This is a genomic window from Methylobacterium sp. A52T, from assembly GCF_053346095.1.
Genome location: NZ_JBKFBI010000030.1, coordinates 1 through 47,239 on the forward strand (window position 1 = coordinate 1; position 47,239 = coordinate 47,239).

Consider the following 47,239-nt stretch of genomic DNA (forward strand, 5'->3'; position numbering starts at 1 on the left):
CGGCCGCCCGGGCGGCCGCGCGCTCGCCCGCCGTGGCGCCCTGGTCGGCGAGCGCGAGGCACTTCTCGAACCGGTCCCGGTCGGCGGGCGTCATGGGCGACGTCATGGGCAGCGTCTTATCGCCGAGTCGACCCGCCTGTCCCGTCGCATCGGATCCGTCGATTCGGTTTCGCGCCGGCCTCCGTGCCGGTCAGGCCGCCGCGGCCGCGCGTCTCGCCGGCCGTCCGGCCCCGCGACCTGCGCGGCTAAGTCTGGGCGCGTCCGTTCCCGCCCGGCCCGATCGCCGGCCGTCCGGCCCCGTCCGGCAGGCCGCCGAGCACCACGAGGATCCGTCCCAGGAGCGCCCGCGAGTGCCGCGCGCCGCTGCCGATGGCCGAGAGGTCCGGCCGGCCCGCACGGGCCTCGTAGGCCGCGCGCAGCCGGTCGAGCTGCCGCCTGCGCGTCTCGGGATCGCTGGAACCCATGGCCCATCCTCCCGGCGGGCCCTGGCTCGCGGTGCGCCCCCGCGAACGAGCCTTCGACCATCCCGAGTCGGGGAGTTGGAAAACCGTGTCTGAACGGTCCCTACGACCTTTAGCGCCGGAACGCCTGGACATACGCCGCAGGCTCCCCGACCGTGTGGCCAAGGATACGGGTGCCGTTGTGGTCGGCACCGACCATCAGACAGGGGGTTCCACGCCCCAGGGCCGCGCGTACGGCCCCGCTGGCCTTCTAGTCGCCTCTAGGAAGGAAATCCAGCCCGGCGTGCCGCGCCGCGCTCGAGTCGGCGGAAACCGCCGTCGATCAGGAGCGCCAGCGCGGACACGGCGAGGCCGCCCTGCAGGACGTAGGCGGTGTTGCCGGTCAGCAGGCCGGAGATGATCACCTCCCCGAGGGTGCTGGCGGCGACCGTCGAGCCGATGGTCGCCGTCGCCAGCCCGATGACCGCGGTGAGGCGGATCCCCGACAGGATCATCGGCAGCGCCAGGGGCAGCTCGACGCGGACGAGTCGCTGCCGGTCGGTCAGCCCCATGCCGCGGGCGGCCTCCATCAGCGCCGGGTCGAGATCCTCGAGCCCGGTGAGCGCGGTCTCGAAGATCGGCAGGAGCCCGTAGAGGACGAGGGCGATCAGGGTCGGGACCGCGCCGAACCCGAGGATCGGCACGGCCAGGGCCAGGACCGCGACGGGCGGGAAGGTCTGCCCGATCCGGGCCACCGACCGGGCGAAGGGCAGCACGTCGCGGCCGGCCGGGCGCGTGGCCGCGACCGCGAGGCCGAGGGCGATCACGGCCGCGGTCGCGGTCGCGGCGGCGACGAGCAGGAGGTGGTTGGCGGCGAGCGTCAGCAGCGGCGTCTGGGCGTAGATCGGCGGCGTGTCGCCGGGGGCGAAGGGCCGGAACAGGGGCGCGAACCACCCCGGAGCGACCAGGAACGCCCCGAGCAGGGCGAGGAGCGCGGCCCGGGCGATCTGCGCGGCGCGGATCACGGCCGGGCGCCCCGCGCCTCGAGGGCCTCCCGCGTCACCCGGCCCAGGACGACGCCGTCGCGGCTGACCGGCAGGGCCGGGCGCCGGGACCACAGGCTCTCGGCGAGGGCGGCCCGCACCGTGGTTCCGGCCGGGATGGGCGGGCCCGGCGCCGGGCCGGGCTCGATGAGATCGTCCACGGCGCGCAGGGCCATGAGCTGGAAGGCGCGGTCGCCGCTGCCGAGGAGGGCGCCGACGAAGGCGGTGGCGGGCGCGCAGACGAGGTCCGCCGGGGCGGCCTCCTGCACGAGGCGCCCGCCATCCATCACGGCGACCCGGTCGCCGAGATGCAGGGCCTCGGTCATGTCGTGAGTCACCAGCACGATCGTGGTGCCGTAGCGCGCCTGGATCGCCAGCAGGTCCGCCTGCGCCCGCCCGCGGATGATCGGATCGAGGGCGCCGAAGGGCTCGTCCATGAGCAGGATCGGCGGCTCGGCCGCGAGCGCCCGGGCGACCCCGATCCGCTGCTGCTCGCCGCCCGAGAGCGCCGCCGGCAGGCGGTCCCGGTAGATCGCCGGATCGAGGTTGAACAGGCCGAGGAGTTCGTCGACCCGCGCGGCGATCCGCCGGCGGTCCCAGCCGACGAGCTTCGGCACCACCGCGATGTTCTCCGCGACCGTGCGGTGGGGGAACAGCCCGTGGCCCTGGATGGCGTAGCCGATCCCGCGCCGCAGCAGGTGCGGCGGCACCTCCCGGACGTCCCGGCCGGCGATCCGGACCGTCCCGGCGCTCGGCTCGATCAGGCGGTTGATCATCCGCAGCAGGGTGGTCTTGCCCGATCCCGAGGTGCCGACCACCGTCAGGATCGCCCCGGTCTCGACCCGCAGGGTGACGTCCGCCACCACCGTGCGCCCCTCGAAGACGCGGCTCACCCCGGCGAGGTCGATCATAGGATCCGCTCCGCCGCGCGGCCGCGGCTCAGGTCGATGACGGCGTCGAGCAGCACCGCGGCGCCGGTCGCCATGGCGACGGTCGGCAGCGCGCCGAGCAGGACGAGGTCGCCCGCGTTCTGGCTGATGCCCTGGAAGACGAACACGCCGAGGCCGCCGCCGCCCACGAGGCCCGCGATCACCGCGAGACCGATGTTCTGGACGAGGACGATCCGGATCCCGGTCAGGATCGCCGGGAGGGCGAGGGGCAGGTCTACCTGGAACAGCCGCTGGCGCGCGGTCATGCCGACGCCCCGGGCGGCGTCGCGCACCGGCCGGGGCACCGCGTCGAGGCCCGCGACGGTCGCGGCGACCACCGGCAGGAGCGCGTAGGCGAACAGCGCCACGAAGGCCGGCGCGGCACCGATCCCCGCGATGCCGAGGGCGGCCGCGCCCGGCACCTCCCGGCCGATCCAGGCCAGGGGCGCGATCAGCATGCCGAACAGGGCCATGGACGGGACGGTCTGCACGACGTTGAGGCCCGTGAGCAGGCCCGCCCGCGCGGGCGCGACCGGGCGGGCCAGCACGGCCGCCGGGATCCCGACGGCGGCGGCGGCCGCCACCGAGGCGAGGGCGAGGGCGGCGTGGGTCCGCAACTCCCGGCCGAACGTGTCGGAGCGGCCGGCATATTCCCGCAGGACCGAGAGGTTGTCCCAGAAGCCGGTGCGCAGGGCGAGCCCCGTCGCGGCGACCAGCAGGGCGAGCGCGGCGATCCGCAGGAGCGGTCCCGGCCGCAGCCGCGCCAGCCCGTCGCCGGCCGCGAGGGCCGCCGTGACGAAGGCGAGCCACCAGCCCGCGTCCGGCGAGACCCGGCCGTACCGGTCGCCCGGCGCGGTCAGGTGGTCGGCCGCCCAGCCGGCCGCGAGGCCGAGCAGCAGCAGGATCGCGGCGGCGGCGGCCAGCCGCAGGATCGGCGCCGACCGCAGGACCAGCGGCGGCAGCGCGAGGGCGACGACGCCCCCGAGGAGGAGCGCCGCGCCGGGGGGGAGCGCCGACCACGCCGTCAGCGCGGTGCCGGCCGCGATCCGGTTCGGCCGGACCGTCATCAGCGGCAGGGCGAGCAGGCTCAGGGCCAGGACGGCCGCGAAGGCCGCACCCAGCGGGTCGACGCCCGGGCGAAGCCGCCCGGTCGCGAGGGAATGCCCCATCCTCACGCTGCGGCGGCGCCCGGGGGCGCGACGAGGGACGGAAATGCGGCGGATCTCATGAGGCGGGTCACCGGCGTCGCGACGCTCTCGGGCGCCCCGCCGCGCATCCTTGCCGGCGGAGCCCCGGCTTGTCGACGCGGGATCCCGCGGGCGGCGGACGGCTCCGCCCGCGAGGGCGCGTCGCGCCGCGCTGTCCGCGCGGCCTGCTCACCGCACGAACCCGTTCCGCCGGAGGAAGTCCGCCGCGACCGCGGAGGCCGGCTCGCCGCCGATCTGGACCCGGCCGTTGAGATCCCGGAGCGTGGCCAGATCGAGCCTGCGGAAGATCGGGTCCAGCACCGCGGCGATCTCCGGATGGGCCTTGAGGACCGCGCCGCGGACCACCGGCGCCGGCTGGTAGACCGGTTGGACGCCCTTGTCGTCGTCCAGCATGACGAGGCGCGCGACCGCCATGCTGCCGTCGGTGCCGAACACCATGGCGGCGTTCGTGCCGGAGGTGCCCCGCGCCGCCGCCGCGATCGTCGCGGCCGTGTCGCCGCCGGCCAGGATGACGAGCTGGTCCGGCCGGAGAGTGAAGCCGTAGGCCCGGCCGAAGGCCGGCAGCGCCCCCGGGCTGGTCACGAATTCCGACGAGGCGGCGAGCTTGATCGCGCCGCCGCCCGCCACGTAGCGGCCGAAGTCGCTCATGGTCCTCAGGCCCGCGGCCCGCGCGATCTCCTCGCGCACCGCGATCGCCCAGGTGTTGTTGGCCGAGGCGGGCGTCAGCCAGACGAGGTCGTTGGCCGCGCGATCCAGGTCCCGGGCCGTGCGGTAGGCCGCCGCCGGGTCCTTCCAGACCGGGAGATCGGCCTTCCCGAAGAAGAACGCCGCGTTGCCGGTGTATTCGGGATAGATGTCGATCTGCCCCTCGATCAGGGCCTGGCGGACGATCGCGGTGGCGCCGAGCTGAATCTTGTCGACGGTCGGCAGGCCCCGGGCCTGGAGCGCCTGCAGGATGATATTCCCGAGCACCCCGCCCTCCGTGTCGAGCTTGGAGGCGACGACGATCCCGGCCGCCAGTGCGCCGGGCGCGGGCGCGCACTGGGCGGCCAGCAGCGCGAGCCCTGCCGCGACGAGCCCCGCCCGGATCCGCTTCACCATGCCCTCCGGGTCTGCCCCGCGCCCCGTCGGTCCGGTCGGGCGCACGCCGTCCGACATCTAGGGCCGGTCCCGATCAAGTTGAGGCGGAGCGCGCCGCGCCTGTGCCCCACGGGAGAGAGGGCATGGCGCGACTGACTCCGCCCGAATCGTCGTCCGTCCGGGCCGCGGCGCCACGGTCGGGGACAGCTCTCGGGCCGCTGCCGCGGCGTGATTCGGCGCCCGGACCCGGTCGACAGCCGCGTCTCCCGCACCGGACCGCTCCGGCGTCGCGCGCCGCGCGACCCCCGCGAAGACCCCGGCGCCCAGCGAGTCCAATCGGGGCCGTATCAAATCAACACATTCCCGTTAACGCTGTTTAACCTTTACACGATCCTTCCGCGAACGATCCTGGCTTTGAAGATATAATCTTGAGTACATGCTTTGTGTCGAAAGGAGGGGGGATATGTCGTATTCGATTCTGGTTCGCGATCTCACCCGCGAGACCGGCGGTACTCCCAAACTTCTGGCCTACGACATTCACGACCGCTCGGCGGCCGAGACTCTCGTGTCGGTGATCGCCACTTCGTACCAGGATCACGGTTTCAATCCAGCGACCCGCGTCCACTGGTTTCGCCACGCGGGCGGCCTGCGCGAGATCTTCACGTGGCCGCGGTCGTGACCGGCGGCGCGCGGGCTCAGGTGCCGCAGAAGGTCCGGTAGCCGACGCCGCCGCCCGCGGGCGCCTCCGCGAAGGCGGCGTGGTCCGGCTGGTCGTCGTAGGGGCGGGCCAGCACGGCGAGGAGCGTCGCGAACGGCGCGAAGTCGTCCCGCTCCACGGCGGCCTCGATCATCGCCTCGACCCGGTGGTTGCGCGGGATGAAGGCCGGGTTCTCCCGGCGCATCGCGGCGGCGGTCTCGGCCGGGTCGCGCGCCTGCTGCGCCAGCCGCGCGCGCCACGCGGCCGCCCAGGCATCGTAGCGCGTCGGGTCGACGAACAGGTCACGCACGGCCGCGTCGGCCTCTGGCCGCGCCGCCGCGTCGCAGAGCCGGCGGAACGTCAGGGTGAAGTCGGCCTGGTTCTCGGCCATGCGCTGGAGCAGGTCGCCCGCCAGCTCGGCGTCGCCGTCGCGGGTCTCGGCGAGGCCGAGCTTGCGGGCGAGGCCGCCGTGATAGGCCGCCTCGAAGCGCGGCGCGTAGGTGGCCAGAGCCGCCTCGGCCTCGGCGACCGCGGCGTCCTCGCCATCGGCGAGGAGCGGCAGCAGGGTCTCGGCGAGGCGGGTCAGGTTCCACAGCGCGATCCGCGGCTGCTGGCCGTAGGCGTAGCGGCCGTTGCGGTCGATGGAGCTGTAGACCGTCCGGGGATCGTAGGCGTCGAGGAACGCGCAGGGCCCGTAATCGATCGTCTCGCCCGCGACCGACATGTTGTCGGTGTTCATCACCCCGTGGACGAAGCCGACGTGCAGCCAGCGGGCGACGAGGGCCGCCTGGGCCGCGACGACGCCCTCCAGCAGCGCCCGATAGGGATTGCCGGCCCCGGCGGCGTCCGGGTGGTGCCGGGCGACGACGTGGTCGGCGAGAGCCCGCAGGCCCTCGACGTCGCCCCGCGCCGCGAAGAACTGGAAGGTGCCGACCCGGATGTGGCTCGCCGCCACGCGCGTGAGGACCGCGCCCGGCAGGAGCGTCTCGCGCACCACCGGCTCGCCGGTCGTCACGGCGGCGAGGGCCCGGGTGGTCGGGATGCCGAGCGCCGCCATGGCCTCGCTGACGAGGTACTCGCGCAGGACCGGGCCGAGCGCCGCCCGCCCGTCGCCCCGCCGGGAGAACGGCGTCGGGCCCGCGCCCTTCAGCTGGATGTCGCGGCGGCGCCCGTTCCGGTCGACGACCTCGCCGAGCAGGACCGCGCGGCCGTCGCCGAGCTGCGGCACGAACTGGCCGAACTGGTGCCCGGCATAGGCCGCGGCGATCGGGTCGGCGCCGTCCGGGACCGCGTTCCCCGCGAGCGCCGCGACGCCGTCCGGGCCGGCGAGCCAGTCCGGATCGAGGCCGAGCTCTTCGGCGAGCGCGCGGTTCAGCCGGACGAGGCGCGGCGCCGCCACGGGCGTCGGCGGCCGGCGGGCGTAGAAGCGCTCCGGCAGGCGGGCGTAGCTGTTGTCGAAGGGGAGTGCCGTCATCGTCGGGATCTATGGAGCGCGGGGCCGGGGGGCAAGCCGGCGCGTCGGAGCCGCGGATCGGACGGTGCGGCCGGCGCCCGCGAGCGTGTCGGACATCGACCGGAGCCGCGGATCGCCCACCGGGGCCGGGTCATCGTCGCGCCTCTCCGCCCCCGGCTAATCCGCCGGGCGCGGGGATGTTCGCGGCCCGACCCGTTCTCAGGCGTCGGCGGGCCGGATCGCCTCGAGCGCCTCGATCCTCCGGGTGGCGGGATCGCGCGCGGCGGGGTCGGCCGTCGACCCGCGCCGCCGGGCGCGGCAGGCCAGGGCCGCGAGGGCCAGGAGGCCGCCCGCCAGAACGTCCGGCAGGTAATGACCGCCCGACCCGACGGTCGCGACGATCACGGCGGCGTTCAGCAGGACGGCCAGGGGCCCGAGGAGCGGCACCGGCGCCAGCGCCCAGGCCGTGAGGACCGCGAGGCACACGTGGAAGGACGGGAAGGTCGCGAGGCCGCGCAGGTCGCCGAGCGCCAGCGTGTGCAGGGTGCCGGCCCGCAGCCGCGCCACCGGCTCCAGGTGCCAGAGCGCGCCGACCGTCTCCAGGGGCTTGGACGGGACGACCCGCGGGGCGTAGTGGGCGTAGGGGCCGAGCGCCGGCAGCAGGGCGGCGAGGACGATCACGCACAGCAGCGTCGTGGCGAACAGCCGGATGTAGGTCCAGAGCCGGCCGAGGCGGCGGGTCGCGCTCAGCGCGATCACCACGAGCCCGACCTGCGGGCCGCTGGAATGGTAGGCGAGCGCCAGCCACCACGACAGCGTCGGGTGCCGCGCCAGGAAGGCCACGTGACCCGTCCAGTCGAAGCCGAGGGCGGCCTCGATGCGGGCCAGCGCGGGATCGACGAAGGGCAGCCCGATCCCGGCGGCGAGGAAGTGCAGGACCGCCACCGGCACCGTGAAGGCGATGAGGAAGGCGCTCGCCAGGGCCATGCCGCGCAGGGGCGGGTCGGACTTCACCGTGCTCAGGCAGGCGGCGGCGCTCAGCAGGACGAGGACGGCGAGGGCGGCGAGGGCGAAGCCCAGGGGCGCGACGGCGATGCCGGACGCCGCCATCCACACGGCGTCGACCGCGACGATCGCCAGGGTCAGGGCCCAGAGCCGCGGGTCCGGCGCGGCGATGCCGGCGCTGTGCCGGCGCAGCAGGCGCCACCAGGGACGTGCCGGGTTTCGAGGGCGGACGATGGGCGCGCGGCCGGCGTGAACGGCCCGGTCTGGACGCATGATCCGGCTCACCTCGCCCGACAGGGCCGACGCGCGGCCGGGACGAGGCTCGGCCGCGACGGGGGACGTGGCCACCGGCCGCGTGGCGGCGGCGGGCGGACAGGGTTGGGGGTGCGGGGGCGGGCTTTACCGGCCGGTCGTCGGGGCGTCGCCGGTGGCCGGGGGCTTGCCGGTGCCGACCGCGCCCTCCGTCGGCGGCACGGCGGAGGGATGCGTGACGGCCTCCGTCGCGGTCTTGCCCGGATCCTTGGTGTCGGCCGCCGGCTTCGGCGCGGTCTCGGCCGGTGGCGCCGCCCCGGGGCCGGGCCGATCCTGCGCCCGGGCCGCGGCCGGAAGGGCGGCCAGCGTGGCGGCGGCGAGGAGGAGGGCGGGGATCGATCGGGTCAAGCGTGGCTCCGTCGCGCGGTCGTGCGTTCAACCGGCCCAACGGCTGGCCGCAGGCGTCGTTCCGACGCGCGCCGGTCCGGGACCGGCCGGGAGGTGACGGGTGGGTCCGGCCAGGCCGTACCCGGTCCCGTCATCTCAGGTCCTGGCGCGCGGGGCGCCGGCAGTGCGCGCGCCGGGGCGCGCGGCCTGGGCCCTCACGCCTCCGCGGCGGCCTTCCGGGTCTTGCGGCCCTTGGGAGCCTTCGTGCCGGCGCCGGCCTCCGCCGCGACGGTCTCCGCGGGCTCGCTCCGCTTGGCGGCCGGGCCGCGTCGCTTGTGGCCGAGGCCGGCGTTGCGGGCGAACTCGGCGCGCATCGCCGAGTAGTTGGACGCGGTCGTCGGGTAGTCCGGCGGCAGCCCGTAGCGCTGCCGGTACTGCTCGATCGTCATGCCGTTGCCGGTGAGATGCCGCTTGAGCGTCTTGTACGGCTTGCCGTCGATGAAGCTGATCAGGGCGTCGGGCGTGATCGACTTCTTGATCTGCGCGGGCGTCGCCTTCTTGAATTCGGGCTCCGACGTGACCGTCGCGTGCCCGAGACCGGCCAGCGCGGCGTGGACGCCGGACAGCAGCGACGGGAGGTCGGGAACCGGAACGGAGTTGTTGGCGACATAAGCCGAAACAATATCGGCGGTCAGCTCGACGAAATCGATCGGGTCCTGATGCGGTGCAGGATTGCTATCTTCCATGGGCGCCTCTCACGTGGGAGTGATCCATGAACGTGCATTCGCTTCTCGACAGTCAAGTCCTTATCTGCACGAAGATAACCCATTATGCCTGTTATCTACCGAATGGAGTGGCGAATACCAACATAGATCAGTGACGCATTTCGTGCCGGATCTTTCGCCCGCCGGCACCCCGACTGCCGGATCCTCGGGCGCCTCCGGCCGCCCCCGACCGGCCGGACCGGGCGGGGCCTTTTCACAAAGCGTTAACCCTGACCGTGGTCACTGACAGGGTCGCTCCGGCTTTGGGGGTAAGAAGCCGAACGACAGGCGGGCCGAGCCCTGCCCCTCCATGCTCGGCCCGCGCCCTCGCGCCGCGGCGACGCTCAGGCGTTGGCCGCGGTCCCGATCGGCGTGGCGATCGCGCCGCGCGTCCCGGGCGGGATGACGGCCTGCAGGACCCGCGCGGGCCCGGCCGCGTAGTCGGCGCGGCAGCTGCGCTCGAGGGTCATCAGGGTGCGCATCGGCGCCTCGGCGAGGTCGAGGAGGCGGGCGTCGCGCCAGCGGAGCTTGGTGAGGCCGGTGCGGCTGAACCACCGCGGCCTCTCTTCCTCGACGAGCAGGACCAGCTTGCCCGTCCACGTCTTGCGGAACCAGAACCGTCCCGTGAGCTTGGCCGCGCCGAACATGCAGCACCTCGCGTGAGAGCCCCTTGAGGCAACGCGGGTCAAGCTCGGCGGTTTCCGCGCGCGGCCCGTCGTCCGGCACCGGGCCGGCGCCGCGCCCATGCGTCGGCGGCATGGGCCCGACGGCGGACACGGCTCAGCCGCAGGTGCGGTCGCCCAGATCGCGGCCGGCCAGGGTGGTGCCGGCCACGGTGCCGCCGGCGCGGGCGCGGTCGGCCAGGATCGCGAGCGGGCGGCCCGCCAGGGCGCCGACGAGCCCGGCGGCGGCCTTGATCAGGAAGTCGTCGAACCGGCCGTGGCGGGTTCCGGTGAGGGTCTGGCCGGCTTCCAGGCCGCCGGCCAGGACGACGCTGCCCGCCAGGATCCAGAGCCAGTGCCGCGGGTAGGCCACCGTCATGAGCAGCCCGGCCAGAGCGTAGGCCGCGACGCGCTCGTAGCTGGGATTGGCCGTGACCACCGGGCGGAGGCCGATCGGCACCAGCGTGATCGCGGCGATCAGCGCCACCAGGATCCAGGCCGCGACCCGTATCAGGCCGTGCCACTGCGCGTTCGATCTCAGCATCGCGGAAACGTAACCTCGCGGCGACGGCGGCCGCGTACAACGATGGCGCGCCGCCCGACGTATCATAACGACGGCCGGGGACCGGAACATCTGATCATGCGTGGTACTCTGGTCGTCGCGACCCTTCTCGCCTTCGCGGCGATGCCGGCCGCCATCGCGGCCAATCCGGTGCGGGACGTGCTCTGGGTGGCGCTGCAGGGCTGCGTGCTCGCCAAGAAGGCCGCGGGCCGGAGCTTTCCCTGCCTCGCGGTCGATCTCGGCGACGCGGCGCGCCCGGGAACGGCGGTGCTGCGGGCGCCGGGCCAGCCCACCCACACGGTGGTGATGCCCACCGACAGCGTCTCGGGCATCGAGGCCCCCGTGCTCCAGGGACCGCGGGGAGCGGCCTACTGGCGAGCGGCGCTCGCGGCCCGGCACTACGTGTCGGACGCGCTGCAGGGCCGCCTGCCCCCCTCCGCGGTGGGCCTGGAGGTGAATTCCGTGGGCGGCCGCAGCCAGGATCAGCTGCACATCCATCTCGACTGCATGCGCCGGAGCGTCACGGCGGCCCTGAAGGCCCACGGCGACGCCGTCGGCGACAGCTGGGCCCCGTTCCCGGTGCCGCTCGCAGAGGTGTCCTACCTCGCCATGCGGGTTCCGGCGGACGCGGTCGCGGCGTTCAACCCGTTCGCCGCGCTGGCCCGCGTGCCCGGCTGGCAGGGCCACCTGCACGACGCGAGCTTCGCGGCGGTGGAGGCCGATCCCGGGGATCCGCGGGGCGGGATGATCCTGCTCGCCTATCGGGAGCCTGAGGCCAGCGCCGAGTACCTGATGGATCACGGCTGCCGGGTGGCCAGGCACGGCCGGGCCGGCTGACCGGCCCCCGCGCCGAGCCGACCCGAGCCGCGGCCACTGTTGCTGCTACGTTCTATCCCCCCGGGGTGCGAATCGGGCATAGAGCGAGCATGCGCATGCCGGTGCTCAGCTTGTCCGCGATGCTCCTCCTGACCACCGGACCCGCGGTTGCGGGGCCGGCCGCCGGAGCCACCGATCCGGCCGAGCTTGAGCGCGCGTGGCACCGCTGCCTGCGGGACGCCACGGGGCATCAACCTACGGGGCAGAGCCGCGCCGGCGACGAGCGCAACGCCCTCGACGAGTGCAAGAGCCGCGAGGATGCCCTGGTGGCGGCCCTGATGTCCGGCGCGCGCCCGGCGAACGCCCGCACCGGCACGGTGTGGTCGCGGACCTGGGCGGCGTTCGTGGAGCCGCTCACCGCGTGGCTCGGCGCGCTGCGGCGCTGAGCGCGACGCGGTCTCCACGCCGATCGTGCCGGGTGATACGGCGTCAGGCGCCGCCGATGCCGGTCGTCACCGTGCCGCTGCCCCGGCATTCGGAGCACTGCGCGTCGGCGACCTTGCCGGTGCCGCCGCAGGTCCGGCACAGGTTCTCCCCGGTGCCCGGCGTGCCGGGCGGGGCCTCGTCCCCGGGTTTGCGCGGATCCGCCTCGGCCATCGTCAGCCCTCTCCGGACGCCCGTTCCTGACCGGCAAACCGTGTCGGTCCGGCGCTGTTCCCGGTCGCGTGCGTCGTCGAGGCTCGGTGCCGTCCGCGGCGTCGCACCGCGCACGGCCTGGCGAACCGCGGCCCGCGCGGGCCGTTGGCCGACCATGAGCGATCAGAACTCCAAGCCGCACCCGGATCCCGTCACCGAGGCGCGTCGGCGCGAGATGGCGACCGAGCATCTCCTGTTCGGGACGATGCGGTTCCTGGCGCGGCAGAACCCGGAGCTGCTGGACGAGCTCGAGGGCAGCCTCGTCCACCTGTGGGATACGGTCGAGGGCGAGGCGCGGGACGATGAGGCCGTGCGCACCATCGCCCGGCGCATGCTCAAGGGGCTGCGGGCCGAGCAATGATCGGCCCGGCCCGGCTCACCGCTGGGCGGCGTCGGTCACCTTGATGGTCGGGATCATCGCCACGGCCTGCGCGGTCACGCGGTCGAACGTCTCCCCGGTCAGCCCCCGCTCCGTCGCGAGCTTCCGGATCCGGTCCGCGTGCTGCGAGAGGGTCAGGCCGAAATAGGTCTTCTCTGCCGCCTGTTCGACAGACTCGTTTGCCACGTGTTCACTCCTGTTCATGGTCGGTGAGGCGCGCTGATTTGGGCCAGGGCGGCCGGGGCTTCAACCCCCGGCCGCGGCCACCGCACCCCGGCCATGAACCGCGGTCATGGCCGGGACGCCGTCTGGCCGACGCCGGCTCGCCCTATCAGCGGTTGCAGCCGATGCAGATGCCGCGGGTGATCGCGTCGTTGCGCTCCTCGACGGCGTCGCGGCGCTCGATGCTGCCGGTCTCGTTCGGGCCGAGGGCGCCGGGATTGGGCACCGTCTGGCCGGTCGCGGCGGTGTGGGGCGCCTTGGCGGTGGTGGCGGGCCCGCCGCCGGTGCCCGTCTGGCTCACCGGGTCGGCCCAGGCGGTGACGGAGGCCAGGGTCAGGGCGGCGGCCATGGCGAGAGTCGCGGATCTGCGCATGTGAAGCTCCCAGCACTGCGTGCGTCGGTCTGTGCGAAACTGACGCACGCGCGCGCGAGAAGTTCCCGCCTCCGCGCGCGATCGGCACCTCGGCGCGAGTCGTTCGCTGGCTGAATGCGGCCGTTCACCTTCGGGCGTAACGGCTAAGCCATTTTGAGAACTGTCTTCGCTTCTGAATTCGGGAATCGTGGTGCTGTAACATTCGGAGGCGTACGTCATGAACCCGACCGTCAAGGCCGTGCTGCTGAACGAACGGGCCTCTGTGCTCTCGGCGATCGCGGCGCGTCAGGGCACCGTCTCCGACCTCCTCGTGCAGATCAACGGCGTCGAGAACGATATCTGGCGGCTGCGCCACCGCCTCATCGACATCGAGGCGTACCTGGTCGGGCACCGCGTCGAGCTGCCGGATCCCGGCGAAGGGCAGACGGAGCATGCGGACGGGACGGAGGTTCTCGTTCCGCGCAATGCGGCGCCCCAGGCCGCGACCCGGTCGGTCGAGGTGATCGGCCTGCCGACCTGCAAGCCCCTCGGCGATTTCGTCCGCCCGAAGACGTCCGCGCGGAAGGCCCAGGCGGCCGCCGGGCCCCGCCAGGTCGAGACCGCCTGAGGTCGTTCCGGGGATCACGCCCATGCACCGCATCCGCCTCGCCCTTCGGCGGCGGGCCCCCGTGCCGCCGGCGCCGGCGCTGCCCGAGAGCCTGACCCGCTACGTGTCGCCGCCGGCTCCCGAGGCCGGCTTGATCACCGCGCCGCTCCGGGACATCGGCATGGCGCTGCTGGTCGGTGTCGTCGTCGCGCTCGTCGGCGGCCGGATTCTCGAAGCCTGGTAGCCGGTCCTGACTGTGTCCCGGCCATGGCCTATGAGGATCGGTGAGGATCCCGAGGGGGTGGACGGATGGGCAACGGCGACGGCAGCGGCGCGCCGAGCGCGAAGATCGCGGAGGTTCAGCGCCTGGCCACGGCGCTCGCGGCGCGCGTGCGCTACGCGCAGCTGGTGGGCCGGCCGGTCTACGAGGCGCAGATCTCCGCGCTGGTCGGCGCGGCCCGCCTGATGGATGAGGAGAGGGCCCCCTGGCCGCCGATGGTGGAGGAGGTGCTGACCGAGCTCGCCCGCGCGATCGAGGGGACCGAACCCGCCGCGGAGGGCGAGGCGGACGATCCTGGGGGAGACCCGGCGAAGGACGCGTCCGGACAGCCCTGAGCGCACCGCTCCCGCCGCCACACCCCTGTCGCCAGCCCCGTCGCCACCCTTGTACCGATCATCCCGCGACCGCGGCGGGCCTCCGGCCGGGATCGCCCGGAGACTGGCTGCGTCTATCGCACGCCCTCAGCCAGATGGCGGCATCCAGCACGACGACGGGCGCCACCGCCAGGGCCGCTGCCAGGGTGCGGTTGCGCCGAGGGTTCGAGGGCGTGGCGCGGGCCGCCAGCAGGCCGGCGTCGAGGAGATCCCCGCCCACCCGCAGGCCGAGATGCCGCTCCGGCTCGGCGGCAGCCAGGATCGCCGCGCCTGAGGCGATCTCGCGCAGGCCGTAGAGCTGGATCAGGCCCTCGTGGCCGTCGAGGCCGGTCGCGGCGGCGACGCGCCGGGGCGTGAAGGTCTCGGCGAGGCCGAGCGCGATCCCGAACCAAGCCAGCCCGCGGGCCATCTGCCTGTCATCCATCTGCGATCCTGCCCTGCGCGACCACCGGTCCATGGTTGGCCAACCGGGCGGTCCCGGCCGTGTTCCGGACCGCCGCGAGGCCGGAACTTCGGGGCGAAGGGCTGATTGATCAGGGTGCCGGCACGGAGATCCGCCCCGTCGCCGCGGTGCGACGATCGCCTCCGGTCGCACGCCCTCAACCCGCTCGCGTCGTGAAGGCGATGGCCGCATGATCCTGAGCCTGCAGGCCGTGCAGGTCGCGACCGGCAGCGACGATGCCGAGAGTCAGCTCGTCTTCGCCGACGGGTTCCTGGTCGCGGTCCTGGTCCGTCTCTCGGCGCAGCACGGGGCCGATGCCGGGAAGTGGTTCCTCGAAGCCGGGTTCGGCCCGATCGATCCCCTCGCGCCGCCGCTGTTCGCGGACCTGCCGGCGGCCCGGGCCTGGATCATGCGGCAGCTGATCGCCGCAGCCTGACGGCGGCGACGGCGATTTTCGGGGTGATCCTCGGGGTAATCCTCAGGACGGCGTCCCGAGCCAGCGGAGCGAGCGTCTCAGCCGGGCCGCACCGTCCGCGGCGAACCAGAGTCCGTGCGCGAACACGACCCGTTCCGGCGCCAGGCCGACGAGATCCGCGGCCGCCCGCGCGGCGTCGCGCCGCCGGAGGCTGATCACGAGGCGCAGGTAGGGCGGCGGCTCGCCGTGCGGCGGCGTCATGCGGGCGAGGCGCAGGAGCGGACGCAGCAGCGCCGGCATCTTCGCGGGCTCCAGGTTGAGGACGAGGTCGGTCAGGATCAGCGTGCGGCTCGCGCCGTGGAAGAACGCGACTTCCCGGAAGCCGAACCCGCCCGGCACGACGACCTGGCGCAGGTCCGCCGCCCAGTCGGGCGGCGGCGCATCCTCCAGGACCCGGTCGACGCGCAGCCCGGCGCGGCGGACCTGACGACGCTCGCGCAGGTTGGGGGCTGCCCAGGTCAGGGCCTCCGGACACTGGGTCTGCCAGTCCTTCAGGAAGGTCCAGTGGGCGATGTTCGGCGCGACCAGGTGACGGATCGGTCCGAGCGCGGCGATCGCGCGGTGCAGGCCCGCGTCGTAGCGCGTGGGGGAGTGCAGCCAGACCGATCCGTCCCCGAGACGGACGACGGTCATCCGGACCGGCAGGGGGATGCCGAGGGCGCGGAGCGGCCCGCTGTCGACGATCCAGAAGCCTTCGGCCACCGGCTTGAGCACGTCGAGGGGCGGATAGGTCGCGTCCGGCAAATCCCGCTCTCTTTATCGGCCGCGGGACGTCACGCCCCCGCACCTGTGCAACGGCGGGGCCGCGGCGGATTTCCCGGATCGATCGCCGCAGGCCCGGGGCGCCTCACGCCCGCGCGCAGTCGGGCGCGACCGGCTCCATCGGCGGGACCGGGGCGGCGCGCAGCAGCGCGATCGCGAGACCGAGGATCGTCAGCACGTCGCAGGTCAGTCCGAAGACCGAGCCCACCAGGAGATTGTGCCCGGCCCAGCACAGGGAGGCGCCGAGGAAGAGCTGCCGCATCGCCTGCGGCGCCGCCTGGAGCCGCGCGCCGGTGGCGAGCAGCGAGCCCGCGGCCGCGCAGGCCGACGGCCAGCCGTTCCACGTGGCCGCCGTCAGGCACGCCGCCGCGAGGGTGCTCGCGGCGAAGACGGGCGGCACCCAGCCGCCCCGGCCGGGCGCGCCGACGCAGCGGAGGGAGACGAGGCTCTGCAGCACCGAGATGGCGCACATCGCCGTCCCGGTGAGCGCCCCGAGCGTCAGGTAATGCGCGCCGAAGCAGGCGGCACAGGCCGCCGAGGCCGCGAGGATCCAGGCGCGCCGCGGCATCACCCCCGCAGTAAAGCCCAGGATCAGGCCCAGGGACCCGAACAGATCGAGATGCGTCGCGGCGGCGGCGGACCAGGAATACAGGAATGATGCGGCGTTCATCGTGCGCGACCGGCCGGCGCGGGGGCGCCGTTTCAGTCGATCGCGCTAGGATCGCCCGGTAATCGGATGGTTAACGCCGCCTCGGGCGACGATCGCGACCCGGCGAGCGTGGCCGCGCCGCCGCACCGCGGTCCCGCGCGGCGAGCCGCCGTGCCCGCATGTCGGTGGGCCCGACCATCGGTCATTCAGTGTGTCGATCGGCCTTATGTGAGTATTCAATCAAAACAAGATATCTGAACTCTGAGATTAACATAGATCAGGGGCCGATCTGCGCGTATTGCGTGGGGAACAATGCCTGCTTCCTCCGGTTCTCCGGGCATTCGAGTCGGGACGACACCGCGGCCGGTCGGGCGGGGGTGCGCGCGCGCCCGCTACCGGTGGTGTGAACCGACGCACAGATGCAGCTTCCCACGTATGACGATCACCATCCCGTCGCCGCGCGGTTCCGGGACTTCATCCGGCCTGGACGACGCCCGCATCTGCCCGGCCCTGCTCGCCTTCCTCTGTCGGTACCGCGCGGTACCGCGCGCAGCCGGGCCTGTTCCGGAGCTTCGCGGTGCTGTTCGACCCGGGACGCCCGGACGGACACCGCCGATCGCGCGTCGGGCGCCTTCGTGATGCGCCGGATGGACAGCTGAGGGCCGACCGATGACGCGTTCCGTTCCGACTGCCGTTCCGTTTCCCGAGGACGAGGAGGCGGTGCTGGCGCTGGCGCGCGCCCTGCGCGAGACCGGCTACACCTTCACCACCGTCACCCCGGCCACCCACGCCCACGTCAACGCCCGGCCGCGGAACGCCGAGGCCCGCAGCCTGCGCGACGTGTTCGGCTGGAGCCGGCCGTTCCGCGCCGACCTGGTCCCGGAGCCGATCCTGCGCCTGATGCGGGCGGCCGGCGCCGTGATCGAGGACGGCCCGCTGCTGCGGCCGACGCTGCGCGTCTCCAGCCTCGACGGCGAGCTGTTCGCCCATTCCGCGTATCCCCCGAGCGCGGCAGACGCGGTGTTCTTCGGTCCCGACACGGCGCGCTTCGCCGCGGCGGTGATCGCGCATCTCGAGGCGCGGTCGCGGCCGGTGCGCCGCGCGGTCGATATCGGCTGCGGCTCGGGCGCGGCCGGGATCTGCGTCGCCAAGCGGGCGCCGGGCGGCGAGGTGGTGCTCGTGGACATCAACCCGGCGGCCATGCGGGCGGCGCGCGTCAACGCCCGGCTCGCCGGGACCGACGGGGTCGACGTCCGCCGCAGCGACCTGCTGCGCGACGTCGGGGGGGGGTCCGCCCTCGTCGTGCCGAACCCCCCCTTCATGATCGACACGGCGGAGCGGGCCTACCGGCACGGCGGCGGCCCCCTCGGGGCCGGGCTGCCGCTCGCGGTGGCCGAGCAGGCGGCCGGGCGGCTCGCGCCCGGCGGCAGCCTCGTCCTGTTCACCGGCGCGGCCATTGTCGACGGCGTGGACCCGTTCCGCGACGCCGTGGCCGACCTCTGCGACCGGGCCGGGCTGGATTGGACCTACCGCGAGTTCGACCCGGACGCGTACGGCGAGGAACTCGCGACGCCCGCCTACGACGCGGTCGAGCGGCTCGCCCTCGTCGTCCTGACCGCCACGCGCCCGGTGACCCGGCCATGATCGACAGCTCGACCGACAGCATGACCGACAGCTCGACCGACACCTTCCTCCGGGACGCCCTCGCGGGCCTCTCCGCCGAGCCGAAGACGCTGCCGGGAAAGTATCTCTGGGACGAGACCGGCTCGGACCTGTTCGACAGGATCTGCCACAGCGCCGACTACTACCCGACCGCGCAGGAGATGACCGTCCTGCCGCAGGTCGCCGCCGACGTGGCGCGGCGGGTGCCGCCGGGGGTGACCGTCGTCGAGTTCGGCAGCGGCGCGAGCCGCAAGATCCGCACGCTCCTCGACGCGCTGCCCGAGCCGGCGGCCTACGTGGCGATCGACATCTCCGGGGCGTACCTGGAGGCCGCGATCCGGCGGCTCGCCGCCGATTACCCCGGCATCCCGATGGTCCCGGTCTGCGCGGACTACTCGCAGCCGGTCCAGCTGCCGCGAGGGGCCGGGCCGGGGGGCATCCTGGGCTTCTATCCGGGAACGAGCATCGGCAACTTCGACCCGCGCGGGGCCCGGCAGTTCCTCGAGCGCGCGCGCGCCACGCTCGGGCCGAGCCTCTTCCTCGTCGGCGCGGACGGCACCGCCGACCCGGACCGGCTGCAGCGCGCCTACGGGCGCGCCGACGGCCTCATGGCCGCGTTCCACCGCAACATCCTGACGCGGCTGAACCGGGAACTCGGCGCCGATTTCGACAGCGAGAATTTCCGGCACGCCGTGCGGATCTGCCCGGACCCGCTGCGGGTCGAGGCCCACCTCGTCGCGGCGCGGCCGGCGACCTACCGGCTGGGCGACCGGACCATCGCGTTCGCGGCCGGGGAGAGCGTCCGGACCGACACGTCGCACAAGTACCCGGCGGACGCCTTCCGGGCGCTCGCGGCCGAGAGCGGCTGGCAGCCCCGCGCCCTGTGGACCGGGGAGGGCGGAGACTTCAACCTCCACCTGCTGGAGGCGGAGGCCTGACCCAGCGTGAAGCACTTCTCCCGACGCGCTCGCGCGCGCCGGGCCAGCAGCCAGTCCGGCGGCGGGCGCTCTAGACGGCCTGGATCGGCGCGTGCTTGCCGTCGTGGGCGGAGCCCGATTCCATGCTCCGCGTCTCGCCGGCCTGCCGCTGGTCCCGGGCCGGCGGCGGGTAATCCGTCAGCGGGCGCCAGGGGGCGGCCGGGGCGCCGAGGCGCGCGCCGGACGGGCGCATGGACATCCAGACCGCGACGGCCATCCACGGGACGACGAAGAAGACGAAGGCGGCGAGCCCCACGGCGATCCTCCACAGAACGGTGACGCCGGGAGAACGCCCGAACGGCGGCCCCGGATCCGACGCGATCGGGCCTGGAGCCCGGCGCGGTCAGAACCTACAAGGATGGGCCGCTCAGCCGGACCCTCCGGACCTGATCGGCGGCCCCGCCGGGCGCGGCCCGGTCCGGACGCCCGCGCGGCGCCGCGCAGCCTGCTGGAGCGAGCAATGGCAGATCTTTCCGGAAAGACGGTCCTGGTCACGGCGGCGGGGCAGGGGATCGGGCGCGCCAGCGCGCTCGCCTTCGCCCGCGCCGGGGCGCGGGTCCACGCCACCGACATCAACGCGGACGCCCTCGCCGACCTGCGCGCCGACAACCTCAGCACCGCGACCCTCGACGTGCTGGACGCGGAGGCGGTCGGGGCCCTGGTCGCGCGCATCGGCGCGGTCGACATCCTGTTCAACTGCGCCGGCACCGTCCACGCCGGCACCATCCTGGAGATGCGCGACGACGAGCTCGACTTCGCCCTCGACCTCAACGTCAAGGCGATGATCCGCACGATCCGGGCGGTCCTGCCCGGGATGCTGGAGCGCCGCGACGGCGCCATCGTCAACATGGCCTCGGTGGCCTCCTCGGTGAAGGGCGTGCCCAACCGCTTCGCCTACGGGGTGACGAAGGCGGCGGTGATCGGCCTGACCAAGGCGGTGGCCGCCGACTATGTCGGCCACAACATCCGCTGCAACGCCATCTGCCCCGGCACTGTGGAGAGCCCGTCGCTGCAGGAGCGCATCCGCCAGCAGGGCGACTACGAGCAGACCCGCGCGGCCTTCATCGCGCGCCAGCCGATCGGCCGGCTCGGCACGCCCGAGGAGATCGCCGACCTCGCCGTCTACCTCGCGGGCGCGACCTACACGACCGGCCAGGCCGTCGTGATCGACGGCGGCTGGACGATCTGATCCGCCGGGGCGGGCGTCAGAACCGAGCGACCAGCGCCACGCCGCCGATCATCAGGGCGCCGCCGAGGACGCGCCACAACCCGGCCTCGTGGACCTTGAAGCCCACGAGGCCGAAATGGTCGAGCAGGATCGACGTGACGACGCCCGCCGTCACGATCAGGCCGAGGAAGGTGGCGGCCCCGATCCGCGCGGAGACGGAGAGCTGCGCCATCGTCAGGCCCGCGCTCATCACGCCGCCGAGCCACGCCCACCAGGGCACCTGCGCGAGGCGTTCCAGCGTCGGCCACCCGTACTGCCCCGTCACCAGCATGGCGACGCAGATCGCCGCGACGCTGACGACGAGGCTGACCACGCCGGCGAGCAGCGGCCGCGCGAGGGACTTGGCGAGGCCCGCGTTCTGGCCCGGTTCGATCGCGGTGGCGATGCCCGCGAGCAGCGCGAAGCCGTACAGGAAGAGCATGCTGAGATCCTGAGGGTGCGAGGCGTTCGGATCGACGGGCCCGTCAGAACGCCGCCACCAAGGTGACGCCCGCGACCATCAGCGCGCCGCCGAGGATGCGCCAGCGCCCGGCGCGGTGGCGCTCGAAGCCCACGAGGCCGTGATGGTCGAGGAGGATCGAGCCGACCACGCCGGCCGTGATCACGCAGCCCAGGAACGGCGCCGCGCCGACTTTCTCGGAGATGTAGAGCTGCGCCAGGACGACCGCCGCCCCGAGAATGCCGCCCGGCCAAGCCCACCAGGGCACGGGCGTGGCCGCTTCGGCCTGGGAGCGGCCGCGCAGCCGGGCGACGGCCATCGCGGCGAGGAAGCAGGCGATCGCGAGGCCGAAGCAGAACAGGCCGGCCAGCATCGGCTGCCCCGTGACCTTCGCCAGCGTGGCGTTCTGGCCCGGCTCGATGGCGTTCGCGACGCCGGCCACGAGGGCGATGCCGTAGAGATACCACTTGGACAAGGCGGCGCCTTCCCGACGAGGAGCGGACCGCACCCGGACGGGGCGGTCTGCTGCCAAACCCGCCGCCGCGCCGGGTGACTGCATCACAGGCCCGGTCGGCGCCGGGACAGATCGCCCCAGGGCTGGGCTGGGGGGGCAGGGCAGGGTGAGGCCGGGCGGGTCGGGCGCGGCGCGGGAACGTTTCCGGCCCCTCGCGTGCTGTGCCTGTGGCAGCACGAGTGAACGATGGACGCCCGCAGCCCGACGATCACGCCGACGACGCAGGACCGTCAGGCCGAGCTGACCCTGCGGGGGATCGCGCTCGGCGCGGCCATCACGGTCGTGTTCATGGCCGCCAACCTCTACATGGGCCTGAAGACCGGGATGACGTTCTCGTCCTCGATCCCGGCCGCGATGATCTCGATGGGCGCGTTCCGGCTGATGGGCGGCGCCGGCATCCTCGAGAACAACATCGTGCAGACGCAGGCCTCGGCGGCCGGCACCCTGTGCAACGTCATCCTGGCGCTCCCCGGGCTCGTCCTCGTCGGCCACTGGCACGGCTTCCCGTTCTGGCAGACCACGGCGGTCTGCCTGCTGGGCGGCCTGCTCGGCGTCGCCTTCTCGATCCCGCTCCGCCGCGCCCTCGTGTCGGGCAGCGATCTCCCCTATCCCGAGGGCATCGCCGCCGCGGAGGTGCTCAGGACCGGCCACGAGGAGCAGGGCGGCCACGGCCTGCGGGACCTGCTCGGGGCCGCCGCGGCCGCCGGGACGATCGGCCTCGCCACCACGGGGCTGAAGGTCCTGGGCGAGGGGCTCAACGGCGCGGTCAGCCTCGGCGGCGCGGTGTTCCGCACCGGGACCGGCTTCTCGCTGGCACTGGTCGGCGTCGGCTACCTCGTGGGTATCGGCGCCTGCCTCGCGCTGCTGACCGGCGTCCTGATCGCCTGGGGGATCGCGGTCCCGATCCTCACCGCCCTGTCGCCCGATCCCGCCAAGTCGGCGGGCGCGGCCGCCGAGGCGGTCTGGTCGGGCCAAGTGCGCCTCATGGGCGCCGGGATCATCGCGGTGGGCGGGCTCTGGACCGTGGGCTCGCTGGCGCGCCCGATCCTCGGGAGCATCCGCGCCGCCCTGTCGGGCAGCGGCGGTCTCGGCAAGGATCACCCGCGCGAGGACCGCGACCTGCCGATCACCTGGGTGGCCGCCGCGACCCTGGGCCTCTGCGCGCCGCTCGCGCTGCTGTTCTGGGCCTTCGCCGGGGCCGCCGACCTCGGCGGCCTGACGATCGTGCTGGCGGTGGCCGCCACCCTGTTCACCGTCCTGTTCGGCTTCCTGATGGCGGCGGCCTGCGGCTACCTCGCGGGCCTGCTGGGCTCCTCGTCGAGCCCGATCTCGGGGATCGGCATCCTGACCACGATGGCGACCGCGCTGCTCCTGCCCCTGGTCCTGGGGCATTCCGCCGGGCCCGAGGGGGACCGGTTCGTGACCGGCATGGCGCTGCTGCTGACGTCCGTGATCATCACGACCGCGTCGATCGCCAACGACAACCTGCAGGACCTGAAGACCGGGCAGGTCCTCGGCGCCACGCCCTGGCACCAGCAGGTCGCCCTCATCCTCGGCGTCGGCGTCGGCGCCGTGGTGATCGCCCCGCTCCTGTCGCTGCTCTACGAGGCCTACGGCTTCGTCGGTGCCCCCGCGCGGGACGGGCAGGACCCGGGGAGCGCCATGCCGGCGCCCCAGGCGGCCCTGATGACCCAGATCGCCAATGGCATCACGCACGGCGAGCTGCCCTGGACCATGGTGCTGATCGGCGCCGGGCTCGGGGTGGTCCTGGTGGCGGCCGAGACGTGGCTGAAGCGGCGCGACCTCACCTTCCCGGCGCTGACGGTCGGCATCGGCATGTACCTGCCGCTCTCGGTGGAGATGACGATCGCCATCGGCGGCATCCTCGGCTGGGTCGCCGAGCGCCGGCTGCGCGCCCGGGTCGGGGCCAGAGGGGACGCGAAGGGCGACGCGAAGGCCGACAGGGCGGTCGGCACCGCCCGCCGCCGGGGCGTCCTCCTCGCGTCCGGGTTCCTCGTCGGCGAGAGCTTCGTGGGCGTGCTGCTCGCCGGCACCGACCTCCTGGCGGGCCACAGCTCGGCGATCGCCGTGGCCGGCAAGGATTTCGCGCCCTACGCCACCGGGCTCGGCCTCGCGGTCTTCCTGGCGGGGCTCGCCGTCTATCTGCGGATGGTCTCGCGACCGGAAGCGGCCCCGCGGGAGGCGTGACGGATCCGCCGGCACCCCGGGCGGGTTCCCCGCAGGACGCCGTCGCCCGCGCGGCCGCGGCCTCCGCCACGCCGGAGTTGCGCATGAGAGCGGCTGACAGAGCGGCTGACACCCGCGAGCGCGTCTTCCCCGTGAGCGCCGGCATCCTGTTCGGGCTCGGCCTCGGCGGCTTCTTCGACGGGATCGTGCTGCACCAGATCCTGCAATGGCACCACATGCTGAGCAGCTGGTACCCGATCGACACGATCCCGAACCTCGAGCTGAACACCCGCTGGGATGGTCTCTTCCACAGCGCGACCTACGTGTTCGTGGTCCTCGGGCTGTTCCTCCTCTGGCGCGCCGCGCACCGCACGCACCTCTACTGGTCGAGCAAGCTGCTCGCCGGGTCGCTCCTGATCGGCTGGGGCCTGTTCAACCTCGTCGAGGGCCTGATCGACCACGAGATCCTCGGTGTGCACCACGTCAACGAGCGGGTGCCGCCCGAGCAGTGGCTCTACTGGGACATCGGCTTCCTGCTCTGGGGCGGCGCCATGCTGGCCGCGGGCCTGGGCCTCGTGGTGGTCGGCAAGGGCGAGGAGGCGTCGCTGGCGCGGAGTCCCGCGTGAGGGCCGCCGGTCCCGGCCTGCGCCCGGTCCTGCCCTGGCTCGCCCTGGCGGCCGGCCTGATCCTCGCCACCCTGCCGGCCTGGCGGCCCCTGGTCTTCGGGACCGCGCTCACCGTCGAGGATCTCCTCACGCTGCGCTGCCTGACGCGCTAAATCCCGCGTCCGGGCCCGTTCCGTAGGCCTCTTCTCAGGGCCTTTCTCAGGCCTCTTCTCAAGCCCCTTCAGCCGCCTCGCCGAGCAGCGTCCGGACGAACCGGCGGGTGCGCGGGTCGGCCGGCCGGGCGAAGACGTCCGCGGCCGCGCCCTGCTCGACGATCTGCCCCCCTTCCAGGAACACCACCGTGTCGGCGACGCGCCGCGCGAGGCGCAGGTCGTGGGTCGCCATCAGCATGGTCGTGCCCTCGCCCGCGAGGCCGGCGAGCACGTCCACCACCTCGGCGGCGAGTTCCGGGTCGAGGGCCGAGGTCGGCTCATCGCAGAGCAGCAGGCGCGGGGAGGGGGCGAGCGCCCGGGCGATCGCCACCCGCTGCTGCTGGCCGCCCGACAGGCTGGCGGGCCAGTCCGCGGCCTTGTGGGCGAGGCCGACGCGCTCCAGCAACTCCAGGGCGCGCGTCCGCGCCCGGTCCTGCGGCCACTTTCCGACGGTGACGAGCCCCTCGGTGACGTTCTCCATCACGGTCCGGTGCGGGAAGAGCTGGAAGTTCTGGAACACCATGCCGGTCTGCCGGCGCACGGCGAGCACGTCCCGCCGCGCCGGCGGGCTGCCGGGCCGGAAGGTGAGGCGGATGTCGCCGAGGGTCAGCGTCCCGGCCTGCGGGACCTCCAGCAGGTTCGCGCAGCGCAGGAGCGTCGACTTGCCCGAGCCCGACGGGCCGATCAGCGCGGTGACCCGCCCCTCCGGCACCGCGAGGTCGACGCCCCGCAGGACCGGGTTGTCGCCGAAGCGCTTCTCGATGGCCGACAGGGCGATCACGCGCGGGCCTCCAGGTAGCCGCCGTAGCGCCCGAGGCGCCGCTCCAGCAACGTCTGGAGCCAGGACAGCAGCGTCGACAGGACGAGGTAGATCAGCGCCACCTCGATGTAGAGGATCAGCGGTTCGTAGGTGACAGCGACGATGCGCTGGGCCGCCTGGAACAGCTCCGGCACCGTGATGGCGGCCGCGAGCGAGGTGTCCTTCACCAGGGCGATGAAGGAGTTGGCGAGCGACGGCACCGCCACCCGCGCCGCCTGGGGCAGGATCGTGCGGCGCAGGGCCTGGACCGGCGTCATGCCGGTGGCGTAGGCGGCCTCCCACTGCCCCTTCGGGATGGAGGCGATGGCGGCGCGGACGATCTCCGACGTGTAGGCGCCGACGTTGAGGGTGAACCCGATCACGGCGGCCGGGAAGGCGTCGATCAGGATACCGGTGCTCGGCAGGCCGTAGAAGATCACGAACAGCTGCACGAGGAGCGGCGTACCCCGGAAGATCCACACGTAGAACCACGCCAGGGCCGCCAGGGGCCGGGGCGCGAACAGGCGCACGAGGGCGGTCCCGAGCCCCAGCGCGAGGCCCAGCACGAAGGTGATGAGCGTCAGCGGCACGGTGAAGCGCAGGCCGGCCGCGAGCAGCGGCCCCAGCGACTGGAGCATGAGGTCGAGCCAGTGCGGCACGGGGCGGCGTCTCCTACCGGGCGATCGAAGCGTGGGGCTGTACGGGGCGGCGCCCGGGCGGGATCCGTCCGGGCGGGCCCTCGGCGGACGGTCTACTTGGAGACGTCGGCCCCGAAGTACTTCTGGGCGATCGCCGCGTAGCTGCCGTCGGCCTTGATCGCCTCCAGCGCCTTGTCGATCGCGGCCTTCAGCGCCGGGTTGTTCTTGCGCATGATGATCCCGGAGGCGTCCGCGTCGGCCTGCTCGGCGGCGATCTTCACCGGGGCGTTCGGCTTCTGCTTGTGGAAGTCCAGGAACGACAGGCTGTCGTTGACGGTGGCGTCGGCGCGGCCGGTGAGGACGAGCTGGACCGACTGGTCGAAGCCGTCCGTCCCGACGAGTTCGGCGCCGGACTGCTCGGCGAGGCGCGCGAAGTTGCTGGAGAGGCTCTGGGCGGCCTTCTTGCCCTTGAGATCCGCGAAGGACTTGATGTCGGACCGGTCCGCCCGCGTGATCAGCACGGCCCGCGCGCGGATGTAGGGCTCGGAGAAGTCGAACTTCGCCTGCCGCTCCTTGGTGATGCCGACCTGGTTGATCACCACGTCGTAGCGCTTGCCGTCGAGCCCGGCGATCAGCCCGTCCCACTTGCCCTCGAGGAATTGCGGCGTGACGCCCAGCTGCTCGGCGACCTTGCGGCCGATCTCCACGTCGAAGCCGACGAGCTGCCCGGACGCGTCGTGGAACGTGAAGGGCGCGTAGGTGCCCTCGGTGCCGATGCGCAGGGTCTTGGCGGCGCGAATCGCGTCGAGATCGTCGGCCCGCGCGGGCGCGCCGGCGATTGCGCCGAGGAGCGTCGCGGCGACGAGGGCCGCGACGCGGCTTGCAGAGAAGAATCGCATTACAGTAGCTCCGAAAAGAAAACGCCGTTCTCGTGCGGCCGCCGCGCCCGATCTCGGCTGTCGATGGACAAAGCAAAGAAGATCTTGGCCGTACAGGAAAGCCGGTGGGCTTGTCGACAGCGCGCTGCGCGCCCCGGAACGCGCCAGGATCGAGGCCGCGTGCTAAGAGGCGGCCGGATCCCGCCCGCGGACACGGTCGTCCGCCGGGATGCGCGATCCCGGCAGAAGGACCGCGCATGACCTCGTCTGTCCCCGCCTATCGCGGCGTCTTCCCGGTCGCCCCCACGGTCTTCGACGCGTCGGGCGCCCTCGACCTCGACGGGCAGCGCCGGGCCGTCGACTTCATGATCGACGCCGGCAGCCAAGGCCTGTGCATCCTGGCCAACTTCTCCGAGCAGTTCGTCCTCACCGACGACGAGCGCGAGCGGGTGATGCACGCCGTGCTGGAGCACGTGGCCGGCCGCGTGCCGGTGATCGTGACGACGACGCACTTCGCCACGCAGGTCTGCGCCGAGCGCTCGCGCCGCGCCCAGGAGGCCGGCGCCGCGATGGTCATGGTCATGCCGCCCTATCACGGCGCCACGATCCGCGTGCCGGAGCTCGGCATCGTCGACTTCTTCCGCGCGGTCTCGGACGCGATCTCCATCCCGATCATGATCCAGGACGCGCCGGTGGCCGGCACGCCGCTGTCGGCGCCGCTCCTGGCGCGCATGGCCCGGGAGATCGCCAACGTCGCCTACTTCAAGATCGAGACCGCGGGCGCCGCGGCCAAGCTCCGCGAGCTGATCGCGCTCGGCGGCGACGCGGTCGTGGGCCCCTGGGACGGCGAGGAGGCGATCACCCTGATGGCCGACCTCGACGCCGGCGCGACGGGTGCGATGACCGGCGGCGGCTACCCGGACGGCATCCGCCAGATCACCGACGCCTACGCGGCGGGCCGCCGCGACGAGGCGATGGACGCCTACGCGCGCTGGCTGCCGCTGATCAACTACGAGAACCGGCAGTGCGGCCTGCTCGCCTGCAAGGCGCTGATGGCCGAGGGCGGGGTGATCGCGAGCGAGACCGCGCGGTTGCCGATCCAGCCCCTGCACCCGGCGACGCGGGCCGGCCTGATCGAGCTCGCCCGGCGAAACGACGCGCTGGTCCTGCGCTGGGGCCGCTGAGCCGCCCCCGCCCGACTCAGTGCGCCGCCGCGGCCGGCACCCGGGTCCCGAGCGCGCCCGCGAGCCGGCGCACCGCCTCCCGCGCCAGGTCCGGGCTGATGGCGAAGCACATCCGCACCAGGCCCTCGCCCTCGGGTCCGAAGGCGGTGCCGGGCGCCACGCCGACCTTGGCCTCCCGCAGCAGGCGCAGCGCCAGGTCGAGACTCGGCTCGTCGCCGCCCATCCGGGCCATGAGGTAGAAGGCCCCGTCCGGCGGCGCGACCGTGACGCCCGGGAGGCGCGACAGCCCCTCCACCAGGATCGCCCGGGCCTCGGCGCAGCGGTCCACCATCGTGCGGATGAAGCCGTCGCCCTCCTCGAGGGCCGCGATGCAGGCGTGCTGGACGAAGGTCGGGATCGAGGTCGTGCTGTACTGCCCGAGCTTGGCGAACGTCGGTGCGAGGCCGCGGGGATAGATCACCCAGCCGGCCCGCCAGCCGGTCATCGCCCAGTTCTTCGAGAAGGTGTTGGTCACGATCAGCCGGTCGTCCTCCGTGCAGATCTGCAGGAAGGACGGCGCGATCCGGTTGCCGTAGGTGAAGTGGGCATAGACCTCGTCCGAGAGGATCCAGAGGCCGCGCTCCCGGGCGAGGTCGCGCAGGGCCGTCATCTCGGCGGGCGGCATGGTCCAGCCCGTCGGGTTCGAGGGCGAGTTCACCATGATCACCCGGGTGCGCGGCGTGATCGCCGCCGCGATGTCGGCGAGCGGCAGCGCGAAGCGCCCGTCCGGCAGGCGGCGGTACGGCACCGTCACGGGCACGCCGCCGGCGATGCGGACCGCCTCGCCGAGATTGGGCCAGGCCGGGGAGGGGATGATCATCTCGTCGCCCGGCTCCAGCAGCACCTGGCCCGCCTGCATGATCGCGTTCATGCCGCCCGCCGTGACGCCGAACCGGTCCGGCGGGATCTCCACGCCCCAGTGGCGGGCATGGTAGGCGCCGAGCGCCGCGCGCAGCGCCGGCAGCCCCAGCGACGTGGTGTAGCGGGTGTGCCCATCGAGCATCGCCCGGTGCGCGGCCTCGACGATGAAGGGCGGCGTCGGCAGGTCGCCCTCGCCGATCCACAGCTTCACCACCTCCGGGTCGTCCCGCCCGCGATCCGCCACGAGGCCGATCTGGCTCGTGCCGATGCCGCGGATGCGCGCCGACAGCGCGGCGGCGAGATCGACGGGCGCGGCGGAGACGAGGGTGTCGGCCATGGCGGCGCGTGCTCTCCGTGCGTCGGGACGCGGCGTCCCGTCGCGCGGCGCGCGTCCAGGGGCCCGCGTGGTCCCGACCTGTGAGGAATCCGGCGACCCTGACGCGTTCGGGCGCGGACGTCCAGACCCCGAGGCCGGATCGACCCCGGACGCCGGCGCATGGCCGGGGCGCCGCACCGGCGACACAGAATGTTTTGACTTTTCAGAAATTTCTGAAATTGCTATACGCCGAGTCGCGCACAGAGCCGGAGGCACGACGTGCTCGCCAACCTCGATCCCTCGATCCTCGCCCGCATCCAGTTCGGGTTCACGGTCGCCTTCCACATCGTGTTCCCGGCCTTCTCGATCGGTCTCGCGAGCTTCCTCGCCGTGCTGGAAGGGCTCTGGCTCGCCACCGGGCGCCAGGTCTTCATGGATCTGTTCAAGTACTGGCTCAAGATCTTCGCCATCGCCTTCGCGATGGGCGTCGTGTCCGGGCTGGTGATGTCCTACCAGTTCGGCACGAACTGGTCGGTCTTCTCCGACAAGACCGGCCCGGTGCTGGGGCCGATGATGGCCTACGAGGTGCTCTCGGCCTTCTTCCTGGAGGCGGGCTTCCTCGGCGTGATGCTGTTCGGGATGCGCAAGGTCGGGCCGCGGCTGCACTTCGCGGCGACGCTGATGGTGGCGGTCGGGACCTGCTTCTCGGCGTTCTGGATCCTGGCGGTGAACTCGTGGATGCAGACGCCGGCGGGCTACGGCACGAATGCCGAGGGCCAGTTCGTGCCGCTGGACTGGTGGGCGATCGTGTTCAACCCGTCCTTCCCGTACCGCCTCGTGCACATGGTCCTGGCCGCCTACCTCACCACCGCGCTGGTGGTGGGCGCGGTCGGCGCGTGGCACCTGCTGCGCGACCGGGCGAACCCGGCCGCCCGGACGATGTTCTCGATGGCGATGTGGATGGCCGCCCTGGTCGCGCCGGTCCAGATCCTCGCGGGCGACGCGCACGGCCTCAACACCCTGGAGCACCAGCCCGCCAAGGTCATGGCCATGGAGGGGCACTTCCGGAGCCACCCGGACGGCGCGCCGCTGGTGCTGTTCGGCCTGCCCGATCAGGAGGCCGGGACGGTGCGCTACGCGGTCGAGATCCCGAAGCTGTCGTCGCTGGTGCTGAAGCACGCCCTCGACGCGCCCCTGAAGGGGCTCGACAGCCTGCCGCGGTCGGAATGGCCGCCGGTGCCGATCGTGTTCTGGTCGTTCCGCATCATGGTCGGGCTCGGGATGCTGATGCTGCTCCTGGGCGCCCTCAGCCTCCTCGCCCGCTGGCGCGGCGCCCTCTACGCGTGGCGCCCCCTGCACCGGTTCGCGGTGGCCATGGGCCCGGCGGGCTTCGTGGCGGTGCTGGCCGGCTGGATCACCACCGAGGTCGGGCGCCAGCCCTACACCGTCTACGGCCTGCTGCGCACGGCGCAGTCGGCCTCGCCGCTGCACGCGCCGGCGGTGGCCGCCTCGCTCACCGCCTTCGTGGTGATCTACTTCGCGGTCTTCGCCATGGGCACCGGCTACATGCTGCGCCTGATGGGCCAGCCCCCGCATGCCGGCGAGAGCGGGATCGAGCCCGGCGCGCCGATCCGGACGGCGGGCATCACGCCCGCCCCGGCGATCGACCCCGACCGCCACCTCCAGCCGGCCGAGTGAGGGACCCATGGCCTACAGCGTCGATCTCACGGTGGTCTGGGCGCTCGTGATCGCCTTCGCGGTGTTCGCCTACATCGTCATGGACGGCTTCGACCTCGGCATCGGCCTCCTGTTCCCGGTCCTGCCGCCGGGCGCGGAGCGCGACACCGCCATGAACTCGGTCGCGCCGGTCTGGGACGGCAACGAGACCTGGCTGGTGCTGGGCGGCGGCGGCCTGTTCGCCGTCTTCCCCCTGGCCTACGCGGTGATCCTGCCGGCGCTCTACGCGCCGATCATCGCGATGCTGCTCGGGCTGATCTTCCGCGGCGTCGCCTTCGAGTTCCGCTGGCGCGATCCCCGCCACCGCGCCGCCTGGGACGTGGCCTTCGCGGGCGGGTCGCTGGTGGCGGCCCTCGCGCAGGGCATCACGCTGGGCGCGCTGCTGCAGGGCATCGCGGTCGAGGGGCGGGCCTATGCCGGCGGCTGGTGGGACTGGCTCACGCCCTTCAGCGTCCTCGTCGGCGCGAGCCTGGTCGTCGCCTACGCGCTGCTCGGGGCGACGTGGCTGGTGATGCGCACCGAGGGCCTGCTCCAGCTGCGGGCCCGGCGCTTGGCCCTGCGCCTCACCGCGGCGACGGTGGCGGCCATCGCCCTCGTCAGCGCGGTGACGCCGTTCCTCCAGGGCCGCTACTACGAGCGCTGGCTGGCGATGCCGAACGTGCTCGTCACCGCGCAGGTGCCGCTGCTCGTGGGACTCGCGGCCTTCGCCCTGTGGCGCACCCTGCGGGGCGGCGCCGAGCGGGCGCCCTTCCTGATCGCGCTGGGGCTGTTCGCCCTGACCTTCCTGGGGCTGGGCATCAGCATCTTCCCCGACATCGTGCCGGGCCGGATCACGATCTGGCAGGCGGCCGCGCCGGAGGCGAGCCAGATCTTCCTGCTCGCCGGCGCCTCGGTTTTGATCCCGATCATCCTGTCCTACACCGCGTACGCGTACTGGGTCTTCCGCGGCAAGGTCGACGCGCACGGATATCATTGATGGCACCCGCAGCAGCACAGCCCCTCTGGAAGCGCCTCGCGTGGTTCGTGGGGCTCTGGGCCTCCAGCATCGTCGGTCTCGGCTTCGTCGCGACGGTCCTCCGGTATTGGCTCAAGAGCTGATAGACCGGGGAGCGCCCGCCTGACCTCTCCCCGCGTCGGATCCCTGCCGTGCAGCTGCCACCGCTCGTCCAGACCTTCGTGCTGCATTTCGGCGAGATGGGCTCGCGCTGGGGCATCAACCGGACCGTGGGGCAGATCTACGCCCTGCTGTTCGTGGCCGAGCGGCCGCTCAACGCCGACGAGATCGTCGAGCGGCTCGGTGTGTCGCGCTCCAACGTCAGCATGGGCCTGAAGGAGCTCCAGGCCTGGAACCTCGTCCGGCTCCAGCACCGGCCCGGCGACCGGCGCGACTACTTCACGACGCCCGAGGACATCTGGCAGATCGTCCGCACGCTGGTCGAGGAGCGCAAGAAGCGCGAGGTCGACCCGACGCTGACTCTCCTGCGCGAACTCCTGATGCAGGAGCCGGCGACCGAGGAGGAGCGGCACGCCCAGGCGCGCCTGCGGGAGATGCACGACCTCTTCGAGCTGTTCGCCGGCTGGTACGCGGACGTGCGCCGCCTCGACACCGAGCGCCTCGTCCAGCTCCTGACCCTCGGCTCGAAGGTCCAGAAGGTCTTGGAGATGAAGGATCGCCTGACCCGCCTGCCGGGCCGGATCGGCGGCCGGTCGGCCAAGCCGGACTGAGCCGCCTCGCGGCCGATCAGGCCTCGGCGAGCGCCCCCCGGTAGAGGGCGATGAGCGAGGCGCCGACATGCTCGATGTGGCGCCGCAGGCAGGCGGCCGCCGCATCGAACGTCCGGTCTTCGCACAGGGCGAGGATCTGCGCGTGCTCGCTGACCGCGCGGGTCGCGTCGTCGGAGGTCGCGATCTGCAGCCGCGTCGGCCGCTCGCAATCCTGCAGGAGCGCTGAGACGATCGCCAGCGACCGCGGCCGGCCGGCGTGCCGGATCAGGTCGAGGTGGAAGCGGCTGTTCAGGTCGCCCCACCGGAGGACCTGACCGGTCTCCAGCGCGGCGCCGTACTCCTTCGAGAGGGCGTCGAGATCGCGGATGTCATCGCGGGTCAGGTGCGGGGCGGAGAGCAGGAGCAGTTCCGGCTCGAGCTGGACGCGCAGCTGGAAGATGTCCTCGACCTCCTGCAGCGACAGGCCCGTCACGACCGCCCCGCGATGCGGCACGATCCGCACGAGCTTGCTGGCTTCCAGCTGCAGCAGGGCCTCGCGCACCGGGATCCGGCTGATCCCGAACTCCTCCGCCAGGGCGTCCTGGCGCAGCTGCACCCCCGGCGGCAGTTCACCGTTCAGGATCTGCTCGCGGAGCGAGTCCGCGACGGCCGCCGCCACGGTCTTGTGCCGCAGCCGGTCGGGTGCCGGACGTCCGGGAACCGAAGGGGACATCAAAACCTCAGGAGAATCGTATACATTTATACACGTCACGCTCATGCCTGGAAATTCTGCGGCTGTCCAATGCCAGATTGCCCTCGATAAACTTGAAGTTGATTGGCCCGGGGTTCGCAACAGCGTGGGAGGTCTCGGCTGTTCTCCCGGAGATGGAACAGCAAGGAGCAGGCCGTTGCCGCAGGCGCGCGTGCTCGCCGGTAACGCACCTTCGTGAATACGGCATTGATCCAGGTGAATGACGCGCTCGGATCGAGCGCGCCGGCGCGGATTCACCGGTTCGTCGAATCGTGCCGGAGGGGCGGCGCGGCCCAGGGCGCCTGGCCGAGGGTCTGGGCGAGATGGGCGATCAGCGCCGTCACCCGCGCCGGCCGCGGATCGCCCGGCGGCATGACGAGGTGCAGGGCGATCGGCGGCGGCGACCAGGCCGGCAGCACCCGCTCGAGGCGCCCGGCTTCGAGGTCGTCCCAGATCATGAAGTCGGGCTGCAGGGCGAGGCCGAGGCCGGCCCGCAGCGCCGGCGCCAGCGCCTCGGCGTTGTTCGCCCGGAGCTGACCCGCCGGCACCACGACGGCCTCCGCGCCGCTCCCGTCCACGAAGCGCCAGCGGTCCGGCGTCGGCAGGTAGGCGTAGCCGAGGCAGGTGTGGTGGACGAGGGCGTCCGGGTGCTCGGGCCGGCCGTGCCGGTCGAGATAGGCGGGCGTGGCGACCAGCGAGCGGCGGATCTCGCAGAGCCGGCGCGCGCGCAGGGAGGAATCCGGCAGGGCCGCGATGCGCAGCCCGATGTCGAACCCGCCGCCGACGAGGTCGACGACCGCGTCCGACAGGTGGAGATCCACCGAGACGGCCGGGTAGTCCCGGAGGAAGGCCGGCAGGATCGGGGCCACGTGCATCACGCCGAAGGTCATCGGCGCCGCGAGCCGCACCAGCCCGCGCGGCTCCGCGGCGCCCGCCGTCGCCAGCGCCTCCGCGGCCTCGCCCTCGGCGAGGATGCGCGCGGCGCCGTCCTTGGCGGCCTGCCCGGCCTCGGTGAGGGCGAGCTTCCGCGAGGTCCGGTTGAACAGGCGGGCGCCGATCCGCAGTTCGAGCCGGCTCACCGCCTTCGAGACCGTGGCCTTCGACAGGCCGAGCTCCGCGGCGGCGCGGCCGAAGGAGCCGGTCTCCACCACCTTGGCGAACACGGCCCAGGCCTCGAAATCGGGCAGTCTCATCGATCAGATCCGGAAACGATAGGTTTCCACCGTTTCTATTTTCGCCGCCCATGGCAAGGGGCACATTCCCGTCATCGCAACAGGCCGCCCGCCGCGGCCTTCCGTCGGGAGACATCGCCATGGTTCAGACCGGCCTCCACCACGTCACGGCCTTCTCCGGGCCGGCCCTGCGCAACCTCGACTTCCACACCCGCGTCCTCGGGCTGCGTCTGGTGAAGAAGACCGTCAATTTCGACGATCCGGGCACCTACCACCTGTACTACGGCGACGCGGCCGGCCGGCCCGGCACGATCCTGACCTTCTTCCCGATCGAGCACGCCGCGCCCGGCCGGGTCGGGATCGGCGAGACCCAGGAGACGGCCTTCCGGGTTCCCCGCGCCTCCATCGGCTGGTGGACCCACCGGCTCATCGAGAAAGGCGTGGCCCACGAGCCGCTGGTCCAGGTCTTCGGCGCGCCGACGCTGCGCTTCCGCGACCCGGACGGCATGATGCTCGCGCTGGTGGGCGTCGATGTCGGCGACGCGGAGGGCTGGGCGTCGAGCGAGGTGCCGGCCGAGCACGCGATCCGCGGCCTGCACGGCGTCACGCTCCTCCTCGACAGGGCCGAGGCGACCGCCGCGATCCTCACGGAGGTGCTCGGGCTGGAGGAGGTCGGCCGCGAGGGCAACCTGATCCGCTTCGCGGGCAGCGCCGAGCTCGGCGGTCTCGTCACCCTGCGGGCCGTGGGCGGGTTCCTGCCCGGCCGCCCCGGGGCGGGCTCGGTCCACCACATCGCGTTCCGGGCGGCGGACGACGCCGCGCAGGCCGCGATGGGCCGGGCGCTCGCGGCGCGGGGGCTCCACGTCACCGAGCAGCGCGACCGCCAGTACTTCCGCTCGATCTACTTCCGCGAGCCCGGCGGCGTTTTGTTCGAGATCGCCACCGACGCGCCCGGCTTCGCGGTAGACGAGCCGATCGAGGCCCTCGGCCAAGCCCTCAAGCTCCCCGCCGGCCTGGAGCCGCACCGGGCCGAGATCGAGGCGGTCCTGCCGAAGGTCGCCTGAGCCGCGACACCACCATGCCCGCCCCGCGCCAGCGCGGGGCGGGACCTCTCCCCGTCACCCGTGAGGCCACCATGACCCAGGACACCGCCGGCTTCATCCACCGCTTCGAGCCCGGTCCCGACACCGCGCGTCCGCTGCTGCTCCTGCACGGGACCGGCGGCGACGAGACCGACCTCCTGCCCCTCGGCCGCGCGGTCGCGCCGGAGGCCGCCCTGCTGGCGCCCCGCGGCGCCGTCAGCGAGAACGGCATGCCGCGCTTCTTCCGGCGCCTGGCGGAGGGCGTCTTCGACGAGGCGGACCTGCGCCGCCGCACCGGCGACCTCGCGGCCTTCGTGGCGGCCGCCCGGACGCGGTACGGGATCGGCGCGCCGGTGGCGCTGGGCTTCTCGAACGGCGCCAACATCGCCGCGTCGCTGCTGCTGCTCCGGCCGGAGACCCTGGCGGGCGCGGTCCTGATCCGCCCGATGGTGCCGTTCGCCGAGCCCCCGGCCGCGGATCTCGCCGGCCGGCCGGTCCTGATCCTCTCCGGGGCGATGGACCCGATCGTGCCCGCCGAGAACGCGCGGCGCCTCGCGCAGCAGCTCACCGCGGCCGGAGCCCGCGTCGAGCACCGGATCCTGCCGACGGGCCACGGCCTGTCGCGGGCCGATATCGGCCTGGCGCTGAACTGGCTTCGCGGCCTCACACTTCCCGAAGCGGCCTGAGCCGGCCGCGCACGACAGGACGGAGCGTTCGACGATGTCCCCGATCTCCTCTTCCAGCGCGACCGCCCTGCTGCCGGTGACCGGCCGGGTCCTGATGAGCGCGATCTTCCTCGTGAGCGGCGCCGGCAAGCTCGCGGCCCCGGCCGCGACGCTCGCCACCATCGAGGTGGCCCACCTGCCGCTGCCGCCGCTCGCCTACGCGGCGGCGACCTCCGTGGAGGTCGTCGGCGGGCTGCTGCTCGTCGCCGGCTACCGCGCCCGGCTGGTCGCCCTGGTCCTCGCGCTCTTCGCGGTGGCCACCGCGGTGACCTTCCACGCGGCCCTCGGCGACCAGAACCAGATGTTCCACTTCCTGAAGAACCTCGCCATGGCCGGCGGCTTGCTTCAGGTCGCGGCCTTCGGGGCCGGCCCGCTCAGCCTCGACGCGCGGCAGGGCCGGGCCTGACCGGTCCGTCGGTCCGCGCGATCCCCGCTTCTCGCCCTCTGCCTTTGCCCTCTGCCTTTCCGACCCTCGGGAGACCACGATGCCCTACTTCACCGCGCAGGACGGCACCCAGATCTACTACAAGGACTGGGGCGCCGGGCAGCCGGTGGTCTTCAGCCACGGCTGGCCGCTCAACGGCGACGCCTGGGAGGACCAGATGCTGTTCCTCGCGGAGCGCGGGTTCCGGGTCATCGCCCATGACCGGCGCGGGCACGGTCGCTCCGGGCAGCCCTGGTCGGGCAACGACATGGATACCTTCGCGGACGACCTCGCCGGGCTGATCGCCCATCTCGACCTGCGCGACGCGGTGCTGGTCGGCCACTCCACCGGCGGCGGTGAGGTCGCCCGCACCATCGGGCGGCACGGGACCGCGCGCATCGCCAAGGCGGTGCTGGTCGGGGCCGTGACGCCCCAGATGGTCCGGACCGACGCGAACCCGGGCGGCCTGCCCCGGGACGTGTTCGACGGCATCCGCGATTCGGTCCTGCGCGACCGGTCGCAATTCTTCAAGGACCTGAGCGACCCGTTCTACGGCGCCAACCGCCCCGGAGCCGCGGTCAGCGACGGTATGCGGGAGACGTTCTGGATGCAGGGCATGATGGCGGGCCTGCGGAACGTGCACGCCTGCGTGGCGGCCTTCTCGGAGACCGACTTCACCGAGGACCTGAAGCGCATCGACGTGCCGACCCTGCTCGTGCACGGCGACGACGACCAGATCGTGCCGATCGACGCCGCCGCGCGCGCCGCCGTCAAGCTCGTGGCGGGCGCCGTGCTGAAGGAGTATCCGGGCGCCCCGCACGGGCTGGCCGCCACCCACAAGGACAGGCTCAACGCCGACCTGCTCGCCTTCATCCAGGGCTGAGATCCCGGGTCGCGTTGACCGGCGGCCTTCCCCGCGCCGGTTCGGGCTCCTAAAGCCTGCGACGGGCCGCGCCGCGGCCCGACAGACGCCAGAAGCCGCACGGATCCCCGCATGCCGACCTCCGACGCACCGCTCACCATCGGGATCATCGGCGCGGGAATCATGGCCGAGCGCCTGCTCGGCGCGATTCACGGGGCGGCGGACTCGCCCGTTCGGGTCGCGGCGATCTGGGACTCGGCCCCGGCGGCCCTGGACCGGATCGGCACGGCCTTCCCGGCGGTGCCGCGGGTGGCCGATTCCGCCGCCGTCGTGGCGGCAAGCGACTGCGTCTACGTCGCCTCGCCACCCGCCTCGCATCTCGGCTACGCCCGCGCCGCCCTGGCGGCCGGCCGGAGCGTCTTCTGCGAGAAGCCGCTGGCCATCGATCGCGCCGATGCCCGCGCCTTCGTGGCGGAGGCGAGGGGCGCGGGCGCGGTCAATTTCCCGTTCGCCTCGTCGCCGGGCGTGGCGACGATCGAGCGCTGGATCGCGGCCGGCGCGGTCGGCACGCCCCGGGCGCTCACCGTCGCGGTGGCGTTCGCCCGCTGGCCCCGGCCCTGGCAGGCCGACGCCGCCCGCTGGCTCGACGCGCGCGGCGAGGGCGGCTTCACCCGCGAGGTGATCTCGCACTTCCTGTTCCTGGGCCGCCGCCAGCTCGGCCCGCTCGCCGGGCTCGCCGGACGGATCGACTTCCCGGAGCCGGGCCGGTCCGAGCGCGCGATCGACGTGACGCTCACGGCGGGCGGGATCCCCGTCACCCTCACCGGCCGCGTCGGGGGCGTCGCGGCCGACGACCACAACACGTGGACGCTGGAGGGCGACGCGGGCGCCGTCCGGCTGCGCGACTGGGCCATCGCCGAGCGGCGGGGCGCCGACGGGCGCTTCGAGCCGGAGCCCGACGCGATTCCGAACGAGAAGCTGCGGCCGATCACGCTCCGGCGCCAGCTCGAGGGCGTCGTCCGCATGGCGCGCGGCGAGCCCCACCACCTCGCCACTTTCGCGGAGGCGCTCGACGTGCAGGAGGTCGTCGAGTCGATCCTGACCCTGTGAGGGCGGCCCGCGACGGGGTCAGGAATCCAGCAGGTCGATCAGGAACGGGATCAGCGGCGCGTCGGCGGGCGGCATCGCGAGGTCGCGCAGGGCCTTGGGGCGCACCCACTTGAGCGCCTGCCCCTCCATCGACCGCGGCGTCCCCGTCCAGCGCCGGCAGATGTAGAGCGGCATCAGCAGGTGGAAGTCCGGGTAGGCGTGGCTCGCGAAGGTCAGCGGCGCGAGGCAGGGCTCCTCGACCCGGATGCCGAGCTCCTCCGCCAGCTCGCGGATCAGCGTCTGCTCGGGGCGTTCGCCGGGCTCGACCTTGCCGCCGGGGAACTCCCACAGGCCGGCGAGCTGCTTGCCCGCCGGGCGCTCGCTCACGAGGACGCGGCCGTCGACGTCGATGAGGGCGACGGCGACCACGAGGAGCAGGCGCAGGGGCGCGGCCGCGGGAGCGCCGTCGGGGGCGTTCTCGGGCGCGCTCACTGCGCCACCGCGAAGGTGGCCGAGACCTCGGAGGACATCGGGATCGTGCCCGCCTCCAGCGGCACCCGCCGCCCCTTGGCGGCCATCGGCGCCGCGCGGGCCATCTCCAGCGCCGGGCGGTACGGCGTGCCGGCCGCGGCTGTGCTCAGCGTGCAGAGCGGGCCGAGCTTGGCGCCGACCGCCTCGGCGAGGGCCTCGGCGCGGCTCCGCGCGTCCCGGGTCGCCGCCACCTGGAGGGCCGCCTCGCTCTTGTCCGGGTCGCGCAGCCCGAAGCTCACGCCGTCGATGCGGTTCGCGCCGGATTCGAGGGCCTGCCGGAGCAGGTCGCCGAGGCGGTCCATGTCGGCGAGCCGGACGGTGACGAGGTTGCTGGCGCGGTAGCCGTCGGGCTCCTCGGTGACGGCACCCCCCGGCCGGGCGACGGTGCGGGTCGCGGTCTGCAGGGTGACGGCGGCCGTGCCGAGATCGGCGGGCGGGACCCCGAGGGCGCGGGCCTGCGCCGAGACCCCGGCCACCGCCTTCGAGGCGGCGTCGAGGGCCGCCGCCGCACTCGCGCCGCGCGCCTCGATGCCGACCGTCACCTCGGCGAAGTCCGGCGCCCGCGTCTCCGACGCGCGCCCGACGACGCTGATGTGGCGCTTGCAGGCCGCGTCGTCGGCCCGCGCCGCGGTCGCCAGGCTCAGGACGAGGAGGGCGCCGGACAGGACCGCCCTCACGAGCGGTAATCCCCGTTGATCTCGACGTAGGCCTTGGTCAGGTCGCAGGTCCAGACGCGGGCCGTGCCGTCGCCCAGGCCGAGATCGACCCGGACCGTGATCTCCGGCTCGCGCATCACGGCGCTCGCCGCCGCCTCGCTGTAATCGGGGTCGCGGGCGCCCTGGACCGCCACCCGCACGTCGCCGAACCAGATCGCGAGCCGGTCGCGGTCGGCGGGCTCGCCGGCCTTGCCCACGGCCATCACCACGCGGCCCCAGTTGGCGTCCTCGCCGGCCACCGCGGTCTTCACCAGCGGCGAGTTGGCGATCGACATCGCGATGCGGTGCGCGGAGGCGTCGCTCTCGGCGCCGGTGACCCGCACGGTGACGAACTTGCGCGCGCCCTCGCCGTCTTTGGCGACGAGCTGGGCCAGCTCGACCAGCAGGCCGTCGAGCGCCTCCCGGAAGCCGGCGAGCCGCGGGTCGGCGGGATCGCTGATCGCCGGGTTGCCGGCCCTGGCGGTGGCGAACAGCATCAGGGTGTCGGAGGTGGAGGTGTCGCCGTCCACGGTCACGCAGTTGAAGCTCGTCTTCGTCCCGGCCGAGAGGAGCGCCTGCAGCACGTCCTGCGGCAGGGCCGCGTCGGTGAAGACGAAGGACAGCATCGTCGCCATGTCGGGGGCGATCATGCCGGCGCCCTTGGCGATGCCGTTGATCGTCACGCGCACGCCGTCGATCTCGGCCGTGCGCGTCGCGAGCTTCGGGAAGGTGTCGGTGGTCATGATCGCCCGGGCCGCCTCGGTCCAGGCGGCCGGCCCGTCCTCGGCGCGGGCCGCGCAATCCGCGAGAACGCCCGCGAACCGCTCCGCCGGGAGCGGCTCGCCGATCACGCCGGTCGAGGCGACGTAGACCTCGCGCGCGCCGCAGCCCGCCGCCTGCGCGGCGATCTCGACGGTGCGCGCCACCGCGTCCCGGCCGAGCCGGCCTGTGAAGGCGTTGGCGTTGCCGGAATTGACCACGAGCGCCCGCGCCGAGCCGTCCGCCAGGGCGTCGCGGCACCAGTCCACCGGCGCCGAGGGGCATTTCGAGCGGGTGAACACCCCCGCGGCCCGGGTCCCGGCCTCCAGCGCCACGTAGAGCACGTCGGTGCGGCCGCTGTAGCGGATCCCCGCCTGGGCGGTCGCGATTCGCACGCCCGGCAGGGGCGGCAGATCGGGCATCGCGGTGGGCGCCAGCGGGGAGACGGGAGGGGCTTTCGCGGACGACATCGGCTCGGGCTCCGGCAGCGCGCGGCTCAGGTCCCGCGGCGGCCCGGTGTTGCCCGCGCGACCCCGCCGGCGTCAACTCCGTGCCCAGCCTATGATCAGGCCGCCGGAGTGCTTCGCCTTTGTGCAACGGCGGCGCCGAATGCGGCGCGACGACGGCGCCGGGCTTGCGTGTGGATTGCATCCCAGCTTAGCATGCTGCATCGCAAAGCCAGCGCGAAGTCGAGTGCGGAATGCCCCCAGCCGACGACGAGACTGCCTCGAGCAGCCTTCCCCAGGGCAGCTGCTACCGGATCCAGGTTCTGGTGGTCGGCCGCCACAAGCGCTGGCGCGACGAGGTCTCGGCCCAGGTCCGGATGCTGGGCTACCAAGTCACCGCCTGCGACCGCGGCGTCGACGCCATGACGGTGCTGGCCCTGGGCCTGCCGGTGGACGTGATGGTGGTCGACACCGCGCTCCAGGGCGGCCTGTGCTGCGCGCAGCTCGCCGTCGAGGCCCGGGCCCTGCGCCCGGCCCTGCGCATCATCCTCGCCAGCGACCCGGTCGACGCGATGGGGCCGGAAGCGTCGGCCCGGGTGCCCGACGTGCTGCTCGTCCCGCGCGACCAGCTCCAGAACGGGATGGTCGCCACGACCATGCGCGAGGCGCTGGCGAGCCGCGCCGCCTGAGCTCCGGGGCGACGGCCTGATCGGACCCGGACGGCCCGCGAGCCGAGGGTCTGAGCGATCCGTCGATCGAATCGCGGCCGAGGCGCCTCGGGCCGTCGCCGAGTCTCCCCGCAGGTCGGGATTGTAGCGCGGGTCTTCCTGCCCGATGTCAGCAACGCGGGCCGGACCGTGCCGCAATGCAAGTGCATCGCCCGCGTGATCCGGCGCGAGCGTGTGCCGCGCGGAGTCTCGACGCCGCTCGGCAGCGGACACGCGCAAGGCGAAGCTTCCGGGTGGACCGGGAGGCGCCGTCAGAACTGATCCATCGCGACGAGAACGCACCGATTGCCGTTTGCGCGCGCGGCCCGGCGACTGTGGCCACCGCGTGTGCCCGAGATATCAAGTCTGTCTCGAAGTATTGTCGCCCATGATCTATAATACAAGTTGAACTTGATCACGTGACACGATGTTGTCATGATCGTATCGTCTATCGTGTGGCCGAAAGTCCGGCTTCTTCTGTGGAAGATACGTCCGTGAGAACTGGGATACGCGCCCGCCTCTACGCGGGATTTGCGATGCTCGTCATGATCACGGGCATCATCGGCGCATTCACGATCTACCAGCAGGCTGTCATCGGCGCGGACCACGCGCTCCAGGAGCGCGTGGAGCGGGGGGCGCAATCGGTCCTGATGATCGACGGTCACGCCGCACGCCTCATCGGGACGGCCGAACGGTACCGGCTCCAGCCGGATCCCGACCTGATCGCCGCGATGGAGCAGACCCGGCAGGCGATCGAGCAGACCTGCGACCGGTACTTCTCGCTGGCCATGACGGACGGGGGGCGGAAGCTCTACGACGACGTGCGGGAGGCCGCCCGCGCGATGAAGCCGGAGTTGGAACGCCTCGCGGCGTCGGGCGCGAGCCTGCGCGAGGCCAGGACGAAGCTCTACGAGGCCGGCAACGCGCTCACCACCCTTCTCGCGAGCCTGCTCGCGGACGTGCGCGCCCGGACCGGCGAGACGATGCTCGCGCGGGTCGAGCACGTTGAGAACGCCGTCCTGCGGTCCCGCATCGCGTCGGCCCGCTTCGTGATCGGCCTGGACGCCCATGACCGCGACGCCTTCGAGCAGCGGGTCGAGCAGGCTCTGGCGGCCCTGGACGCGTTCAAGGACACGCAGGGCGGCGCGGTCTTCGCGCAGCAGGTCAGGGCCGTCCGCGACGCGCTGGTCGCCACCGCGGCCGGCTTCCGCGCGTACGATCGGGCGGTGGCGTCGGCGAAGGCGACGTTCGAGACCGGGATCAAGCCCCACACCGACGCGATCGACCGGCTCGGCATCGCGCTGCGCGACCGGATCGTGGCCGCCGGCGAGACGATTTCCCGGGAGACCGCGCGGGCGGCGAGGCGGGCCCGGTACATCCTGATCGGCCTCGTCGCCGCGGCCCTGCTCCTCGGGGGTATCCTGGCCTTCGTGCTGGCCCGCAGCGTCATCCGACCGGTCGCCGGCATGACGGAGGCGATGACGCGGCTGGCCGAGGGCGATCTTCACGTCGCGGTGCCGTACCGCGCGGCGACCGACGAGATGGGCGCGATGGCCAAGGCCGTCGACGTCTTCCGCCAGAACGCGGTCGCGCGGGCGGAGCTCGAGGCGGCGCAGGCCGCCGAGCGGGAGGCCCGCCTGCGCCGGGCCGAGCGGGTCGAGCAGCGCGTCCACGCCTTTCAGGCGAAGATCGCCGCCGCGCTCGACATCGTCACGGCGGCGACCAGCGAACTCGACGCGACCGCGCAGGCGATGACCCGGGTGGCCGACAACACCAACAGCCAGGCCGTGACGTCGAGCTCGGCCGCCGCCCAGACCTCGGCCAACGTCCAGACCGTCGCGGCCGCCGCCGAGGAGATGGTCTCCTCGCTCCAGGAGATCGAGCGGCAGGTCGTGCGCTCGAACGCGGTGGCCGGTCACGCCGCCCACGAGGCCGAGGCGACAAATGCCGCCATGGCGAGCCTGCACGCCGCCGCCGAGCAGATCGGGGCCGCCGTGATGATGATCTCCGGCATCGCGAGCCAGACCAACCTGCTCGCCCTCAACGCCACCATCGAGGCGGCGCGGGCCGGCGAGGCGGGACGCGGCTTCGCCGTCGTGGCCTCCGAAGTGAAGGAACTCGCCGCCCAGACGGCGCGGGCGACCGAGGAGATCGGCGGCCAGATCGCCGCGATCCAGGCGGCCTCCGGGCAGGCCGCGGAGGCGATGGCGCAGATCGCCCGCACGATCGCCTCCGTGAACGAGATCAGCGGCGCCATCGCGGCGACGGTGGTGCAGCAGACGGCGGCCACCGGCGAGATCTCGCGCAACGCCGGCGAGGCGGCGCGGGGCACGGAGGGCGTCTCGGCCAACGTGGCGCGCGTGCTGGCCGCCGCCCGGGAGGCCGGGACCGCCGCCGCGCAAGTTCAGAGCGCGGCGGCCGAGCTGGCGACGCAGTCCCTGACGGTCAAGCGCGAGGTCGACAGCTTCCTCAGCGACATCCAGGCCGCGTGAGCGACCGGCCTAGATGGCGGCGGCGGGGTCGCTCTCGTCGCCGTCGCCGTCCCGGCTCCGCCGGTCGCGCGGCCGCCGGTCCAGGAACGAGCGGCCGATGGCGCGCAGGGGCGCCGTCAGGCGGCGGACATCCTCGGCCCGCTCCATGATGCGCTCGCCGTTGCGGATCTCCTTGTCGAGCCACGCCATCGTCCGGGCGAGCGCCGGATCGTCGTCGTCCAGCCAGACCTGGGTCACGCGGGCGAAGGCGATGACCACGCCCTGCAGCTTGAGCTGTCCGAGCGACCCCTCGGTGTCGATCCCGGCCGCCGCCAGCATGTAGCGGTGCGAGTTCAGCATCACGCCGTTCAGCGCCAGCATCGAGAGCGGCTCGCCCCGGAGCGCGTAGGCGATCCGGCGCAGCGCCGGCTTGTAGGGCTCCATGGCGTCGAGGCGGCGCATCAGCACGTCGAACAGCCGCTCGCGGGTCGGCTCCTCCTCGAGACCCGTGAGATCGCCCTCCAGAACCTTGCGGTCGATGATGCGGGTCAGCCCGCCGAGGACCGCCCCCTTCGACGGGAACAGGTCGCGCAGCTCGGCGAGCGTCAGGCCCGCCTCGCGGGCGATGTCGCTGACCTCGATGTCGTTCCAGGGCTGCTCGGCGGCGAGGCGCATCAGGGCTTCGACGGCGGCCTCCCGGGGCGACAGCTTCGGCGCCCCGCCCTGCGTCCCCGAATCGTCGGTCCCGGTCTTGCTGCTCTCCTGCGCGACGCTCGCCTGGGCAGCGCTCTCTCGGGCAGCGCCTTCTCGGGCGTCGCCCGCCTTGGCGGGGCTCGCGGCCTTGCGGGGCCGCTTCGAGGGGGCTTTGCTGTCGGTCATGGATCGGTCGCCCGGTCTGATCGGTCGTGTGGCCTCATGTAGGCGGGCGGGCCGCGAAGGGCAGGTCCGTCGCGCGGCCATGCCGCACGGACGCCGCCCGATGTCAGCCCCTGATGCCAATGCCCGATGCCAACGCCAGATGTCAGCCGGACAGTTCCCCGGCCCGCCGACGGGCCGCGGCCACGGCCTCGCGCATCAGCGCGCCGAGGCCGTCCTCCCGCATCAGCACGTCGAGGGCCGCCGCGGTGGTGCCGCCGGGCGACGTGACGTTGCGGCGCAACTCCGCCGCCTCGGCCGGGCTGGCATCGAGGAGCGCGCCGGCCCCCGCCACGGTGGCCCGGGCGAGGCGGCGGGCGACGTCGGGCTCCAGGCCGGCCGCGATGCCGGCCTCCGCCAGCGTCTCGGCCAGAAGGAAGACGTAGGCCGGTCCGGAGCCCGAGACCGCCGTCACGGCGTCGATCTGCGCCTCGTCGGCGAGCCACGCCACGGCGCCGTTGGCCGCGAACAGGGCCTCGGCGGCCGCCCGCTGCGCGGGGGTGACCTCCGAGCTCGCGCAGGCACCGGTGGCGCCCCGGCCGATGCTCGCCGGCAGGTTGGGCATCGCCCTGACGATCGCCCGCGCCCGCGGCAGCCGGCCGCGGAGATCCGCGACGGTCTTACCCGCCAGGATCGAGACGAGGAGCGTGTCGCGGCCGATGAGCCGATCGAGCCCGGGGGCCGCCGTGTCCAGGCCCTGCGGCTTGATCCCGAGGACCAGGACGTCGCCGGGCTCGGGGTCGGACGGGTTCAGGGCGATGCCCCGCTCGGCGCAGAGATCCACGATCGGGCGCACGGGCACCGGGTCGACGATGGTGGTGCGGCGGGGATCGAGGCCCGCCTCCAGCCAGCCCGCCAGCATCGCGCCGCCCATCTTGCCGGCCCCGGCCAGGACCAGGGAGGCGGGCATCCGCGCCGTGGTGGCGCCCGGGGCGGTCACGCCTCGCCTTCGGTCTCGAACAGGACCGCGTCGAGGGCCTCGCGGGCGCTCTTGCCGGCCCAGAGGACGAACTGGAACGCCTGGAAGTAGCGCTCGCAGGCGTCGACCGCCGTCTTCATCATGGTGGCGCATTGCGGGTGGGTCGGGACGGCGCCGCCGGTCAGCAGGAGCGCGTGCCGGAACATCACCACGCTGTCGGTCGTCCAGAGGTCGAAATGGCCGACCCAGAGCTGCTCGTTGATCAGCGCGATCAGGCGCATCACCTCGGTGCGCTGCCGCTCCGGCACCTTGAGGTCGAAGGCGCAGGCGACGTGCAGCGCCTCGACGTCCTCGATCCACGTGAAGGCGACGTTGTAGTCGGTCCAGCGACCGGGGCTCGTGACCGACATCTCGTCGGTCTCGGCCCGGTCGAAGATCCAGTCGCGCAGGGAGGCCAGCCGCTCGACGACGTCGAGCGGATGCTCGTTCCGGTCCGGGTCGTGGAAGTCGACGTTGAGAAGCGGCATGACGATCCAAAAGGACGACCCGGACGAGATCCGGCCCGACGTGGCGGTGACGCGAAACCGGAGCGCGAGAACACTCCGAGAACTGGAACGACCGGCAGATCTAGGCCGGCGGTGACGCGATCGACTGTCGAAGCTCTGCGGACATCGCCCCGCAGCCCCCGAATCACCCTATGCCCGACTATAGACCGGCCGTGACTCGCGACACAAAGTGCAGGTCACATTCAGTGAACAGGAAACCGGATCGTCGACGCCGCTTCCTGTGTAAAAGCCCGCGGCGTTGCCGCGGAGACTCAGACCACCTCGCTCAGGCCCGCGGCGCCCGCTCCGGCGCTCCCGGATCGCGCCTCCAGGGCCGCCACGCGGGCCGTCAGGGCCTCGTTCTGCGCCTGGAGCTGGGTCACGAGGTCGCGGAGCACGTCGAGCTCCTCGCGGGAGGCGATGTCGAGGTCGCGGACGACGCGCTCGAGCTGCGCCCGGACCACGGTCTCGGCCTCGCGGCGGACGCCCTGGGCGGCGCCGGCGGCGTCCGTCATGAGGCGGGCGAGGTCGTCGAACAGTCGATTGGAGGGGGGCATCGGGGTCTCCCGGATCGGCCGGCTGCCGCGGCGGCCGCCTCGCGGGGGCGTACGCGACGAGGGGGGAAGGAAA

Annotated in this window: 59 protein-coding genes; 26 read left to right on the plus strand and 33 right to left on the minus strand. The window is 73.4% G+C overall.

Going from position 1 to position 47,239, the window contains the following annotated elements; translation table 11 throughout:
* Window positions 1-245 precede the first annotated feature (245 nt).
* The 5 genes from ACLBYE_RS09960 to osmF form a co-directional block, all read right to left on the minus strand.
* Window positions 246-464, minus strand: a complete 219-nt coding sequence (locus tag ACLBYE_RS09960; RefSeq protein WP_447694043.1) for a hypothetical protein — start codon at window positions 462-464, stop codon at window positions 246-248.
* Window positions 465-721: 257 nt separating this feature from the next.
* Entirely contained in the window at window positions 722-1,465 is a 744-nt protein-coding gene (locus ACLBYE_RS09965) for an ABC transporter permease (RefSeq protein WP_447694044.1), read from the minus strand.
* On the minus strand, window positions 1,462-2,394 hold the full coding sequence (locus tag ACLBYE_RS09970) for an ABC transporter ATP-binding protein (RefSeq protein ID WP_447694045.1): 933 nt from the start codon (window positions 2,392-2,394) through the stop codon (window positions 1,462-1,464). The genes ACLBYE_RS09965 and ACLBYE_RS09970 overlap by 4 nt, the downstream gene beginning before the upstream one ends.
* Window positions 2,391-3,581, minus strand: coding sequence for an ABC transporter permease (locus ACLBYE_RS09975; RefSeq protein WP_447694046.1), 1,191 nt, complete (start codon window positions 3,579-3,581; stop codon window positions 2,391-2,393). Before ACLBYE_RS09975 ends, ACLBYE_RS09970 begins: the two co-directional genes overlap by 4 nt.
* Before the next feature lie 207 nt (window positions 3,582-3,788).
* Entirely contained in the window at window positions 3,789-4,721 is a 933-nt protein-coding gene (gene osmF, locus ACLBYE_RS09980) for a glycine betaine ABC transporter substrate-binding protein OsmF (protein ID WP_447694047.1), read from the minus strand.
* A gap of 442 nt (window positions 4,722-5,163) precedes the next feature.
* On the opposite strand from osmF, the gene ACLBYE_RS09985 reads away from it, so the two are divergent.
* Window positions 5,164-5,379 carry a hypothetical protein gene (locus tag ACLBYE_RS09985; RefSeq protein WP_447694048.1) on the plus strand — a complete coding sequence of 72 codons (216 nt, stop codon included), beginning with the start codon at window positions 5,164-5,166 and terminating at the stop codon, window positions 5,377-5,379.
* Between the two features lie 16 nt (window positions 5,380-5,395).
* Here ACLBYE_RS09985 and ACLBYE_RS09990 read toward each other — a convergent pair whose 3' ends face one another.
* From ACLBYE_RS09990 to ACLBYE_RS10015, 6 genes are all read right to left on the minus strand, one after another.
* Window positions 5,396-6,871, minus strand: a complete 1,476-nt coding sequence (locus ACLBYE_RS09990) for a protein adenylyltransferase SelO (RefSeq protein ID WP_447694049.1) — start codon at window positions 6,869-6,871, stop codon at window positions 5,396-5,398.
* Window positions 6,872-7,069: 198 nt separating this feature from the next.
* Window positions 7,070-8,203 carry a phosphatase PAP2 family protein gene (locus ACLBYE_RS09995; RefSeq protein WP_447694050.1) on the minus strand — a complete coding sequence of 378 codons (1,134 nt, stop codon included), beginning with the start codon at window positions 8,201-8,203 and terminating at the stop codon, window positions 7,070-7,072.
* Window positions 8,204-8,254: 51 nt separating this feature from the next.
* On the minus strand, window positions 8,255-8,515 hold the full coding sequence (locus tag ACLBYE_RS10000; protein ID WP_447694051.1) for a hypothetical protein: 261 nt from the start codon (window positions 8,513-8,515) through the stop codon (window positions 8,255-8,257).
* Between the two features lie 194 nt (window positions 8,516-8,709).
* On the minus strand, window positions 8,710-9,240 hold the full coding sequence (locus ACLBYE_RS10005; protein WP_020090989.1) for a MucR family transcriptional regulator: 531 nt from the start codon (window positions 9,238-9,240) through the stop codon (window positions 8,710-8,712).
* Between the two features lie 362 nt (window positions 9,241-9,602).
* Window positions 9,603-9,905 (minus strand): hypothetical protein, encoded by a 303-nt coding sequence (locus tag ACLBYE_RS10010; protein WP_447694052.1) that lies wholly within the window; start codon window positions 9,903-9,905, stop codon window positions 9,603-9,605.
* A gap of 133 nt (window positions 9,906-10,038) precedes the next feature.
* The gene (locus ACLBYE_RS10015) at window positions 10,039-10,464 is read right to left on the minus strand and encodes a hypothetical protein (RefSeq protein WP_447694053.1); all 426 of its coding nucleotides are present in this window, start codon (window positions 10,462-10,464) and stop codon (window positions 10,039-10,041) included.
* Window positions 10,465-10,560: 96 nt separating this feature from the next.
* On the opposite strand from ACLBYE_RS10015, the gene ACLBYE_RS10020 reads away from it, so the two are divergent.
* Together ACLBYE_RS10020 and ACLBYE_RS10025 are read left to right on the plus strand one after the other, a co-directional pair.
* Window positions 10,561-11,319, plus strand: a complete 759-nt coding sequence (locus ACLBYE_RS10020) for a CDP-diacylglycerol diphosphatase (RefSeq protein ID WP_447694054.1) — start codon at window positions 10,561-10,563, stop codon at window positions 11,317-11,319.
* A gap of 95 nt (window positions 11,320-11,414) precedes the next feature.
* On the plus strand, window positions 11,415-11,744 hold the full coding sequence (locus tag ACLBYE_RS10025; RefSeq protein WP_447694055.1) for a hypothetical protein: 330 nt from the start codon (window positions 11,415-11,417) through the stop codon (window positions 11,742-11,744).
* A 43-nt stretch (window positions 11,745-11,787) separates the two neighbouring features.
* On the opposite strand, the gene ACLBYE_RS10030 is transcribed toward ACLBYE_RS10025, so the two are convergent.
* The gene (locus tag ACLBYE_RS10030; RefSeq protein ID WP_165923156.1) at window positions 11,788-11,955 is read right to left on the minus strand and encodes a hypothetical protein; all 168 of its coding nucleotides are present in this window, start codon (window positions 11,953-11,955) and stop codon (window positions 11,788-11,790) included.
* A 154-nt stretch (window positions 11,956-12,109) separates the two neighbouring features.
* Between ACLBYE_RS10030 and ACLBYE_RS10035 the strand changes: the two genes are divergently transcribed.
* Window positions 12,110-12,355: a hypothetical protein gene (locus ACLBYE_RS10035; RefSeq protein WP_447694056.1), complete on the plus strand. Its 246-nt coding sequence runs from the start codon at window positions 12,110-12,112 to the stop codon at window positions 12,353-12,355.
* Between the two features lie 15 nt (window positions 12,356-12,370).
* On the opposite strand, the gene ACLBYE_RS10040 is transcribed toward ACLBYE_RS10035, so the two are convergent.
* Both ACLBYE_RS10040 and ACLBYE_RS10045 read right to left on the minus strand, forming a co-directional pair.
* Entirely contained in the window at window positions 12,371-12,559 is a 189-nt protein-coding gene (locus ACLBYE_RS10040) for a hypothetical protein (protein ID WP_020090982.1), read from the minus strand.
* Window positions 12,560-12,704: 145 nt separating this feature from the next.
* Entirely contained in the window at window positions 12,705-12,968 is a 264-nt protein-coding gene (locus ACLBYE_RS10045; RefSeq protein ID WP_026604594.1) for a hypothetical protein, read from the minus strand.
* A 217-nt stretch (window positions 12,969-13,185) separates the two neighbouring features.
* Between ACLBYE_RS10045 and ACLBYE_RS10050 the strand changes: the two genes are divergently transcribed.
* The 3 genes from ACLBYE_RS10050 to ACLBYE_RS10060 all read left to right on the plus strand — a co-directional run bounded on the left by ACLBYE_RS10050 (window position 13,186) and on the right by ACLBYE_RS10060 (window position 14,169).
* Entirely contained in the window at window positions 13,186-13,575 is a 390-nt protein-coding gene (locus ACLBYE_RS10050; protein ID WP_447694057.1) for a hypothetical protein, read from the plus strand.
* A gap of 22 nt (window positions 13,576-13,597) precedes the next feature.
* Entirely contained in the window at window positions 13,598-13,798 is a 201-nt protein-coding gene (locus ACLBYE_RS10055; protein WP_020090979.1) for a hypothetical protein, read from the plus strand.
* Between the two features lie 65 nt (window positions 13,799-13,863).
* Window positions 13,864-14,169: a hypothetical protein gene (locus ACLBYE_RS10060; protein WP_447694058.1), complete on the plus strand. Its 306-nt coding sequence runs from the start codon at window positions 13,864-13,866 to the stop codon at window positions 14,167-14,169.
* A gap of 58 nt (window positions 14,170-14,227) precedes the next feature.
* Here ACLBYE_RS10060 and ACLBYE_RS10065 read toward each other — a convergent pair whose 3' ends face one another.
* Entirely contained in the window at window positions 14,228-14,632 is a 405-nt protein-coding gene (locus ACLBYE_RS10065) for a hypothetical protein (protein WP_447694059.1), read from the minus strand.
* Between the two features lie 208 nt (window positions 14,633-14,840).
* On the opposite strand from ACLBYE_RS10065, the gene ACLBYE_RS10070 reads away from it, so the two are divergent.
* On the plus strand, window positions 14,841-15,086 hold the full coding sequence (locus ACLBYE_RS10070; RefSeq protein ID WP_020090976.1) for a hypothetical protein: 246 nt from the start codon (window positions 14,841-14,843) through the stop codon (window positions 15,084-15,086).
* A gap of 42 nt (window positions 15,087-15,128) precedes the next feature.
* Here ACLBYE_RS10070 and ACLBYE_RS10075 read toward each other — a convergent pair whose 3' ends face one another.
* Both ACLBYE_RS10075 and ACLBYE_RS10080 read right to left on the minus strand, forming a co-directional pair.
* Entirely contained in the window at window positions 15,129-15,869 is a 741-nt protein-coding gene (locus ACLBYE_RS10075; RefSeq protein ID WP_447694060.1) for a DUF4336 domain-containing protein, read from the minus strand.
* 103 nt (window positions 15,870-15,972) lie between these two features.
* Window positions 15,973-16,557 carry a YgjV family protein gene (locus ACLBYE_RS10080; protein ID WP_020090974.1) on the minus strand — a complete coding sequence of 195 codons (585 nt, stop codon included), beginning with the start codon at window positions 16,555-16,557 and terminating at the stop codon, window positions 15,973-15,975.
* A gap of 648 nt (window positions 16,558-17,205) precedes the next feature.
* Between ACLBYE_RS10080 and ACLBYE_RS10085 the strand changes: the two genes are divergently transcribed.
* On the plus strand, window positions 17,206-18,180 hold the full coding sequence (locus ACLBYE_RS10085) for a methyltransferase (protein WP_447694061.1): 975 nt from the start codon (window positions 17,206-17,208) through the stop codon (window positions 18,178-18,180).
* Window positions 18,177-19,136 carry an L-histidine N(alpha)-methyltransferase gene (gene egtD / locus ACLBYE_RS10090; protein ID WP_447694062.1) on the plus strand — a complete coding sequence of 320 codons (960 nt, stop codon included), beginning with the start codon at window positions 18,177-18,179 and terminating at the stop codon, window positions 19,134-19,136. The genes ACLBYE_RS10085 and egtD overlap by 4 nt, the downstream gene beginning before the upstream one ends.
* 70 nt (window positions 19,137-19,206) lie before the next feature.
* Here the strand turns inward: egtD and ACLBYE_RS10095 are convergent, their stop codons facing one another.
* On the minus strand, window positions 19,207-19,431 hold the full coding sequence (locus ACLBYE_RS10095; protein WP_447694063.1) for a hypothetical protein: 225 nt from the start codon (window positions 19,429-19,431) through the stop codon (window positions 19,207-19,209).
* 204 nt (window positions 19,432-19,635) lie between these two features.
* On the opposite strand from ACLBYE_RS10095, the gene ACLBYE_RS10100 reads away from it, so the two are divergent.
* Window positions 19,636-20,364: an SDR family oxidoreductase gene (locus ACLBYE_RS10100; protein WP_354453689.1), complete on the plus strand. Its 729-nt coding sequence runs from the start codon at window positions 19,636-19,638 to the stop codon at window positions 20,362-20,364.
* Between the two features lie 16 nt (window positions 20,365-20,380).
* On the opposite strand, the gene ACLBYE_RS10105 is transcribed toward ACLBYE_RS10100, so the two are convergent.
* Window positions 20,381-20,824 carry a DMT family transporter gene (locus ACLBYE_RS10105; RefSeq protein ID WP_447694064.1) on the minus strand — a complete coding sequence of 148 codons (444 nt, stop codon included), beginning with the start codon at window positions 20,822-20,824 and terminating at the stop codon, window positions 20,381-20,383.
* 43 nt (window positions 20,825-20,867) lie between these two features.
* A complete protein-coding gene (locus tag ACLBYE_RS10110; protein ID WP_447694065.1) occupies window positions 20,868-21,317 on the minus strand; it encodes a DMT family transporter in 450 nt (149 codons plus the stop codon).
* 225 nt (window positions 21,318-21,542) lie between these two features.
* Here ACLBYE_RS10110 and ACLBYE_RS10115 point away from each other — a divergent pair, with 225 nt between their 5' ends.
* The 3 genes from ACLBYE_RS10115 (at window position 21,543) to ACLBYE_RS10125 (ending at window position 24,321) form a co-directional block, all read left to right on the plus strand.
* The gene (locus tag ACLBYE_RS10115) at window positions 21,543-23,564 is read left to right on the plus strand and encodes an OPT family oligopeptide transporter (RefSeq protein ID WP_447694066.1); all 2,022 of its coding nucleotides are present in this window, start codon (window positions 21,543-21,545) and stop codon (window positions 23,562-23,564) included.
* A gap of 83 nt (window positions 23,565-23,647) precedes the next feature.
* Window positions 23,648-24,169, plus strand: a complete 522-nt coding sequence (locus ACLBYE_RS10120; protein WP_447694067.1) for a DUF2243 domain-containing protein — start codon at window positions 23,648-23,650, stop codon at window positions 24,167-24,169.
* Window positions 24,166-24,321, plus strand: coding sequence for a hypothetical protein (locus tag ACLBYE_RS10125; protein WP_020090965.1), 156 nt, complete (start codon window positions 24,166-24,168; stop codon window positions 24,319-24,321). The genes ACLBYE_RS10120 and ACLBYE_RS10125 overlap by 4 nt, the downstream gene beginning before the upstream one ends.
* 58 nt (window positions 24,322-24,379) lie before the next feature.
* Here ACLBYE_RS10125 and ACLBYE_RS10130 read toward each other — a convergent pair whose 3' ends face one another.
* From ACLBYE_RS10130 to ACLBYE_RS10140, 3 genes are all read right to left on the minus strand, one after another.
* A complete protein-coding gene (locus ACLBYE_RS10130) occupies window positions 24,380-25,141 on the minus strand; it encodes an amino acid ABC transporter ATP-binding protein (RefSeq protein ID WP_447694068.1) in 762 nt (253 codons plus the stop codon).
* Complete coding sequence (locus tag ACLBYE_RS10135; protein ID WP_447694069.1) at window positions 25,138-25,818, minus strand: amino acid ABC transporter permease; 681 nt, start codon at window positions 25,816-25,818, stop codon at window positions 25,138-25,140. The genes ACLBYE_RS10130 and ACLBYE_RS10135 overlap by 4 nt, the downstream gene beginning before the upstream one ends.
* Before the next feature lie 92 nt (window positions 25,819-25,910).
* Complete coding sequence (locus ACLBYE_RS10140) at window positions 25,911-26,696, minus strand: amino acid ABC transporter substrate-binding protein (protein WP_447694070.1); 786 nt, start codon at window positions 26,694-26,696, stop codon at window positions 25,911-25,913.
* 236 nt (window positions 26,697-26,932) lie between these two features.
* Here ACLBYE_RS10140 and ACLBYE_RS10145 point away from each other — a divergent pair, with 236 nt between their 5' ends.
* Window positions 26,933-27,859 carry a dihydrodipicolinate synthase family protein gene (locus ACLBYE_RS10145; RefSeq protein WP_447694071.1) on the plus strand — a complete coding sequence of 309 codons (927 nt, stop codon included), beginning with the start codon at window positions 26,933-26,935 and terminating at the stop codon, window positions 27,857-27,859.
* Window positions 27,860-27,875: 16 nt separating this feature from the next.
* On the opposite strand, the gene ACLBYE_RS10150 is transcribed toward ACLBYE_RS10145, so the two are convergent.
* Entirely contained in the window at window positions 27,876-29,096 is a 1,221-nt protein-coding gene (locus ACLBYE_RS10150; RefSeq protein ID WP_447694072.1) for a pyridoxal phosphate-dependent aminotransferase, read from the minus strand.
* A gap of 258 nt (window positions 29,097-29,354) precedes the next feature.
* On the opposite strand from ACLBYE_RS10150, the gene ACLBYE_RS10155 reads away from it, so the two are divergent.
* Genes ACLBYE_RS10155 through ACLBYE_RS10170 form a run of 4 tightly spaced genes read left to right on the plus strand, consistent with a single transcriptional unit; the run spans window position 29,355 to window position 32,537 of the window.
* Window positions 29,355-30,773: a cytochrome ubiquinol oxidase subunit I gene (locus tag ACLBYE_RS10155; protein ID WP_447694073.1), complete on the plus strand. Its 1,419-nt coding sequence runs from the start codon at window positions 29,355-29,357 to the stop codon at window positions 30,771-30,773.
* A 7-nt stretch (window positions 30,774-30,780) separates the two neighbouring features.
* Complete coding sequence (gene cydB / locus ACLBYE_RS10160; RefSeq protein ID WP_447694074.1) at window positions 30,781-31,788, plus strand: cytochrome d ubiquinol oxidase subunit II; 1,008 nt, start codon at window positions 30,781-30,783, stop codon at window positions 31,786-31,788.
* Window positions 31,788-31,910 (plus strand): DUF2474 family protein, encoded by a 123-nt coding sequence (locus tag ACLBYE_RS10165; RefSeq protein WP_331294531.1) that lies wholly within the window; start codon window positions 31,788-31,790, stop codon window positions 31,908-31,910. Before cydB ends, ACLBYE_RS10165 begins: the two co-directional genes overlap by 1 nt.
* Window positions 31,911-31,958: 48 nt before the next feature.
* A complete protein-coding gene (locus tag ACLBYE_RS10170) occupies window positions 31,959-32,537 on the plus strand; it encodes a GbsR/MarR family transcriptional regulator (RefSeq protein ID WP_100251599.1) in 579 nt (192 codons plus the stop codon).
* A 16-nt stretch (window positions 32,538-32,553) separates the two neighbouring features.
* Here the strand turns inward: ACLBYE_RS10170 and ACLBYE_RS10175 are convergent, their stop codons facing one another.
* Together ACLBYE_RS10175 and ACLBYE_RS10180 are read right to left on the minus strand one after the other, a co-directional pair.
* Complete coding sequence (locus ACLBYE_RS10175; RefSeq protein ID WP_447694075.1) at window positions 32,554-33,249, minus strand: GntR family transcriptional regulator; 696 nt, start codon at window positions 33,247-33,249, stop codon at window positions 32,554-32,556.
* A 272-nt stretch (window positions 33,250-33,521) separates the two neighbouring features.
* Window positions 33,522-34,460 carry a LysR family transcriptional regulator gene (locus ACLBYE_RS10180; protein WP_447694076.1) on the minus strand — a complete coding sequence of 313 codons (939 nt, stop codon included), beginning with the start codon at window positions 34,458-34,460 and terminating at the stop codon, window positions 33,522-33,524.
* A gap of 119 nt (window positions 34,461-34,579) precedes the next feature.
* On the opposite strand from ACLBYE_RS10180, the gene ACLBYE_RS10185 reads away from it, so the two are divergent.
* The 5 genes from ACLBYE_RS10185 to ACLBYE_RS10205 all read left to right on the plus strand — a co-directional run bounded on the left by ACLBYE_RS10185 (window position 34,580) and on the right by ACLBYE_RS10205 (window position 38,642).
* On the plus strand, window positions 34,580-35,503 hold the full coding sequence (locus tag ACLBYE_RS10185) for a ring-cleaving dioxygenase (RefSeq protein WP_447694077.1): 924 nt from the start codon (window positions 34,580-34,582) through the stop codon (window positions 35,501-35,503).
* Between the two features lie 71 nt (window positions 35,504-35,574).
* A complete protein-coding gene (locus tag ACLBYE_RS10190; RefSeq protein WP_447694078.1) occupies window positions 35,575-36,207 on the plus strand; it encodes an alpha/beta hydrolase in 633 nt (210 codons plus the stop codon).
* Window positions 36,208-36,241: 34 nt separating this feature from the next.
* Window positions 36,242-36,652 (plus strand): DoxX family protein, encoded by a 411-nt coding sequence (locus ACLBYE_RS10195; RefSeq protein ID WP_447694079.1) that lies wholly within the window; start codon window positions 36,242-36,244, stop codon window positions 36,650-36,652.
* A gap of 79 nt (window positions 36,653-36,731) precedes the next feature.
* Complete coding sequence (locus ACLBYE_RS10200) at window positions 36,732-37,553, plus strand: alpha/beta fold hydrolase (RefSeq protein WP_447694080.1); 822 nt, start codon at window positions 36,732-36,734, stop codon at window positions 37,551-37,553.
* 111 nt (window positions 37,554-37,664) lie between these two features.
* The gene (locus tag ACLBYE_RS10205; RefSeq protein WP_447694081.1) at window positions 37,665-38,642 is read left to right on the plus strand and encodes a Gfo/Idh/MocA family protein; all 978 of its coding nucleotides are present in this window, start codon (window positions 37,665-37,667) and stop codon (window positions 38,640-38,642) included.
* Window positions 38,643-38,660: 18 nt separating this feature from the next.
* On the opposite strand, the gene ACLBYE_RS10210 is transcribed toward ACLBYE_RS10205, so the two are convergent.
* From ACLBYE_RS10210 to argJ, 3 genes are read right to left on the minus strand one after another with little or no spacing between them, the layout of a single operon-like run.
* Window positions 38,661-39,113, minus strand: a complete 453-nt coding sequence (locus ACLBYE_RS10210) for a (deoxy)nucleoside triphosphate pyrophosphohydrolase (protein WP_447694082.1) — start codon at window positions 39,111-39,113, stop codon at window positions 38,661-38,663.
* On the minus strand, window positions 39,110-39,829 hold the full coding sequence (locus ACLBYE_RS10215) for an SIMPL domain-containing protein (RefSeq protein WP_020090947.1): 720 nt from the start codon (window positions 39,827-39,829) through the stop codon (window positions 39,110-39,112). The genes ACLBYE_RS10210 and ACLBYE_RS10215 overlap by 4 nt, the downstream gene beginning before the upstream one ends.
* On the minus strand, window positions 39,826-41,076 hold the full coding sequence (argJ, locus tag ACLBYE_RS10220; RefSeq protein WP_447694083.1) for a bifunctional glutamate N-acetyltransferase/amino-acid acetyltransferase ArgJ: 1,251 nt from the start codon (window positions 41,074-41,076) through the stop codon (window positions 39,826-39,828). Before argJ ends, ACLBYE_RS10215 begins: the two co-directional genes overlap by 4 nt.
* A 230-nt stretch (window positions 41,077-41,306) precedes the next feature.
* Between argJ and ACLBYE_RS10225 the strand changes: the two genes are divergently transcribed.
* Window positions 41,307-41,741, plus strand: coding sequence for a histidine kinase (locus tag ACLBYE_RS10225; RefSeq protein WP_447694084.1), 435 nt, complete (start codon window positions 41,307-41,309; stop codon window positions 41,739-41,741).
* 563 nt (window positions 41,742-42,304) lie between these two features.
* Window positions 42,305-44,251 carry a methyl-accepting chemotaxis protein gene (locus tag ACLBYE_RS10230; protein ID WP_447694086.1) on the plus strand — a complete coding sequence of 649 codons (1,947 nt, stop codon included), beginning with the start codon at window positions 42,305-42,307 and terminating at the stop codon, window positions 44,249-44,251.
* Window positions 44,252-44,260: 9 nt separating this feature from the next.
* Here ACLBYE_RS10230 and ACLBYE_RS10235 read toward each other — a convergent pair whose 3' ends face one another.
* The 4 genes from ACLBYE_RS10235 to ACLBYE_RS10250 form a co-directional block, all read right to left on the minus strand.
* A complete protein-coding gene (locus ACLBYE_RS10235; RefSeq protein WP_447694085.1) occupies window positions 44,261-45,109 on the minus strand; it encodes a TetR/AcrR family transcriptional regulator in 849 nt (282 codons plus the stop codon).
* A 142-nt stretch (window positions 45,110-45,251) separates the two neighbouring features.
* On the minus strand, window positions 45,252-46,055 hold the full coding sequence (gene proC, locus ACLBYE_RS10240; RefSeq protein WP_447694087.1) for a pyrroline-5-carboxylate reductase: 804 nt from the start codon (window positions 46,053-46,055) through the stop codon (window positions 45,252-45,254).
* A gap of 26 nt (window positions 46,056-46,081) precedes the next feature.
* Entirely contained in the window at window positions 46,082-46,591 is a 510-nt protein-coding gene (locus tag ACLBYE_RS10245) for a type III secretion system chaperone family protein (protein ID WP_020090942.1), read from the minus strand.
* Between the two features lie 290 nt (window positions 46,592-46,881).
* Window positions 46,882-47,166 (minus strand): accessory factor UbiK family protein, encoded by a 285-nt coding sequence (locus tag ACLBYE_RS10250; RefSeq protein ID WP_020090941.1) that lies wholly within the window; start codon window positions 47,164-47,166, stop codon window positions 46,882-46,884.
* Between the last annotated feature and the right edge of the window lie 73 nt (window positions 47,167-47,239).

Coding starts and splice junctions, on each gene's coding strand:
- ACLBYE_RS09960 (WP_447694043.1), bottom strand. CDS start 464: ATGGGTTCCAGCGATCCCGAGACGCGCAGGCGGCAGCTCGACCGGCTG.
- ACLBYE_RS09970 (WP_447694045.1), bottom strand. CDS start 2,394: ATGATCGACCTCGCCGGGGTGAGCCGCGTCTTCGAGGGGCGCACGGTG.
- ACLBYE_RS09975 (WP_447694046.1), bottom strand. CDS start 3,581: ATGGGGCATTCCCTCGCGACCGGGCGGCTTCGCCCGGGCGTCGACCCG.
- osmF (WP_447694047.1), bottom strand. CDS start 4,721: ATGGTGAAGCGGATCCGGGCGGGGCTCGTCGCGGCAGGGCTCGCGCTG.
- ACLBYE_RS09985 (WP_447694048.1), top strand. CDS start 5,164: ATGTCGTATTCGATTCTGGTTCGCGATCTCACCCGCGAGACCGGCGGT.
- ACLBYE_RS09990 (WP_447694049.1), bottom strand. CDS start 6,871: ATGACGGCACTCCCCTTCGACAACAGCTACGCCCGCCTGCCGGAGCGC.
- ACLBYE_RS10005 (WP_020090989.1), bottom strand. CDS start 9,240: ATGGAAGATAGCAATCCTGCACCGCATCAGGACCCGATCGATTTCGTC.
- ACLBYE_RS10010 (WP_447694052.1), bottom strand. CDS start 9,905: ATGTTCGGCGCGGCCAAGCTCACGGGACGGTTCTGGTTCCGCAAGACG.
- ACLBYE_RS10015 (WP_447694053.1), bottom strand. CDS start 10,464: ATGCTGAGATCGAACGCGCAGTGGCACGGCCTGATACGGGTCGCGGCC.
- ACLBYE_RS10020 (WP_447694054.1), top strand. CDS start 10,561: ATGCGTGGTACTCTGGTCGTCGCGACCCTTCTCGCCTTCGCGGCGATG.
- ACLBYE_RS10025 (WP_447694055.1), top strand. CDS start 11,415: ATGCCGGTGCTCAGCTTGTCCGCGATGCTCCTCCTGACCACCGGACCC.
- ACLBYE_RS10030 (WP_165923156.1), bottom strand. CDS start 11,955: ATGGCCGAGGCGGATCCGCGCAAACCCGGGGACGAGGCCCCGCCCGGC.
- ACLBYE_RS10035 (WP_447694056.1), top strand. CDS start 12,110: ATGAGCGATCAGAACTCCAAGCCGCACCCGGATCCCGTCACCGAGGCG.
- ACLBYE_RS10045 (WP_026604594.1), bottom strand. CDS start 12,968: ATGCGCAGATCCGCGACTCTCGCCATGGCCGCCGCCCTGACCCTGGCC.
- ACLBYE_RS10050 (WP_447694057.1), top strand. CDS start 13,186: ATGAACCCGACCGTCAAGGCCGTGCTGCTGAACGAACGGGCCTCTGTG.
- ACLBYE_RS10055 (WP_020090979.1), top strand. CDS start 13,598: ATGCACCGCATCCGCCTCGCCCTTCGGCGGCGGGCCCCCGTGCCGCCG.
- ACLBYE_RS10060 (WP_447694058.1), top strand. CDS start 13,864: ATGGGCAACGGCGACGGCAGCGGCGCGCCGAGCGCGAAGATCGCGGAG.
- ACLBYE_RS10065 (WP_447694059.1), bottom strand. CDS start 14,632: ATGGATGACAGGCAGATGGCCCGCGGGCTGGCTTGGTTCGGGATCGCG.
- ACLBYE_RS10070 (WP_020090976.1), top strand. CDS start 14,841: ATGATCCTGAGCCTGCAGGCCGTGCAGGTCGCGACCGGCAGCGACGAT.
- ACLBYE_RS10080 (WP_020090974.1), bottom strand. CDS start 16,557: ATGAACGCCGCATCATTCCTGTATTCCTGGTCCGCCGCCGCCGCGACG.
- ACLBYE_RS10085 (WP_447694061.1), top strand. CDS start 17,206: ATGACGCGTTCCGTTCCGACTGCCGTTCCGTTTCCCGAGGACGAGGAG.
- egtD (WP_447694062.1), top strand. CDS start 18,177: ATGATCGACAGCTCGACCGACAGCATGACCGACAGCTCGACCGACACC.
- ACLBYE_RS10100 (WP_354453689.1), top strand. CDS start 19,636: ATGGCAGATCTTTCCGGAAAGACGGTCCTGGTCACGGCGGCGGGGCAG.
- ACLBYE_RS10105 (WP_447694064.1), bottom strand. CDS start 20,824: ATGCTCTTCCTGTACGGCTTCGCGCTGCTCGCGGGCATCGCCACCGCG.
- ACLBYE_RS10115 (WP_447694066.1), top strand. CDS start 21,543: ATGGACGCCCGCAGCCCGACGATCACGCCGACGACGCAGGACCGTCAG.
- ACLBYE_RS10120 (WP_447694067.1), top strand. CDS start 23,648: ATGAGAGCGGCTGACAGAGCGGCTGACACCCGCGAGCGCGTCTTCCCC.
- ACLBYE_RS10140 (WP_447694070.1), bottom strand. CDS start 26,696: ATGCGATTCTTCTCTGCAAGCCGCGTCGCGGCCCTCGTCGCCGCGACG.
- ACLBYE_RS10145 (WP_447694071.1), top strand. CDS start 26,933: ATGACCTCGTCTGTCCCCGCCTATCGCGGCGTCTTCCCGGTCGCCCCC.
- ACLBYE_RS10150 (WP_447694072.1), bottom strand. CDS start 29,096: ATGGCCGACACCCTCGTCTCCGCCGCGCCCGTCGATCTCGCCGCCGCG.
- cydB (WP_447694074.1), top strand. CDS start 30,781: ATGGCCTACAGCGTCGATCTCACGGTGGTCTGGGCGCTCGTGATCGCC.
- ACLBYE_RS10165 (WP_331294531.1), top strand. CDS start 31,788: ATGGCACCCGCAGCAGCACAGCCCCTCTGGAAGCGCCTCGCGTGGTTC.
- ACLBYE_RS10175 (WP_447694075.1), bottom strand. CDS start 33,249: ATGTCCCCTTCGGTTCCCGGACGTCCGGCACCCGACCGGCTGCGGCAC.
- ACLBYE_RS10180 (WP_447694076.1), bottom strand. CDS start 34,460: ATGAGACTGCCCGATTTCGAGGCCTGGGCCGTGTTCGCCAAGGTGGTG.
- ACLBYE_RS10185 (WP_447694077.1), top strand. CDS start 34,580: ATGGTTCAGACCGGCCTCCACCACGTCACGGCCTTCTCCGGGCCGGCC.
- ACLBYE_RS10190 (WP_447694078.1), top strand. CDS start 35,575: ATGACCCAGGACACCGCCGGCTTCATCCACCGCTTCGAGCCCGGTCCC.
- ACLBYE_RS10195 (WP_447694079.1), top strand. CDS start 36,242: ATGTCCCCGATCTCCTCTTCCAGCGCGACCGCCCTGCTGCCGGTGACC.
- ACLBYE_RS10200 (WP_447694080.1), top strand. CDS start 36,732: ATGCCCTACTTCACCGCGCAGGACGGCACCCAGATCTACTACAAGGAC.
- ACLBYE_RS10205 (WP_447694081.1), top strand. CDS start 37,665: ATGCCGACCTCCGACGCACCGCTCACCATCGGGATCATCGGCGCGGGA.
- argJ (WP_447694083.1), bottom strand. CDS start 41,076: ATGTCGTCCGCGAAAGCCCCTCCCGTCTCCCCGCTGGCGCCCACCGCG.
- ACLBYE_RS10225 (WP_447694084.1), top strand. CDS start 41,307: ATGCCCCCAGCCGACGACGAGACTGCCTCGAGCAGCCTTCCCCAGGGC.
- ACLBYE_RS10230 (WP_447694086.1), top strand. CDS start 42,305: ATGATCACGGGCATCATCGGCGCATTCACGATCTACCAGCAGGCTGTC.
- ACLBYE_RS10235 (WP_447694085.1), bottom strand. CDS start 45,109: ATGACCGACAGCAAAGCCCCCTCGAAGCGGCCCCGCAAGGCCGCGAGC.
- proC (WP_447694087.1), bottom strand. CDS start 46,055: ATGCCCGCCTCCCTGGTCCTGGCCGGGGCCGGCAAGATGGGCGGCGCG.
- ACLBYE_RS10245 (WP_020090942.1), bottom strand. CDS start 46,591: ATGCCGCTTCTCAACGTCGACTTCCACGACCCGGACCGGAACGAGCAT.
- ACLBYE_RS10250 (WP_020090941.1), bottom strand. CDS start 47,166: ATGCCCCCCTCCAATCGACTGTTCGACGACCTCGCCCGCCTCATGACG.